At 67.8% G+C, this 55,597-nt stretch carries 49 protein-coding genes and 9 pseudogenes (2 of these 58 cut by a window edge); 31 read left to right on the top strand and 27 right to left on the bottom strand.

Annotation, left to right across the window (positions count from 1 at the left end):
• Positions 1-322: the 5' portion of an STAS domain-containing protein gene (locus OG299_RS01060; RefSeq protein WP_327360055.1), read on the bottom strand. Its footprint begins 92 nt before the window's first position; 322 of the gene's 414 nt are visible here — the first part of the coding sequence; it begins with the start codon at positions 320-322; its stop codon lies beyond the left edge, outside the window.
• 805 nt (positions 323-1,127) lie between these two features.
• Here OG299_RS01060 and OG299_RS01055 point away from each other — a divergent pair.
• Both OG299_RS01055 and OG299_RS42580 read left to right on the top strand, forming a co-directional pair.
• Positions 1,128-1,766, top strand: a complete 639-nt coding sequence (locus OG299_RS01055) for a hypothetical protein (protein WP_327360054.1) — start codon at positions 1,128-1,130, stop codon at positions 1,764-1,766.
• Positions 1,767-1,831: 65 nt separating this feature from the next.
• Positions 1,832-2,910 (top strand): IS630 family transposase gene (locus tag OG299_RS42580; protein ID WP_442817468.1). Its coding sequence is split into 2 segments (ribosomal slippage): positions 1,832-2,333 and positions 2,333-2,910, totalling 1,080 coding nucleotides; the frame shifts between segments, so codons are not numbered across the junction.
• Between the two features lie 228 nt (positions 2,911-3,138).
• Here the strand turns inward: OG299_RS42580 and OG299_RS01040 are convergent.
• Both OG299_RS01040 and OG299_RS01035 read right to left on the bottom strand, forming a co-directional pair.
• Positions 3,139-3,528 (bottom strand): hypothetical protein, encoded by a 390-nt coding sequence (locus tag OG299_RS01040; RefSeq protein WP_079403197.1) that lies wholly within the window; start codon positions 3,526-3,528, stop codon positions 3,139-3,141.
• A 420-nt stretch (positions 3,529-3,948) separates the two neighbouring features.
• A pseudogene (locus OG299_RS01035) lies at positions 3,949-4,362 on the bottom strand (transposase); the annotation flags it as partial.
• A 111-nt stretch (positions 4,363-4,473) separates the two neighbouring features.
• Between OG299_RS01035 and OG299_RS01030 the strand changes: the two are divergent.
• The 4 genes from OG299_RS01030 (at position 4,474) to OG299_RS01015 (ending at position 7,219) form a co-directional block, all read left to right on the top strand.
• Positions 4,474-4,878, top strand: a complete 405-nt coding sequence (locus OG299_RS01030; protein ID WP_327360052.1) for a PPOX class F420-dependent oxidoreductase — start codon at positions 4,474-4,476, stop codon at positions 4,876-4,878.
• 819 nt (positions 4,879-5,697) lie between these two features.
• Positions 5,698-6,195: a serine/threonine-protein kinase gene (locus OG299_RS01025; RefSeq protein ID WP_327360051.1), complete on the top strand. Its 498-nt coding sequence runs from the start codon at positions 5,698-5,700 to the stop codon at positions 6,193-6,195.
• A 398-nt stretch (positions 6,196-6,593) separates the two neighbouring features.
• On the top strand, positions 6,594-6,857 hold the full coding sequence (locus OG299_RS01020) for a hypothetical protein (protein WP_266659456.1): 264 nt from the start codon (positions 6,594-6,596) through the stop codon (positions 6,855-6,857).
• Positions 6,854-7,219 carry a hypothetical protein gene (locus tag OG299_RS01015; protein WP_266659454.1) on the top strand — a complete coding sequence of 122 codons (366 nt, stop codon included), beginning with the start codon at positions 6,854-6,856 and terminating at the stop codon, positions 7,217-7,219. The genes OG299_RS01020 and OG299_RS01015 overlap by 4 nt, the downstream gene beginning before the upstream one ends.
• Positions 7,220-7,584: 365 nt before the next feature.
• Here the strand turns inward: OG299_RS01015 and OG299_RS01010 are convergent, their stop codons facing one another.
• The 5 genes from OG299_RS01010 to OG299_RS00990 form a co-directional block, all read right to left on the bottom strand.
• Positions 7,585-9,036: a non-reducing end alpha-L-arabinofuranosidase family hydrolase gene (locus OG299_RS01010; RefSeq protein ID WP_327360050.1), complete on the bottom strand. Its 1,452-nt coding sequence runs from the start codon at positions 9,034-9,036 to the stop codon at positions 7,585-7,587.
• 652 nt (positions 9,037-9,688) lie between these two features.
• Positions 9,689-10,588 carry a hypothetical protein gene (locus tag OG299_RS01005; protein WP_327360049.1) on the bottom strand — a complete coding sequence of 300 codons (900 nt, stop codon included), beginning with the start codon at positions 10,586-10,588 and terminating at the stop codon, positions 9,689-9,691.
• Between the two features lie 570 nt (positions 10,589-11,158).
• Positions 11,159-11,998 (bottom strand): IS5 family transposase, encoded by an 840-nt coding sequence (locus OG299_RS01000; RefSeq protein WP_327360048.1) that lies wholly within the window; start codon positions 11,996-11,998, stop codon positions 11,159-11,161.
• A 221-nt stretch (positions 11,999-12,219) separates the two neighbouring features.
• Positions 12,220-13,848: an SGNH/GDSL hydrolase family protein gene (locus tag OG299_RS00995; RefSeq protein WP_327364423.1), complete on the bottom strand. Its 1,629-nt coding sequence runs from the start codon at positions 13,846-13,848 to the stop codon at positions 12,220-12,222.
• A 59-nt stretch (positions 13,849-13,907) separates the two neighbouring features.
• Positions 13,908-15,947, bottom strand: a complete 2,040-nt coding sequence (locus OG299_RS00990; protein WP_327360047.1) for an NACHT domain-containing protein — start codon at positions 15,945-15,947, stop codon at positions 13,908-13,910.
• 179 nt (positions 15,948-16,126) lie between these two features.
• Between OG299_RS00990 and OG299_RS00985 the strand changes: the two are divergent.
• From OG299_RS00985 to OG299_RS00975, 5 genes and pseudogenes are all read left to right on the top strand, one after another.
• Positions 16,127-16,243 (top strand): annotated as a pseudogene (locus tag OG299_RS00985) (transposase); the annotation flags it as partial.
• Between the two features lie 145 nt (positions 16,244-16,388).
• Entirely contained in the window at positions 16,389-18,029 is a 1,641-nt protein-coding gene (locus OG299_RS00980; RefSeq protein ID WP_327360046.1) for an IS4 family transposase, read from the top strand.
• 43 nt (positions 18,030-18,072) lie between these two features.
• Positions 18,073-18,315: a transposase gene (locus OG299_RS42575; RefSeq protein WP_442817572.1), complete on the top strand. Its 243-nt coding sequence runs from the start codon at positions 18,073-18,075 to the stop codon at positions 18,313-18,315.
• Positions 18,272-18,745: pseudogene (locus tag OG299_RS42570) on the top strand (transposase); the annotation flags it as partial. The gene OG299_RS42575 and the pseudogene OG299_RS42570, both read left to right, overlap by 44 nt.
• A gap of 33 nt (positions 18,746-18,778) precedes the next feature.
• A complete protein-coding gene (locus OG299_RS00975) occupies positions 18,779-20,311 on the top strand; it encodes an ISL3 family transposase (protein WP_327364422.1) in 1,533 nt (510 codons plus the stop codon).
• Between the two features lie 66 nt (positions 20,312-20,377).
• On the opposite strand, the gene OG299_RS00970 is transcribed toward OG299_RS00975, so the two are convergent.
• Complete coding sequence (locus OG299_RS00970; RefSeq protein WP_327360045.1) at positions 20,378-21,613, bottom strand: IS256 family transposase; 1,236 nt, start codon at positions 21,611-21,613, stop codon at positions 20,378-20,380.
• A gap of 7 nt (positions 21,614-21,620) precedes the next feature.
• Complete coding sequence (locus tag OG299_RS00965) at positions 21,621-24,752, bottom strand: tetratricopeptide repeat protein (protein ID WP_327360044.1); 3,132 nt, start codon at positions 24,750-24,752, stop codon at positions 21,621-21,623.
• A gap of 42 nt (positions 24,753-24,794) precedes the next feature.
• On the opposite strand from OG299_RS00965, the gene OG299_RS00960 reads away from it, so the two are divergent.
• Positions 24,795-25,097: a hypothetical protein gene (locus OG299_RS00960; protein WP_327360043.1), complete on the top strand. Its 303-nt coding sequence runs from the start codon at positions 24,795-24,797 to the stop codon at positions 25,095-25,097.
• 102 nt (positions 25,098-25,199) lie between these two features.
• Here the strand turns inward: OG299_RS00960 and OG299_RS00955 are convergent.
• Positions 25,200-26,560 (bottom strand): annotated as a pseudogene (locus OG299_RS00955) (Helicase associated domain protein); the annotation flags it as partial.
• A 524-nt stretch (positions 26,561-27,084) separates the two neighbouring features.
• On the opposite strand from OG299_RS00955, the gene OG299_RS00950 reads away from it, so the two are divergent.
• Positions 27,085-27,552, top strand: a complete 468-nt coding sequence (locus tag OG299_RS00950; RefSeq protein ID WP_327360042.1) for a lamin tail domain-containing protein — start codon at positions 27,085-27,087, stop codon at positions 27,550-27,552.
• Between the two features lie 214 nt (positions 27,553-27,766).
• On the opposite strand, the gene OG299_RS00945 is transcribed toward OG299_RS00950, so the two are convergent.
• A complete protein-coding gene (locus OG299_RS00945) occupies positions 27,767-28,297 on the bottom strand; it encodes a P-loop nucleotide/nucleoside kinase family protein (protein ID WP_327360041.1) in 531 nt (176 codons plus the stop codon).
• 340 nt (positions 28,298-28,637) lie between these two features.
• On the opposite strand from OG299_RS00945, the gene OG299_RS00940 reads away from it, so the two are divergent.
• Both OG299_RS00940 and OG299_RS00935 read left to right on the top strand, forming a co-directional pair.
• Positions 28,638-29,243: a hypothetical protein gene (locus OG299_RS00940; protein WP_327360040.1), complete on the top strand. Its 606-nt coding sequence runs from the start codon at positions 28,638-28,640 to the stop codon at positions 29,241-29,243.
• 440 nt (positions 29,244-29,683) lie between these two features.
• Positions 29,684-31,030, top strand: a complete 1,347-nt coding sequence (locus OG299_RS00935) for an IS630 family transposase (protein WP_327360012.1) — start codon at positions 29,684-29,686, stop codon at positions 31,028-31,030.
• Positions 31,031-31,054: 24 nt separating this feature from the next.
• Here OG299_RS00935 and OG299_RS00930 read toward each other — a convergent pair whose 3' ends face one another.
• Genes OG299_RS00930 through OG299_RS00920 form a run of 3 tightly spaced genes read right to left on the bottom strand, consistent with a single transcriptional unit; the run spans position 31,055 to position 33,148 of the window.
• Positions 31,055-32,176: an IS630 family transposase gene (locus OG299_RS00930; RefSeq protein ID WP_327360039.1), complete on the bottom strand. Its 1,122-nt coding sequence runs from the start codon at positions 32,174-32,176 to the stop codon at positions 31,055-31,057.
• Positions 32,173-32,883: an RNA polymerase sigma factor gene (locus tag OG299_RS00925; protein WP_327364421.1), complete on the bottom strand. Its 711-nt coding sequence runs from the start codon at positions 32,881-32,883 to the stop codon at positions 32,173-32,175. Before OG299_RS00925 ends, OG299_RS00930 begins: the two co-directional genes overlap by 4 nt.
• 31 nt (positions 32,884-32,914) lie before the next feature.
• Entirely contained in the window at positions 32,915-33,148 is a 234-nt protein-coding gene (locus OG299_RS00920; RefSeq protein WP_327360038.1) for a hypothetical protein, read from the bottom strand.
• A 290-nt stretch (positions 33,149-33,438) separates the two neighbouring features.
• Between OG299_RS00920 and OG299_RS00915 the strand changes: the two genes are divergently transcribed.
• From OG299_RS00915 to OG299_RS00900, 4 genes and pseudogenes are all read left to right on the top strand, one after another.
• Entirely contained in the window at positions 33,439-33,975 is a 537-nt protein-coding gene (locus tag OG299_RS00915; RefSeq protein ID WP_327364420.1) for a nucleotidyltransferase domain-containing protein, read from the top strand.
• Positions 33,976-34,011: 36 nt separating this feature from the next.
• Positions 34,012-34,587, top strand: a pseudogene (locus OG299_RS00910) (helix-turn-helix domain-containing protein); the annotation flags it as partial.
• 124 nt (positions 34,588-34,711) lie between these two features.
• Positions 34,712-35,565: pseudogene (locus tag OG299_RS00905) on the top strand (IS5 family transposase).
• The gene (locus OG299_RS00900) at positions 35,562-35,960 is read left to right on the top strand and encodes a hypothetical protein (RefSeq protein ID WP_327360037.1); all 399 of its coding nucleotides are present in this window, start codon (positions 35,562-35,564) and stop codon (positions 35,958-35,960) included. Before OG299_RS00905 ends, OG299_RS00900 begins: the two are co-directional and overlap by 4 nt.
• 15 nt (positions 35,961-35,975) lie before the next feature.
• Here OG299_RS00900 and OG299_RS00895 read toward each other — a convergent pair whose 3' ends face one another.
• The gene (locus OG299_RS00895) at positions 35,976-36,416 is read right to left on the bottom strand and encodes a hypothetical protein (protein ID WP_327360036.1); all 441 of its coding nucleotides are present in this window, start codon (positions 36,414-36,416) and stop codon (positions 35,976-35,978) included.
• Positions 36,417-36,728: 312 nt separating this feature from the next.
• A complete protein-coding gene (locus OG299_RS00890) occupies positions 36,729-36,923 on the bottom strand; it encodes a DUF6233 domain-containing protein (protein ID WP_327360035.1) in 195 nt (64 codons plus the stop codon).
• A 1,582-nt stretch (positions 36,924-38,505) separates the two neighbouring features.
• Here OG299_RS00890 and OG299_RS00885 point away from each other — a divergent pair.
• On the top strand, positions 38,506-38,880 hold the full coding sequence (locus OG299_RS00885) for a hypothetical protein (protein WP_327360034.1): 375 nt from the start codon (positions 38,506-38,508) through the stop codon (positions 38,878-38,880).
• 81 nt (positions 38,881-38,961) lie between these two features.
• Here the strand turns inward: OG299_RS00885 and OG299_RS00880 are convergent, their stop codons facing one another.
• A complete protein-coding gene (locus OG299_RS00880) occupies positions 38,962-39,123 on the bottom strand; it encodes a hypothetical protein (protein WP_327360033.1) in 162 nt (53 codons plus the stop codon).
• On the opposite strand from OG299_RS00880, the gene OG299_RS00875 reads away from it, so the two are divergent.
• Positions 39,122-39,847: a hypothetical protein gene (locus OG299_RS00875; RefSeq protein ID WP_327360032.1), complete on the top strand. Its 726-nt coding sequence runs from the start codon at positions 39,122-39,124 to the stop codon at positions 39,845-39,847. The genes OG299_RS00880 and OG299_RS00875 overlap by 2 nt on opposite strands.
• A gap of 50 nt (positions 39,848-39,897) precedes the next feature.
• Here the strand turns inward: OG299_RS00875 and OG299_RS00870 are convergent, their stop codons facing one another.
• Entirely contained in the window at positions 39,898-40,230 is a 333-nt protein-coding gene (locus OG299_RS00870; RefSeq protein WP_327360031.1) for a DUF6233 domain-containing protein, read from the bottom strand.
• A 355-nt stretch (positions 40,231-40,585) separates the two neighbouring features.
• On the opposite strand from OG299_RS00870, the gene OG299_RS00865 reads away from it, so the two are divergent.
• The 3 genes from OG299_RS00865 to OG299_RS00855 all read left to right on the top strand — a co-directional run bounded on the left by OG299_RS00865 (position 40,586) and on the right by OG299_RS00855 (position 45,927).
• Positions 40,586-41,875, top strand: a complete 1,290-nt coding sequence (locus tag OG299_RS00865) for a pentapeptide repeat-containing protein (protein WP_327360030.1) — start codon at positions 40,586-40,588, stop codon at positions 41,873-41,875.
• A 947-nt stretch (positions 41,876-42,822) separates the two neighbouring features.
• Positions 42,823-43,854, top strand: coding sequence for an ATP-dependent DNA ligase (locus OG299_RS00860; RefSeq protein ID WP_327360029.1), 1,032 nt, complete (start codon positions 42,823-42,825; stop codon positions 43,852-43,854).
• A 675-nt stretch (positions 43,855-44,529) separates the two neighbouring features.
• Positions 44,530-45,927 (top strand): hypothetical protein, encoded by a 1,398-nt coding sequence (locus OG299_RS00855; protein ID WP_327364692.1) that lies wholly within the window; start codon positions 44,530-44,532, stop codon positions 45,925-45,927.
• Between the two features lie 54 nt (positions 45,928-45,981).
• Here the strand turns inward: OG299_RS00855 and OG299_RS00850 are convergent.
• The 4 genes and pseudogenes from OG299_RS00850 to OG299_RS42555 form a co-directional block, all read right to left on the bottom strand.
• Positions 45,982-46,609, bottom strand: a pseudogene (locus OG299_RS00850) (XRE family transcriptional regulator); the annotation flags it as partial.
• Positions 46,610-46,633: 24 nt separating this feature from the next.
• Positions 46,634-46,831, bottom strand: a complete 198-nt coding sequence (locus OG299_RS42565; protein WP_442817571.1) for a hypothetical protein — start codon at positions 46,829-46,831, stop codon at positions 46,634-46,636.
• Between the two features lie 115 nt (positions 46,832-46,946).
• A pseudogene (locus OG299_RS42560) lies at positions 46,947-47,096 on the bottom strand (IS630 family transposase); the annotation flags it as partial.
• A 161-nt stretch (positions 47,097-47,257) separates the two neighbouring features.
• Positions 47,258-47,581, bottom strand: a pseudogene (locus tag OG299_RS42555) (winged helix-turn-helix domain-containing protein); the annotation flags it as partial.
• A 316-nt stretch (positions 47,582-47,897) separates the two neighbouring features.
• On the opposite strand from OG299_RS42555, the gene OG299_RS00840 reads away from it, so the two are divergent.
• The 3 genes from OG299_RS00840 to OG299_RS00830 all read left to right on the top strand — a co-directional run bounded on the left by OG299_RS00840 (position 47,898) and on the right by OG299_RS00830 (position 49,498).
• Positions 47,898-48,866 carry a M48 family metalloprotease gene (locus OG299_RS00840; protein ID WP_327360028.1) on the top strand — a complete coding sequence of 323 codons (969 nt, stop codon included), beginning with the start codon at positions 47,898-47,900 and terminating at the stop codon, positions 48,864-48,866.
• 81 nt (positions 48,867-48,947) lie between these two features.
• A complete protein-coding gene (locus OG299_RS00835; protein ID WP_327360027.1) occupies positions 48,948-49,103 on the top strand; it encodes a hypothetical protein in 156 nt (51 codons plus the stop codon).
• Positions 49,104-49,108: 5 nt separating this feature from the next.
• Complete coding sequence (locus tag OG299_RS00830; protein ID WP_327360026.1) at positions 49,109-49,498, top strand: DUF6262 family protein; 390 nt, start codon at positions 49,109-49,111, stop codon at positions 49,496-49,498.
• Positions 49,499-49,714: 216 nt separating this feature from the next.
• Here OG299_RS00830 and OG299_RS00825 read toward each other — a convergent pair whose 3' ends face one another.
• Together OG299_RS00825 and OG299_RS00820 are read right to left on the bottom strand one after the other, a co-directional pair.
• A complete protein-coding gene (locus tag OG299_RS00825; protein ID WP_327360025.1) occupies positions 49,715-49,996 on the bottom strand; it encodes a hypothetical protein in 282 nt (93 codons plus the stop codon).
• Positions 49,997-50,012: 16 nt separating this feature from the next.
• Positions 50,013-51,074: an IS630 family transposase gene (locus OG299_RS00820; RefSeq protein WP_327360024.1), complete on the bottom strand. Its 1,062-nt coding sequence runs from the start codon at positions 51,072-51,074 to the stop codon at positions 50,013-50,015.
• Between the two features lie 55 nt (positions 51,075-51,129).
• Here OG299_RS00820 and OG299_RS00815 point away from each other — a divergent pair, with 55 nt between their 5' ends.
• Together OG299_RS00815 and OG299_RS00810 are read left to right on the top strand one after the other, a co-directional pair.
• On the top strand, positions 51,130-51,558 hold the full coding sequence (locus OG299_RS00815; protein WP_327360023.1) for a hypothetical protein: 429 nt from the start codon (positions 51,130-51,132) through the stop codon (positions 51,556-51,558).
• Between the two features lie 156 nt (positions 51,559-51,714).
• Positions 51,715-52,125 (top strand): hypothetical protein, encoded by a 411-nt coding sequence (locus tag OG299_RS00810; RefSeq protein ID WP_327360022.1) that lies wholly within the window; start codon positions 51,715-51,717, stop codon positions 52,123-52,125.
• A gap of 441 nt (positions 52,126-52,566) precedes the next feature.
• On the opposite strand, the gene OG299_RS00805 is transcribed toward OG299_RS00810, so the two are convergent.
• A complete protein-coding gene (locus OG299_RS00805; RefSeq protein ID WP_327360021.1) occupies positions 52,567-53,406 on the bottom strand; it encodes a nucleotidyltransferase domain-containing protein in 840 nt (279 codons plus the stop codon).
• A 556-nt stretch (positions 53,407-53,962) separates the two neighbouring features.
• Here OG299_RS00805 and OG299_RS00800 point away from each other — a divergent pair.
• Both OG299_RS00800 and OG299_RS00795 read left to right on the top strand, forming a co-directional pair.
• Positions 53,963-54,295 (top strand): GYD domain-containing protein, encoded by a 333-nt coding sequence (locus OG299_RS00800; protein WP_327360020.1) that lies wholly within the window; start codon positions 53,963-53,965, stop codon positions 54,293-54,295.
• A gap of 548 nt (positions 54,296-54,843) precedes the next feature.
• Entirely contained in the window at positions 54,844-55,158 is a 315-nt protein-coding gene (locus tag OG299_RS00795; RefSeq protein WP_266673959.1) for a hypothetical protein, read from the top strand.
• Positions 55,159-55,587: 429 nt separating this feature from the next.
• Here OG299_RS00795 and OG299_RS00790 read toward each other — a convergent pair whose 3' ends face one another.
• Positions 55,588-55,597: the 3' portion of an aminoglycoside phosphotransferase gene (locus tag OG299_RS00790; protein ID WP_327360019.1), read on the bottom strand. Its footprint extends 797 nt past the window's final position; 10 of the gene's 807 nt are visible here — the last part of the coding sequence; the start codon falls outside the window, past its right edge; it ends in the stop codon at positions 55,588-55,590.

The raw sequence follows: 55,597 nt of genomic DNA, 5'->3' as shown, positions 1-55,597 counted from the left end.
GTGCTGGCCGGGTGCGGCGGCGGAGGAGGTGGCGGCTGGAGGTGAGGGTGAGCAGCCGTGTGGGCTGCCGCTGGAATCCGCTGATGTCCAGGAGTACTGCGCGCTGTTGGAAGTCGCGGTGGAGGTCGAGCAGCAGACGCAGCGCGATGACCTCCATGAAGGACACGCCGGCAAGGTTCAGGTGCAGGGGGGCTTGGTTGGCCGCTGCGGTGGTGATGGCTTGTCGCAGGGCCGGGCAGGTGTCCATGTCCAGCTCGCCGGTCACCGTGATGACGGTGCCCTTCGGATCGTGGCTCATGGTGACGAGAATTGCGTCGTTCATGGTTCGCCCCGTTCAGGGGTCGAGCCCATCACGGTCGCCCGCCGATGCGGGCAAGGTGGCCGTTGAGCACGCGGCATAGGGCCGCGAGCAGCCGAGCGAGACCGCCCGTGCCCGTCAACTGGCCACCGAACGGGGGCGCCAGGGCGGCACAGGGTCTCCCACCAGACCAGGCTGGTTGTCCCCCCACTGTCCCAGGCGCCCGGGCCGCAGTCCAGACGACGTGGAACCCCGGTGCGGCAGCGCTCACGCACCGGGCGGGACCATCGGCGAGCAGCCGTTCGGCCGGGTGCTGCTGGTGGGGCTGGCGGCGATGGCGCTGTGGCGCCTGTCCGAGGCCGTCTTCGGACAGGCGCCGGCAGGCGGTGATCGAGGGAGGAGAGGGTCGGAGGTCAGGGCCGGGGGCTGGCGCCGGGGCGGCGCCGGCCTGAAGAGGCCCCCTCCGTACGCGAGACGGGCCGCTGCGGAACATCACTGGATCTCGACATGAGATCGGCCTCCCCCGGAGGATGAGGGGAGGCCGATCTGTACGGGGCTGTGCGCTGCGGCTGGTTTAGATGGCGGCGCTGGCTGTGACGGCGCGATGAGCGCGCCAGGTCCAGGCGCTGGTGCTGTCAGTTCTCGCCGTGGTGGTCGCCTCGCTACTTGGCCTCTGACCTGCGGTCTGTGAGGCTGCGGAGCGTCAATGACGTTCGTGGAGAAGAGGGTCTTTACGCTCCGGCTACGCCTGTTCCGTCCTTGAGACGATCAGCCGGCAGGGCTCACACTCGGTGTCATGTCACGAGGTGGGGTGCGGGTACGGGCCGGCATGGCGCTGGCGACGATGCTGATGGTGTCGGTGACGGCATGTCAGGATGGACTGTCCTCAGCAGACCCCTCCGGGGGCTCATCGGGCGGTTCTCCGGCTCGATCCTCGGCCGGTTCCGCAGGTGGTTCCCCGTCCCAGGGCAACGGGCGTGGTACGGAGTCCACGGCGACGCCCTCGCTACCGGCGCACAAGAGCCCGGGCACGCTTCCGGTCAAGCCGCCGGGCGAGCAGGATCTGAAGGCCAAGCCCTCCCAGCCGCCCGGGAGCGGCGACCAGATCAAGCCGTTCGAGGAGGGCCTGAAGGGCAACATCTTCATCCCGGGTAGCCTGCGGCCCGGCAGGCCGACGAAGGTCGGGGACGAATTCCTCACCTGCGGGACTCTCAACCCTGGGGGCGGCATCTACGTGTCCCCTGTGAAGGAGAGGGCATCCTTCAAGGCGTACGCGGTCCTCGCCGAATTCGCCTATCCGGAACTGAGGCCCGAGTACGGAACGCGGCCGGAACGCACGAATCAGAAGGCTGCGCCGGGCGTCGTGGTGACCCCCGCCTCGGGGACCATCGAGAAGGGCGGGAAGGTGGCGATCCGGCTCAGTGGCACCTTCTGGCTGGGCGACAAGAAGTTCTATCTACTGACTTGAGCTCGTTGGGGTGAATCGTTGCGATGTTCCTGATGGGTGTGGGTGGGTGACTGTATTCGTGGTGTGTGAGATATGCGGATGGGGGAGGGCTGACTCCGACAGGACGTCAGCGGCGCGAGACGGTACGGATGCAGGCGGCTGAACTGTTCGAGCAGAAGGTCAAGCCGTCGGAAGTCGCACGGCGGCTGCGGGTGAGCGTGAAGTCGGCTTATCAGTGGCACCAGTTGTGGCGGGACGGCGGTGTTCAGGCTCTGGCTTCCCGCGGTCCGAGCGGGTCGCGGTGCCGTCTGTCCTCGCGGTGTCTGGAGAAGCTGGCCGTGTATCTGGAGGAGGGGCCGGCCGCGCACGGCTGGGTGGAGGACCAGGTGTGGACCGCGTCGAGGGTGGTCACGCTGATCGGCAGGAAGTTCCACATTTCCTACAGCGTCTCGGGTGCCACCCGGTTGATGCACCGGCTCGGGTTCTCCCCGCAGGTGCCCGCGCGGCGGGTCGCCGAACGCGACGAGCAGGCCGTGAGCACGTGGCGGGAGGCGACCTGGGCGGAGGTAAAAGGGCCCGGGCGGCCTGCGGGGGCTACGTCTGCTTCGAGGGCGAAGCCGGCTTCACCCGACGGCCGCCCCGGGGACGGACCTGGGGCCGGCGCGGCATCACGCCGGTCGTGACGGTCAGCGGGCGCCGCTCGGGACGGCTGTCGGTGGCCGGCCTGATCGCGATGCGGCCCGGCTCCCGGACTCGGCTGTGTCACCGCCTGCGGACCCACCCCGCCGGCAACGGAACACGTCGCAGTATGGGCGAGCGGGACTTCATCGCTCTGCTCGACGGAGTCCATCAGCTGGTCAGGGCGCCGATCGTGCTGGTCTGGGACCGGCTCGACACCCACGTTTCCCGCAGGATGCAGGAATTCGTGGCAGAGCGTGAGTGGCTGACGGTCTTCCTGCTGCCCGCCTACTCACCCGACCTGAACCCGGTCGAGGGCGTCTGGGCACACGTCAAACGCAGCCTCGCCAACCTCGCCGTCATGGCACTCGACCGCCTCGAAGCACTCGTCCGCAACCGGCTCAAACGCCTTCAATACCGGCCCCACACCCTCGACGGCTTCATAGCTGGCACCGGCCTCGCCCTCGACGCACCAGCCTCACCTTGAAAAGCCGAAGTCAGTAACGCTAAGGATTGATCTTGAACGGTGGCGGGCCCCCGGCGGTCAACCGCCGGGGGCCCGCCACTTTGTCCTCCAGCAGTGGCGGGGGCTCCGTCGCACGCCACCACCACGCTCACCTGCTCGCCGCCATCGTCGAGCTCGGCGGTGAGCTGGAGCTCCCAGCTACCCGTAACGGGCGCTTCAGGGGCGCGGTCATCCCAGAAGGCTGCGCGGTCAGCGCCGGCCGCCGCCGATGCGGCGGTCGTCGGCCAGTGCGGTCAGCGGGCCGAACTCGCGGGCAAGCTGGTTCCACGTCAGAACCTCGCCACAGCGGGCCGGGAACTCCTTCGGGTTGAACTCGGGCATGGTCCAGGTGCCAGTGCCCCGGTCCCGCAGCCACAGGTCCCCGTCACCGTCGACCACAGTCGGCGGGACCGGTACGGGCTCGGCCTGATCGGTGGGCTCCCAGGTGACCCGGCCCGGGTGGGAAACGCGGCGCAGCTCGGTGGTGGCCAGCCGCGCGGCCAAGTCACGGGTGGACTCTTCGGCGTCCTTGACCGACGCGAGTCGGAATGCGTCGTCAAGTACGGGCAGGGCTGGATTCTTGCTGCGCTTTGAACTCATACGCTGACTACCTCCGGTGGGGGGCGTCACATCCGTTATGGCACCCCGTAGAGGAACACGGTATCCGAGGCGGGAGCCGGGCTGGCTACGACCACTGTCCAGGTGGAGGCGCTGGCACACCGGGCGGCGAGCTCGGCGAAGAGCGGCTCCAGGTCGGGTCGAGGAACCGTTTCACCGCTACTTCGCTGCACGCCGATGACGGGCGTGAGCCGCATCGTCGTGGTCACGCCCGGTTCAACGGCGCCCGGGCCGTCCGGGTTACCCACGAGCGTGGCGGAGTTCGCGGAGGGCGGTGCGGGCCGCCCCACCCGCCCGCTGCGGCTGAGGCCGATGTCCGGGTGCCCGCCCAGCCGGACGGTGGCGGGTGATCCCCACCCTGCCCCGCTACGCGGTACTCAGAGGTCGTTTTATCCCTCTGTTTTATCCCGGGATCTTCTGTTTGGTCTGGTGTGTCGGGTCGCGCCAGGAGATGGTGTTCTCGCCGGTTAGGCGGCGGGCCATGAGGTCGGTCATGGCGATGTGGATCACGGCTTCGGAGCGGGTGGGGAGGGTCTCGTAGTCGCGGGCCAGGCGGCGGTGGAGCATGAGCCAGCCGTAGGTCCGCTCGACCGCCCAGCGCTTCGGGATGGGAGTGAACCCCCTGGTCCCGGGCTTGCGGGCGGTGATCTCCATGTCGATGCCGAGGGCCGCAGCATGCTCGACGAGGTGCTGGCGGTAACCGCCGTCGACCCACACCTTGCGGATGCCGGGGTGGCCGGCGGCGACCTGGTCGAGTAGCGCAGTGCCGGCGACGGAGTCCTGCACGCTGGCCGCGGTCACCAGCACCGCGAGGAGGGCGACGCGCGGTGGGCGAATGCCCGTGGTGAGTGGTGCGTTGGCGCAGTATCGGGTAAGCGTACGGCCCCGGCCCGTGCAGGGGTCATCCTGACTCAGGGAGAGAGCACCATGCCCGCCGAACTGTCCGACAGGCTGAAGACGCTCCTGGACTCGCCCGTCTTCATCACCGTTGCCACCATCCAGCCAGACGGCAGCCCACAGGTGTCCCCCGTGTGGGTGAAGCGGGACGGTGATGCTGTGCTGTTCTCCACGACTATCGACCGTCAGAAGTACAAGAACCTCACCCGCGACCCCCGGGTCAGCGTCGTAGTGCAGCCCGCCGACGCGCCGTATACATACGCCGAGATCCGCGGCATCGCGGAAGTGACCGCCGACCCCGGCCGCGAGCTGATCGACGAGTTGTCGCTCAAGTACACCGGCAAGAGGTACGCGGAATTCAACCCGGCGTCGGTCAACGATGCCGACCGCGTGATCGTGAGGATCAAGCCGCACAAGGTCGTGGGAGGCCTCTGACGGCCCAGTGCGGGCATCAAAGTCACGAGATAGGCGGTGCCGAGGGCGTGGGCTCTACCAAGGCTCAGAAGGTCACTGCCTTCGGATGCGGTGAGTGAGCATGCTTCCCGTCCGAGGAACTGGCCGTCCCCGATAACCGCCGCAACCCACGTGACCACGGCCCTAACGGACCGGTCTTCCTCCGCTTCGGCCGTGCCCACGCGCATGCGCTGCGCGACGCGATCGGCAATCCCCGCCGCGACGCCGCCCCCGCCCGCCGAGCGGAGCAGATGAAGGCGCAGCAGGCGGAGTACCAGGAGCAGCTGCGCCGCGCGACGGAGCAGAAGGGGGCCGTCAACGGCGCGGCAGGACGGCGAATCCCGTGTTCGTGGGGGTCGCGGCGGACGATGTGCATGTCAATGTCCACAAAGCCGTTGGGCAGCCCGCCCTCTTCCCCCAGCCCGCCACCCACCGGGGCCGACTCGACTCCCGCGCCATCCCCGCTGTTTTGCCCGAGCACTGGCACCCCCGCTCGATGAACTCAACGCGCCGAGACGGCAACTGCGGCGGGACGCGGCGATCCGCCTCGTCCAGATGGCCACCGGCCGTTCCCGCCGCTCCGCCGCCCTCTACCTCGGAATCCCCCTGGGATCGCATCGGTACGCCGTCGTACATGTTTTCGGGGCAGGCCCGCGGCGACGCGGAGATCGACTCCCGCAGCGACCTGTACTCGCTGGGCTGCCTGCGGTCCGAGCTGCTGACCGGCGCGCCGCCCTTCGCGGGCGGCGGATGGCCGGTGCTCACCCAGCACCTTCACCGGGTGCCCGCGCGGTCCGCTCCTTGCGGCCTGAGGTACCCGTCGAGCTCGAGCGGCTGGCGGCGGAGCTGCTGAGCAAGGATCCGCAGCAGCGGCCCGCGAGCGCGGCAGCCGTTGCCCGGCGACTCCAGGCCCTTGCGGCTTCCTTGCGGGTCGCCGAGGCGACCGTCGCCATCACGGCGGGCGCCGGCACGCGGCCCCGGACGGGTCTCGCTTCGAGAGTGGTCACGCCGACCGAAGGCGTACCTCGGCGCCAGGCCGACCGGGGATCGCGGCCGACGGCCTGGCGGGCCGGGGCCGGGACGGCCGCCCTGGTCGGCGGACAGCTGGCGGCCTTCACCGCCTTCCCGGACACGGCAGGCGCTCTGCTGGGTGTCCTGGCCAGCGGCTGCGTCGCGGCCAGCTCCCGGCTGGAGGCACGCCACGACGACACCCACGGCGTGGACAGCGGGCAGAGCGTGGTCGGGGTGTTCGTGGCGCTGATGATCGCCTCGGTGACCATGGTCTTGCTGTGGGGGTGAGCGCGATGCGGTGGTGGGCCGCGGTCCTCGTGGGCATGGTGACCGGGCCGTTGCTCGTGACGGCCGCGGCCGGCGTGCGGGCCCTGGTCGAGCAGGTGCTGCACCGCGGCGGGTAAGAGGCCGAGTTCGCTTCCACCGCCGGTCTACTCAGCGGGTCCCTGTGCTGTGCGCTCGTTGCCCACGAGCCCAAGGACCTGTCGGGGGCATCATCGCGGCCGGAATCGGCGCCTGGGTCGCAAGCAGCCTGGCCGTCGGGGTGCTGTTGCCCTCCTCTAGGCCCGGACTAGCAGCAGTTCCAGTTTCGAGCTGCGGGAGTCGTTCGGCTGCGCGAAAGGGCGCTGCCCCCGGTTCCTCCTTTTGCTAGCGGTTGGTATCAGCGGCTAGCTATGGTGGTGGGTATGGGAAAGCAGACGAACATCCGACTGGACGAGGGCGTCAAGGCGGCCGCGGAGGAAAGGGCCAAGCGCCGCGGTTTGAGCCTGCAGGGGTACGTGGCCGATCTGATCGAGCAGGACGTGAAGGAGTCACGCGCCGCCTTCATGGCCGGCGCCTCGGCTTTCCTGGCCAGCTACGCCGACCGGTTCGAGGCGGAATTCGGTGAGGACCGGTACCCCGGCCTGCCGGCAGGACAGGCAGAGACCGCGCCGAGGGACGCCGCGTGAACCTCCGGATCGACCTCGCCTGGATCTTGGCAGTGGCCCAGCAGATACCAGGGGATCCCGAGGTCGTCGACTACGGGGTGCCGGTCGCGGCAGAAGCACGTCATCGTGCGGAGGTCCTCGACCACGAGGTCTACCCCGAGCCTCACCACAAGGCGGCGGCTCTGCTGTGCGAGCTGGCCAGAAACCCCAGCCTGGAGGTGAGGAACCTGCTGTTCGCAGCCACGGTGACCGCGGCCTACCTGGCGGCGTGCGGTTTACCTGTGAGCCCCGGCCTGGACACCGTGCTCCCCCTGACCCGCGCGGCACGGGACGGGCTCCCGGTGCGGGAGGTCGCCGCTCAGCTCAAGGCTTGGACGAGCTGATCCACCCGCCACGACCCACGGTCTGCGGGGCGGCGTAGGTGAGGGCTCACGGGGAGGAGATCGCGGTCGAGGGCGAGGCGGGCTGCGTCGGATGGGCCCTGTGGTCCGGGTACACGGACGCGGGGCTGGTCCTGTCACTGATGGCCAGCGCCGTGGTCCTGAACAGCCTGTGGCGCTCGGGCACCCTGGACCGCGCCCCGCCGCCCAATGCGGACGGGACACAGGATGAGGAACCCCAGCCGATGCGCGGCTGGGGTCCTCGGTGCGGTGAGTATCGGTCAGCAGGTGAAGTTGCCCACGCCGTAGACAGCTCGTCTACGTGTCGGCGGACCGCACCCCATTGCGATCACCGTGGATCAGGCGGGTCAGCGCTGCAGGGTGAGCAGGCCCGGCCGGTACGGCAGTTTCAGGTAGTCGGTGCCCGCCGGTGTGTTGGTGGGGAGGCCCTGGTAGAGGAACTGCAGGTTGCAGGGATCGATGGTCTTGGTCTGGTCTGGGTTGTTGCGGACCAGGTCGCCGTGACTGACGCCCTTGGCCCAGGTGGAACCGCTGTTGGCCTGGCCCGCGAAGGGGCTGCTCTCGCTGCCGGCCTGGACGGCCCACGGACCGTCCAGGCTGGAGGCGGTGAACGAGCGGAAGTAGCGGTTCGTACCCTGCGCCTCAACGATCATGAGGTACTGGTTCTGGCCCTGGACCTTGTAGACCTCCGGCGCCTCGAACAGAAGGTCCGTTGTGTCGCTCATGACCGTCGTGTACGAGGAGCCGAAGCTGCTGGGGAAGTTCCCGATCGGCATGCTGGCCCGGTAGATCTTGCCGTTGTCGGCGGCGAAGAACAGGTACATGTTCTGGCCATCGGCGATCATGGTCGGGTCGATCGGGGCGTCCTTCTGGCCCTGGGGGTCGACGGGGAGGCTGCCGGTGAACAGCGGCTGCGAGGCGGACCAGCCGTTGGGGTTGGTGGGGTCGCTGGACGTGCGGTAATAAAGCGGCCACTGACTCCACTGGGACACCATCACCCAGACGTTCTTGGGCGCGAAGTAGAACACTTCGGGCGCCACCGCGGGATCGTTCATCCCCGTCTGGGTGGCCGTCGCCATGTCCGACCAGTTCGTGAAGGGACTGAACCCCGTCGAGCCCCACGACGTTCCGTTGGAGGTCGTCCCGTAGACCAGGTGCTTGCCGTTGTACGTGGTGGTGCTGAAGTCCTTCAACGCGACCTGCCCGTTCGCCGGCTCCGCCAGCGGGCCCGTCGATGTCCAGCGGTAGGTCGACGGAAGAGCGCACGTGCCGGTGCCGGTGCCGACGTCGGCGACGGGGACGAGCTGCCACTGCTGGTTGCCGCCGCCCCAGTCGGCGTACTGGACGATCTTGCCGCCGTCGGCGGTGGAGGCGCTCTGGACCTCGAGGGCCTTGCTGCTGTGGCGGTTCAGGAGGCGGACGTAGCCGCCGGCGGAGTCGGCGAGGCGGAACTGCTGGTTGGTCGCGTTGAGGTCGCTCCACTGGACGACGTCGGTGCCGTCGGCCGAGGACCAGTTGTAGTCGTCCAGGACCTTGCCGGAGTTACGGTTCTGCAGGCGGTAGTAGCCGCTGCCGGAGTCCAGGAAGCGCCACTGCTGGACTTCGTTGCTGGAGCGGGTCCACTGGACGACTGGCGAGCCGTCGGCGGTGGCGAAGTTGTAGTCGTCCAGCGCCTTGCCGCTGTTGCGGTTCACCAGCACGTACCACTTGCCGGTGTCGACCGAGGCAGCCGAGGCGGACGACGGGTTCACCATCGCCAGGAAGCCGGCCACGAAGACCATCGAGAGCAGGGCGGCCATCCGCGGCCGCCATCCTCGCCGTGTCGAGGTTTGCGGAGCTGTACCGAGAGCGTTCATCTGCACCCTCCTACGGGCGACTTGGGCAGGGGTCGGTCCTTCTCGGTGCGTGCGTGCGGACCGGCACGTCCGAGGCGGCGGCAAGACGTGACCCCTGCGGGGTGGGGACACCGGATCTCCGACGCATTGTTAGCGCTAACAATTTGAAAGTCGAACATCTGGTGTGTTCACGGAGAAGACCATGGGGCATGAGAGGTCGTCAAGTACCGTGCCGCAATCTGTCCGTTACTGAAGCGCCATCAGAACCTCTTACCTGTCAGAGTTGTTGACGGCATTGGTGTGAGCGCTCACACTCTTCGGCGCGGGCGGCCGTTACTCACTCCATGACAGTGAGCGGGAACGGCAGAACACCGCCCTGATCTGCGCCTCAGCCCAACACCAAGCAGTAACCCCGGCGTCGACGGCCTGGTCGTCAAAGCCCTCAACCAGCGCTACCGGCCTGGAGCCCGCGACCGCGCCTGGACCAAGATTCGCCGCAGAAACACCACCGAAGTGTCGTCGGCGTGCAAGTGAACGTGCACCAGCGCGTACGGATGAAAGTGCACCGTTCTTGATGCGGTGAAGCGGGTGTCGCGGGACTCTGCTGTCGTCCTGTTCAGGGTCGGTGGAGGGCGGCGAGGGTGGTCTTGGATCCGCATCGCTGGTTGAGGCGGGGGACCGTGGCCGCAGGGCGTCCTGGCGCTAGGTTCTGCCGCTTGCGGAGGGTGGAGGCCCGCCCGGTGCACCAGCGGGAGCAGTACATGCGAGGGCGACGGGCGGAGGCGGGCAGCGGCTGGGCGCAGACCGGGCAGTGGCCGGCTTCGATGACGGGGGCCAGGCGCTCAAGGAGCTCGCGGGCCTGGCCCTCTTCCTCCTGTCCTTGCGGGATGGCGTCGGCCTGGCAGCCGGCGAGGAGTTCGGCGACGACGGTGCGCAGGGTGGGCAGGTCGCGGCGGCAGGTGCCCAGGAGGCTGAGGTACTCCTCTACGGGCCAGCAGGCGAGGACGCCGGAGCGGGTGAGGTAGAGGCCCAGGGTGTCGATCCGGTAGCGGTCGGCGGTGTCGAGGAGCAGGTAGCCGATCAGCTGGTTCGCGGTCTGCTTGGACAGTCCCCGGGCGAAGGGGTGCTTGGTGCTCTTGAAGTCGAGCAGCAGGCCGTCGACCACGAGGTCGGCGTCGGCGGTGATGTTGACGCCCGGGAAGGTGGGCCCGCCGGTGCAGTCCTGGGGCCGGGTGCGGGCGCGCAGCGCCTCCAGGGGACCGGTGGTGGCCAGGTACAGCTGGTGGACGACGTCGTCGACCATGTCCTGGTTGGGGAGCTGCAAGAGCCGGTCGAGGGTGAAGCCGCCGGGGTCCTCGAGCGCGGTGAGGTACAGCTGGGTGTAGGTGAATCCGTACGGGTTGCGGGCCATCACCTGGTACCAGGCGCCGGCGAGCAGCATGCGGGCCAGGTCCTCCTCCTCGTCGTGGGCTCGGTCCATCGACAACGCGCGGTTGTCGAGGTCGAGGCGGTGCACGGTCTCGGCCAGGCGCGCGGCGAGCTCGTTGCCGACCGCGCATCCGGAGCCCCGCTCCCCGGCCGATGCCGCCGGTGAGGTCGATCCCGGCCTCCGTGGCCAGGTCCACGGGTGCGGCCGTCGTGAAGGCGAGGCGTAGTCGCTGGTCGATTGCGGTGCCGACGTTGCCGGCCTCGGTGCCGACGCCGGGCCCGGGCAGCAGAAGGTGGGCGGTTTGGTGCTGGGCGCGGAAGGAGTCGCGCAGCGGCCGTGGGCCGGCTGACAGTTCGCGGTCCAGGAACCGGCGCAGCGGAGTACGGGGACTGTGCAGTCCGGTGGTGAGGCTCATCCGAAGGTCACCGCCTTGAGGAGGCACCGCCCGAAGGCGGTGGAATCGTCACGGCCGGACGCTACGAACGGGCGCTGACAACGTGTCACCCGCACGAGGGAGCTGCCTGTCACCCACACGGAATCGTTCCCCTGAGTGGGTGACAGAAGGCGGCGGGCGGCGGCCGTGTCAGACAGACGGTGGAACGTCTTTGGCGAGGCACCTCAGAGGGCGTTTGATCTAGGCGGATTGCCCTTTATCTCCTAGTAGGTTCCTCGCCAGGTTGGTGTGGTCTCGTCCGTTATGCGCTTGCTGAGGTTGTCGATGGAGGCGATGTGGATCATGGCTTCGGAGCTGGTGGTGAGGGTCTCGTAGTCGCGGGCGAGACGCCGGTGCATCATGATCCAGCCGATACTCCGCTCCACTACCCAGCGTCGTTTCACGACGTGAAATCCGCGAACTCCGGGTTTTCTGTTGACTACTTCGACGTCGATTCCGAGCTGGGCGCCGTGCTCGACGACGGCGTTCTTGAAGCCGGTGTCGACCCAGCTCTTGGAGATGGTCGGGTAGGTTTCCTTGGCCTGGTCGAGAAGGCGCATTCCCATGGCGTTCTCGGAGAGGCCGGCGCCGGCGACGGTCACGGCGAGGATGAGGCCGATCGTGTCGGTGAGGATGCCTCGCTTCCGTCCGACGATCTTCTTGGCGGCATCGGTTCCCTGGCTGGTCAGGGGCACGTTGGTGGAGGTCTTGACGCTCTGGGTGTCGATCACTGAGGCGGTCGGCTCGGGTGTGCGGCCCTCCTTGACGCGAGCCAGGCCGGTGAGGTCGTAGTTGAGCTGAACGAAGATTCCCTCGTCGCGCCAGGCCGCGTAGTAGAAATAGACCGTGCCGTGGCCCGGGAAATCGTGCGGAAGGTATTTCCAGGGGATTCCTGTGCGGTTGACGTAGAGAATTGCGTTGAACACGTCACGTAAGTCGACCTTGGGTGGCTGGCCGGTGGGCCTGCGGTCGAGCCGGGCTTTGCGCCAGGCTGCCAGTGTCGGCTCGATGAGGGCCCATCGGGCGTCGGACAGGTCGCTGGGGTAGGGCTTGCGCTGGCTCACGCCGTAGCGTGAGCACGGCTGTGCCGGAAGGTTCCGTTCCGCTGTTGCCCGGCGTTTCCGCCTCATCTTCGAACCAGACGGACTTCATGCACGAGGAACGGAGCAAACGGGCGGCCGTGTCGAGAGGTCTACGGATGCGAGGGGGTGCGTACGGAGCAAACACCTCAAATCTGACCCACCCGAGTCCGACTTACTGACACAAACTCTCTTTTAATGCCCACTTAGGAGCTCCTGATACTGAGATTTTCGAAGGTGAAGGGCGATCCCCACACACGGATGGAGACACCTCCGCATTCGCCGCTCTGGCTGTAGCTGGCCGCGAGCTCTCCATCCAGCTTGATGGTCAGCGATCGATTCACTCCGGAGACACTGACGTGGCGGGTTCGCCCCGCTATCAGAGGCGCCGGTTTCGGTGACACGTCGACGGTCCAGGCGCCCCCGGGCAGAAGAGCCGGCCTAACGAAGGTTCCCAGTACTGGGAAGTCGGGGGGCGCCTCCTGCTCGTACTGGACGGATGCTCCGACCGGCTGGTCCTGCGCGAGCCCGCTTCTCGGTGCCACTGCGAAACCGAAGTTACTGTTCGGAGGGGATGTTGGGGCGACTACGTCGAATTCGACCGTCGTAGCACAGCCCTGACCCGCGAAGTACAACCCCCAGAGGGCACTGTAACGATCGGCCCCGAGGGGCGGGGTGACGGTCACGCTGTCGGTCGTACCATCCACCTGAACTGAACCCCTGCTGCGGCCAAAGACCTGGAAGTCGGCAGGGGAGGCACCACAGGCCTTGGTCCTGACGCAGGCGAGGACCCGGGCTGCAATCGCTCGCTGGCCTGCCGAATTCGGGTGGAAACTCTGCTGCACCGCATGTGTCAGCGCGCGGTTGATCCAGTTGTCGGATGCGCAGACGTCATGGCCGGCCATGACGTCACCGACGTCCACGTACTCGAATCCCGCAGCACGTGCCGCAGTCTTGATGGCACGGTTTGCCGCATCGGCAGTCTGATTGAGTCCGATCATATCTATTTCGGAGAAATTGCGGCCGGCGTCACCGCCGCAGCCGGTTCGCGGAGGCGAGGCGGGAAAGAGGCGGGGGTATCCCACAACCAGAACGCGTGCGGCGGGTGCGGCAGTCCGAAGATCCGAATAGAATTCGGCCAGGGTGCGGTGGCCCGGCCAGCTGCCGGGCTCTCCGCCAAGTGAGACTATCTTTTCATTGGCTATCGCCTGGCCGGCCAGACAGCTCCCGGATTGATTGGAGAGGAGGTTGGCGCAGTAGTCCATCGTCTCGGAGAAGTCCACGTCGTTCCCGCCGAAGGTGAGGGTGACGAGTTTGACATCGGCATTCGGCGCGGTCGGCGAGAGTGCGAGCCAATGGCTCTGGGGCTGGGGCTCCTCCCGTGGATGAGCGTGGTTGGGTCCGTAGAAGTCGTTTATGGTCGCACCACTGCACGCGTGAAAGTCAAGCCCGTAATCACTGCCCAATTCCTGCCACACCTTCACCGGCCAAGCGCCGGCCGAGCGGTGGCACACGGTCGATCCGGCCTGGCCCTCGTTCATGGTCCCGCGCAGAAACTCCGGACCACATGCGGTCTCGAAAGGGGCTCCTTCGCCCGAGGAATAGGAATCCCCCAGAGCTACATAGAGCGGTTTCGCCGGCGGGGGCGCCGGGAGACTGGTACCGGCGACGTCCAATCCGCTTGCCGGACACCCGGACACTCGTTTCGGCTGCCCGATCGGCGGCCCCTGCGTGGATTGGTCGCCCGATCCCGCCGTACAGCCGCTCAACGCGATAAAAAAGGCCGCAACCAGGGCCAGCACCGGAATCCGAATTCTTTCTATACACGGCGTCATCGACAACTCCAGCTGCTTTCGGGTCCGGGCCGGAGGCATGGAACTGCGCGGGTGACCATTCAGGGCGCCACGCTCGGAGGCGCCACTGTCGGGGTGAGTTGGATTCGGAGTTCCTCGTGGCGGAACTGGTAGGACCTGCCGGACACCCGCAGAAGCCCGGCCAGGTAGGCCCATTCCAGGAAGTGGCGCAGGCGCCAAGGAACGTGTCCGCCGGGGGCGGCGAGCAGAACCGCAGCGGCGTACCGACTCCAGGCCCTGGAGCCGAGTCCCACTCCTGCGAGCAGGCCAACCGCGAGGGCCAGCGCGATGCTGCCGGCCTGCGTGAGGCGCTGGGTCAGGTGCAGGTGCGCCGCGAGCCCTCCGGTGAGCCCTCCAGGCAGTCCGCCTGCGATGGCGAGGCTGGCTCCCAGGAGCGTGCCGAAGAAGAGGTCGTTCCGCAGAACGTCGACCGGCCAGACAGGGCGGATGTCGCCCTGTCCGAGACCGACCAGGATCACTGCGGCGAGTGCTGCGCCGGTCCCCGAAGTGATGGCGGGGCCGGTGCCGCCGGCGAGCGCGCCCGCAGCGGTCCCACCGGCGGTGGCGAGGACGACGGAAACCCGAGGGCCCGCGACCTGCGGACGCGCGAGTTGCCGGAGCTCCGGACGCGATGGACGAGGGGAGGGGTGCAAACCGGCCCAGGCGGCGAATCCGAGCGCGACGGCCCCCGCTCCGGCAGTCAGGGCGAGACCCAGTGACCCGTCCGCCCATTCCGCGGCAAACGCTGTTGCGACGGCGGCGGCCACGACACTCACGCCCGTGTGCAGGGCCTTGACACGCCGTACAGGTGCCAGACGCCAGAGCTGAAGAGGCGAAATGTCCCGCTGAGCACTTCCCCCGGTGCTGTTGCTCTCTAGATGGGCGGCCAATGTGCCCAGCCAGCGAAGGACGTCTGCGGGGTCGTAGAAGCGCTGCTGCTCGTCATCTCCGCCGAGGCTGTTGCCCGCAGCTCGCGCCACGTGCGTCGACGGCCGAAGTCCGCGCGGGTGCAGGAGAGTACTCGCCTCGACAAACGCCGAGAGGAGTTCGCCCGACAACACGTCGTAGGAACTGCTGCCCGCCAGTCGCCGTGCATCCAGGACTCCCGCCTGCAGTCCTGCGATTGCAAGACCGAGCAACCAGGGCTTCCGAAGGGCCTCGGCCAACGGGGACTGCGGGTTTCGCAGGCTCTGGGCGAATTCCGCGGACGACACCAGTGGACTGGGCCGGGCCGCGGACTCGAAGCGCTGCGTGATGTAGTTCTCGACCTGGCTTTCCGGCAGCGGATGGACGCGGATCACCAGGGTGTCGCGAAGACGCAGGCCAGCTTCGTGCATTCTCCGGTAATCCGACTCCCGGCACGTCACGACGACGGATGGAAGGTCGGCCCACTCGATCAGACCCGTTCCGTTGAGCTGCTGAACGATCTTCACCGTGCGACTACCCGGAGCCATGCGATCCGCATGCGATCCGTCCACCTCGTCCAGACCGTCGAGGACAGGCACGATGCGTCGCTCCCCGACCATCGCCCGAGCCTGAGCGGCCGGTACCCGATAGTCACTGGAAAGCCGACCGGCGAGCCACTCACCGAGGGACCCTTCCCCGTCCCATCCGGCAAGGTGGAACGGTACTGCCACCCGGGTGTCCGAGCGCGTCTGCCGCAGCTGCAACAACGACAGGGCCAGCTCAAGAGCTATCAGCGTCTTGCCGGAACCCGGCTCCCCGACGATCAGCATGCGCCGCGGCACCGTGTTCAGAAAGAGCCTTGCGATACCGGAAGAAGTTGTGCCGACCGGATCCCCTCCGGCCTCGACGCGTACATGGCCGACCTCAAGATGTGTTGCACGCCGAATGGGCAATTCCGCAGGATGCACATCGCCGATGAGACTAATCCGCCGCCTGGCCCAGCCGTCGCCGACAGTTGTTGCCAACCGATCGGTCGCCGCATTCAGGGCACCCCCGTCAGCGTTCGCGAAGAGACCCGGTACCAGCGCGGCCAATCCCGCCACAGCACTGACCAGCGCCAGAACGACGTTGACGGAGTCTGTTGCCTCGAACCTGGTGACTGCGGCCACGGCCACGGATATCACCAGGACAAGCCCGAGAATCCTGCGGCGTTGCTGCGCTCCCCCCGGAATTCGCATGGCCTCAGTATGCCCGCTCCTAAGAGTCCGTAACACGATCTTGGTGAGATGTCCTGGTCGGGCGTGACCGGTGTGACGATTCGGCCGTTCGGGATGGTGTGAGTACTCGACCGTGGATCGTGGATGACGACTTGTGGGCGCTGATCGAGCCGCTGCTGCCGCCCTGGCCGACGAGGTCGCCAGGGCCGCGGCCGGTAGCTGACCGGCTGTGCCTGCAGGGCATCTTGTACGTGCTCTGCAACGACGGGCCTTGACCCAAGGCCGGGTAGTTAGCGTTTTCGCAGGTCACGCAAGCCCGTTGAGGGATTCTCGACGTGGAGCAACGGAGCTCGTTGGTACAGGCAGTCGTCCAAGACAGCTTGTTCCAGAGGAGCTCCGTTGCCTTTTCATCATGTCCTGTCGGCCCCGGTGGTGACCATCACCCGTACGGTCACCGTGGCGGCGGGCCGGTTTGCACCGGGGCATCTGGGCGAGCTGACCGCCGTCGTGCCGTTCGAGCTGGTCGACGAGGTCCTGGAGGAGACGCGGTCGGTGCAGCGGCGACTGCGTGATCTCCCGTCGCGGGTCGGGATGTACTTCCTGCTCGCGATGTGTCTGTTCCCCGAGGTCGGCTATCGGCTGGTCTGGGACAAGCTGACGACGGGTCTGGACGGGATTGAGGTGGCCTGTCCGACACCGAAGGCCCTGCGTGATCTGCGGCGTCGACTGGGCTCCGCGCCGGTGCAGGCGCTGTTCGAGGTGCTGGCCGGGCCGCTGGCCCGCCCGGCGACACCGGGGATGCGATTCGGTCCGTTCCGGACGGTGTCGTTCGACGGGTGCAGTTCGCAGAAGGTCTCCGACTCCGAGCGGAACCGCCTCTGGCTGCGGCGGACGTCTCACCACGGCTATCCGACACTGGAGTTGATGACGCTGGTCGAGACCGGGACCAGGTCGCTGATCGGTGCGGTGTTCGGGCCGCCGGCCGGCAGCGAGACTGGTTACGCCTCCCGGCTGCTGCATCTGCTGCGGCCGGACATGCTGGTCCTGTGGGACACGGGCTTCGACGGCAACAGCTTCCTCGCCGCCGTGAACGCGACCGGCGCCCAGGTGCTGGGACGGCTCCGCGCCAACCGCCGCACCCCGGTCCTGACGCGTCTTGGCGACGGCTCCTACCTGTCGGTGATCGGCACCGAGAAAGTCCGTGTCATCGACGCGACCATCACGGTGACCTGCGCGGACGGCACCGTCTTCGCTGGCTCCTATCGGCTGGTCACCACCCTGACCGATGCCCGCCGCTACCCGGCGGCCGCGCTCACGGACCTCTATCACCAGCGATGGGAACACGAATCGGCGTATTACGCGCTCCGCCACACGATCATGAACGGGCGTGTCCTGCGCTCGGAAGACCCGGCCGGGGTCGGGCAGGAGATGTGGGCCCTTCTCGCCCTCTACCAGGCCCTGCGGGCCGTGATGGTCGAGGCCGCGGAGTCACTGCCGGGCACCGATCCGGACCGCTGCTGCTTCACCGTCGCCCTCCAGACCGCCCGTGACCAGGTCATCCAGGCCGCCGCTGTCATCACCGACTCCGCCGACGCCAATCGCCCCGGACTGATCGGGCACCGGATCCTGGCCCGTCTCTTCCCGCCCCGACGCCAGCGGGTCAGTACCCGCAAGGTCAAGTCACCGATGTCCCGCTACAGCACCCGCCACGACGACGGCAGGCCCGACACCAGCCGCACCATCACCGGTCTCGACATCAACATCCTCGAGCCTCCGGAATCCCGCCCTCAGCTCCCCACCGCCTCCCGCGACGACCGGCAAACCACCCCCACCGACCGCCGCCGGCACCGAATCCTGACCCTGCTTGAAAAGGAACCCACCCGCCTCTGGCGCCCCCGCGACATCGCCTCCCACTTCGGCGACATCACCATGGAAACGATGTATCGACAGCTCTCCAGATGGGCCGAGACCGGCCTCATCCACAAACTCGGCCCCGGCCTCTACGCCGCCACAGTATGGACCCCAACACCCCTTGCGTGACCTGCGAAAACGTTAACTACCCGGCCTTGGGTCAAGGCGCGACATCGCGTGGCAACTTCTGCCGCCTGAGCTGGGGTTCGGATCAGGGCAGACCTGCTGGCGGCGCCTGGAGCGGTGGCAGCAGGCCGGGGTCTTCGACCAGTTACACCGGATCCTGCTGGCCGAGCTGAACGCGGCCGGCCGCCTCGACTGGTCTCGGGCCTGTATGGACGGCTCCCACATCCGGGCGAAAAAAGGGGGGTGCCGACACCGGTCCGTCGCCGGTCGACCGGCGGAAGACGGGTAGCAAACATCACCTGATCTGCGACGGACGCGGCACCCCGCTCAAAGTCATCACGACTGCGGCGAACGTCAACGACGTCACCCAGACCCTCGCCCTGGTCGACGGCATCCCACCGGTGGCAGGTCGTCCCGGCCGGCCCCGCCGACGTCCCGAGGCTTTGCTCGGGGACAAGGGCTACGACTCCAACCCCAACCTCGATGAGCTGCGTAAACGCCGGATTCTACCCGTCATCTCCCGCAGGGGTGCCCCGAACATCAAGGGCATGGGCAAGCTCCGCTACGTGGTGGAGCAGACCTTCGCCCTGCTCCACCAGTTCAAACGACTCGACGACCGATGGGAACGCCGCACCGATCTCCACGACGCGTCTATCTCCCTCGCCTGCAGCCTCATCGGGTCCGTAAAGTTAACGGCTCTGTCTCACATTCGGTGGTGACGCTGGGTGGCGGAGGTCGTTGTTGTCGGTGTGATGGATGTCAACGAGCTTGTGCAGATGGTGTTTTCGGGGATATCCCCGCTGGTCATTGAGGATGTGGTCGATGAGGGCGGGCGGGTCGTGGTGAGGGCGCGGGCTCCGAAGGACCCCGCGCCCTGCCTGGTGTGCGGGGTGCCGTCGGGACAGGTGCACGGTTATCACTGGCGGAAGGTGGCCGACGTACCGGTCGATGGCCGGCGGGTGGTGCTCCAAGTACGAGTGCGACGCCTGGTGTGTCCCACGCGTGGGTGCCTCCAGACCTTCCGTGAGCAGGTGCCAGGGGTGTTGGAGCGCTATCAGCGGCGCACTGCACGTCTGACCAGGCAGGTCAAGGCGGTGGTGAAGGAGTTAGCGGGCCGGGCGGGAGTCCGTTTGCTGGCGGTACTCGCCATGGGTCTGTCCCGTCACACGGCCCTTCGTGTCCTGTTGGGCATCCCTCTGCAGGCCGGGCGGGTGCCGCGAGTGATCGGGGTGGACGATTTCGCTCTGCGCCGACGGCACCGCTATGCCACCGTGGTGATCGACGCGGAGACCCATGAACGGATCGATGTCCTGCCCGACCGCTCGGCCGGCACTCTGGAAGCGTGGCTGCGTGCCCATCCGGGGGTCGAGGTCGTGTGTCGTGGTGGATCGACGACTTACGCGGAAGCCATCCGCCGGGCCCTGCCGGGCGCCGTGCATGTCGGTGACCGCTGGCATGTGTGGCACAACCTGTGCGCAGCCGCCCTGGACGAGGTGAAGGCACACAGCAACTGCTGGGCCACCGTGCTCGACGCACCTTTGTATGACGGGCCGCGCGCACAGACCACACTGGAACGCTGGCATCAGGTCCACGACCTGCTCAACCAGGGCGTGGGCCTCCTCGAATGCGGCCGCCGCCTGCAACTGGCCCTGAATACCGTCAAACGCTATGCCCGAGCCGACCGGCCCGAGCGGATGCTCCGCGTCCCAAAATACCGGTCCAGCCTCGTCGATCCCCACCGCGAGCACCTGCGCAAACGCCGGGCTGAAGACCCCGCCGTCCCCGTCCAGCACCTCTTCGAAGAGATCAAGGCCCTCGGCTTCACAGGCTGCCTCAACCTCCTGCACAAGTACATCAACCAAGGCCGCGCGGACGCCGACCGCAGCCACATCTCCCCACGCAGGCTGGCCCGGATGCTCCTGACCAGGCCCGAGAACCTCAAGGCCGGACATCGCGATCTCCTGGCCCGCCTCACCGCTGCCTGCCCCGAGATGACCCACCTGGCCACCGCCGTCCGGACCTTCGCCCCGCTCCTGAAGCCTCAGCCAGAGAACGCCGACGCGCTCGATCTCTGGATCACCCAGGTCCTTACTGCCGACCTGCCGCATCTGCACGCCTTCACCCGCGGCCTCGAGCGAGACCGCAACGCTGTGATCGCCGCGGTCACACTTCCGTACAGCAACGGCCCGACCGAGGGGATCAACACCAAGACCAAGCGGATGGCCCGCCAGATGCACGGACGAGCAGGCTTCACCCTGCTCCGGCACCGCATCCTCCTCGGATAACACCACCCGTTACCACCGAATCTGAGACAGAGCCAAGTTAATGGTGGTTTTGGGGTTGTTGGGGGTTCAGCGGCGGGCGGCTGAGAGCCGACCGTCGAAGGTGATGTCGAAGGCGTTCAGAGCGGCCTTCCAGCGCTGGGTCCAGCGTTTGCGTCCCTGGCCGGTGGGGTCGAGGCTCATGATGGCCATGTAGACGCACTTGATGGCGGCCTGCTCGTTCGGGAAGTGCCCGCGGGCCCGGACGGCCTTGCGGATCCGTGCGTTCACAGACTCAATGGCGTTCGTCGTGCAGACGATCCGCCGTATCTCGGTGTCGACCTGCAGGAACGGCACGAACTCGGCCCACGCGTTCTCCCACAACCTTACGATCGCGGGATATTTCTGGCCCCATTCCTCCTGAAATTCCAGGAACCGTTCCATGGCGGCATCCTCGGCCGGGGCGGTGTAGACGGGTTTGAGCGCCTTCGCGATCTTGTCCCAGTCCTGCCGGGCCGCATAACGGAACGACGCCCTCAGCAGGTGAACGACACACGTCTGCGTGATCGCCTGTGGCCAGACCGCCCCGATCGCGTCGGGCAGCCCCTTCAAGCCGTCGCAGACGACCATGCAGACGTCTTCCGTGCCGCGGTTCTTGATCTCGGTGAAGACCTGGAGCCAGTACTTGGCACCCTCGCCCCCGTCGCCGGCCCACAAGCCCAAGATCTCGCGAGTGCCCTCGACGGTGACCGCCAGGACCACGTAGACCGGCCTGTTCGCGACCTTCCCGTCCCGCAGTTTCACGTGGACACAGTCAATGAACAAAAGCGGATAGACCGAGTCCAGGGGCCGGTTCTGCCATTCGTTCATGCCGTCGACCACCTTGTCCGTGATCGTGGAGATGGTCGTCTTGGAGACCTCTGCGCCGTAGACCTCCGCGAGGTGGGCGGAGATCTCCCCGTGGGTCAGGCCGCGGGCCGACGGCGAGAGCACCATCTCGTCGACGCCGGTCAGCCGGCGCTGCCGCTTCTTGACGATATGCGGCTCGAACGAGCCCTCGCGATCCCGTGGGACCTCGAGAACGACCGGGCCGACCTCGGTCACCACCGTCTTCGAGCGGGTCCCGTTGCGGGTGTTGCCCGAGCCGGCCTTCTCATGCTTCTCGCGCCCGAGGTGGTCGGTGATCTCGCCTTCCAGGGCCGACTCGAGGATCCGCTTCGTCAACTGCTGCAGCAGACCACCCTGGCCCGTCAGCTTGATCCCGTCAGCCTTGGCCCGGTCCACCAGCTGACTGATCAACTGGTCGTCCAGAACCTCCGGCGCCAACCGTCTATCAGTCGGGGACTTCGCCGCGAGGTGTAGACCGGCTGGGTTCGTCGGCCGGATCGTCGGCCAGGCTGCGGAAGTACGCGAGATTTTCCCGAATCACGGCCAGGAGCGGATGGTCGGGGTCGAGAATGCGCACGCTGTCGGCGTGTAGCTCCTCGAATGCGGTGGCGGCGCCTGCGGCGTCGCCGGCATCACCCCGCATCCGGGCGATGTTGTTGCGGGTGCCCAGCGTGTCGGGATGGTCGGGGCTGAGGATCCTTAGACAGGCGGCGAGCAGTTCCTCGTACGCCGCGGCGGCGTTGATGTGGTCGCCGGCCGCGTCACGGATCGCGGCGATGTTAGCGAGTGTGGCGAGGACGTCTGCGTGGTCGCGGCCGTGCAGGCGAAGGTAGTCGGCCAGCAGTGCCTCGTAGTCGGTGAGGGCGCCGACGGGATCGTCGGCGTTCACGCGTGACTGGGCCAGCTTGGCTCGGGTCCTGAGGGAGTTGGGGTGGTCCGGTCCGTGGAGACGGGTGAGGTCGTTCACCAGTCCCTCCAGCGCAGTGACGACACCGGCCGCGTCGCCGGCCTCGATGCGGGCTAGGACGGATTCCGCGCGGACCTGCCAGATCTCGGGGTGGTCCGGGCCAAGGACGCGCAGGCTGGCGGTGAGCAGCTCGTCCGGGCTGGTCGATGCCGAGTCGTTGCGCAGGTGGGCGAGCAGACTGCATGCCTGATGCGCGTGGGGGTGGTGTGGGCCGAAGGCCTGCAGGATGTCGTCGAGAACCGCCTCCAGGTCGGTGACCACGTTGGCTGCCGATCCGGCCCGTAGACGACAGATGATGAGGAAGAGGCGGGTTTCCAGTGTGTCGGGGTGGTCGGGGCCGAGTGCGTGCAGCCGGATGTCCAAAAGCAACTCGAACGCGGTGACCGCGGCGGCTGGATCGCCGTCGGAGAGGCTGGTGGTGATGGCCAGTTCGCTTCGCGTGCGTAGCGTGCGATGGTGGTTGGGGCCCAGCTCGCGTTCCCAGTCTGCCAGGAGCTGCGCGAACTCGGTGGCAGTGCGGGCGGGGTCGCCGGCCGGGAGCTGCCAGCGGGCAAGCTCATGGCGGGTGGCCAGGGTCTCGGGATGATTGGTGCCCAGCACCCGTTCGGTGTCGGCGAGGATCGCCTTGAACTCGGAGACCGCGCCCGCAGCGTCGCCGGCCTCGCCCCGGTTCATGGCGAGGTTGTGTCGCAGTTTGAGTGTGACGGGGTGCTTGGGGCCCAGGATCGCCGTCCGGTCGGCGAGCAGCGATTCGAGTTCGGCCACGGCTGCTTGCGGATCGCCGAAATGACCCAGTGCGAGGCCCAGGGTGTGCCGCGCGTTGTGGGTTTCGGGATGGGCTGGTCCGAGCACCCGACTGCGATCGATCACTAGCTGCCTGGCGTTGTCGAGGCCCGTCCTATCGTGTGCCTCGAGCTGCCAGATGACCTGGTCGCCGCGGGCTGCCAGGGTGGCGGGGTGGTCGGGGCCCAGCCGTTTCGCAGCGGTGGCGTGCAGCTTGTTGAAGTATGCGGCTGCGGGGGTGGCCTGGCCGACCTGGCCGAGGCTGCGGCCGGCCTCGGTCAGGACGGGGTGGTAAGCGTCAGTGCTCCACAGATGCTCGTCGGCGTACCGTTCGAGCGCCTCGGTGTTGGCTCGCAATCGCTGGTTCAGGTCCGGGTCGCGGCCGTGCTCGGGCCAGGCCGTGACGAGAGCGTTCGCGGCGGTCCAGGTCAGGTGGCGCAGCCGCCCGGGCGGTAACTCGTCGCGGACCGCACGCTGGACGAGCGTGTGCACCCGTACCTCGTGGTGGCCGACGCTGGCCAGGCTGTACAGGTACAAGCGGCGCAGGGCGGCGTAGACTGTGCTGGCGTCGAGTTCCTGAGGCGGGGCGCCGGTGTCGACGCTGCGGGCGTGGCTCAGCCAGGCGCGGGCGACGCTGGTAGTCAACACCGAGGTCGGGATTCCCTCGGAGTCGAGCACGCTCGCCAGCTCCAGGACGGGCCGGACCAGACCGGCGCAGCGGCCGGCGTCCGCGGCCTCGATCGACAGCAGCCAGGTGACCGCAACGGAACTGGGATACCCGTTGGGCAGCTCGTCCCGCTCCGGCACCAGGTCGGCGAGGCGTTGCCCGCGGTAGTCGGCGAAACGGCGCCGATACTCGCTGCACGCCACATCCTCGTTGAACAGGTACGCGGCGGCCTGCCCGAGGGCCAGCGGCAGCCGCCCCAGGTCGGAGACAACCCCGGCGACATCGTCAACCAAATCCTCGCGCAGACCGTGGCGCAGATATGCCTCCGCCTCGGCCTCGGTGAACACGTCGACCTCGACCACCCGGTGGCCTCGCCCGACGATCCCTGAATGCCGTGGACGCGCCGTGACGATGGTGCGTCCAGCGGGGTTCTGCCTGGACGGCCACAGCTCGCCGAGGTCGTTGGACCGCTCCACGTTGTCCAAGACGACCAGCCACCGCCGCGGCGTGCTCTCCAGCCAGGCGAGGAATCGTTCCGCGGCCTTTCCGGGGTCGCCCGGGTCGGCCTCGGCGAACCTCGCACCGGCTTCGGCGTAGCGCGAGACGATCGCGTCTCGCGAGGAGGCGTCAACCCACACCACCAAGTCGACGTCACGGGCGCCGACCCGGCGCTGTGCCCAGGCCGCCGCCAGCTGGGTCTTGCCCACCCCACCCAGCCCGACGATCACGACGAGCCGCTCGGCAGCCAGCGCCGCGGCCAGCTCCTCGATGACCGCACGTTCCTGAAAGCCGTCCACCTCGTCGGGAACCCGACCCACGAACGGCACGGACTGGCGCCTGTCACTAGTGGCATCTTCCCGGGCACGCCTGTGATCGTCCGTCACCTCTGCCTGCTCGACCGTCCTGCTGTCCTGCTGTTCGAAGGCCCGGTTCCTGAGGTCCAGCAGATCGTCCAGGTCAAGATTCAGCTGCGGCGCCAGCAGGCGCAGGGTCTCTGCCGACGGCATTTCGCCCGGGCCATTGATCGCGTTGTGGAGCGTCGTCGTACTGAGGTTTGTCCGAGCTTGAAGCTGGCCCCTGCTCAGGCCCGCGGTCTCCTGACCGCGTCTCAGCCTTCTCTTCAGCTCGGCCAGGGGTCCCTGCCCGGCCTGACCGTCCACACGCTCCAAGATCCACCTGCCCGACCGACATCCTGTTCAACCTTGTTCATCATCCATCACATGAACCCGGTTGAACGGCTGGACCGCGACATTCAGGGAACCGCACCACCCGGCGCGGATCCGCTCACCGAGGAGCTTGTGATGCCTGTTCGTCTGACGATGATTCTGCTGGCGGCCACGATGATGCTGATGTTCGCGATGACGGTGGCCATCGGGGCCGCCTACCTCACCCGCCGAGACGGATCCGGCTACCGGGCCGCTATCAAGTCCGGCGCGGTCGGCTTCGCGGCGACGCTGACCACCGCCACCGCAGTGGTTGCAGCGCTCGCGGCAGTTGCCCGCTGACCCTGAATGCTTGGGCAGCAGGCCGATTGTGCGTCGGGTTCCCGAGATGATCGTCTCGGGAACCCGACGCACTGACCGCTCCTTCCCCACCCGAGTGGGTGCCTACGCCCACTCCACCCCCAGCTCCGCGAGCCTGGCACGCTGCTCGGGGGTGAAACTGTCCCGCCGGCTCTTGCTGTTGGAGATCCATACGCCGAGCTTCACCGACACCGGCGTACTCTCGCCGCCTACCATGATCTGTTCTGCGTGGCCGCGGGGTACGCGATGGTGCCCCTCGCGCGCGATGTACTGCGCGAGTGCCCGCACGCCCCTTTGGAAGGCCGCTGACGCCTTCCCGGCGCCCTTGGCTACCGGGGCCGGGGCGGCTCGTTCAGCGGGTTTCACCCCCAGCTTCGACAGCCTGTTCTGCTGCGCTTCAGACAGCTCCGTCCAGGAGCTGGCCTGTCGTTGGATCCAGCGTCCGAGGTCGTCGCCTTCGAAGAGCACGCCGGGCTGGATCTCGGGCAGGACGCCGCCGGCCTCGGTGTCGGCGAGGTCGGCGAGGACCCGGTAGTGCCGTTGCCAGTCCAGGGGCCAGGGGCATTTCCAGCCGGTGTCGATTGCGGCGAGCTGTGCGGCCCGGGTCTCGGCGGTTTCCTCGGTCTTGCCGAGGCCGCCGGTGCGGCGCAGGTTCGCCATCAGCTGCCCGATCGCGATCTGTTCGCCGTCCTCGCCTCAGACGGCGTCTTGTCGGGGTGCGAGGTGCCCGTGTGCGCGCCGATAGGAGCGCAGCAGCGCGAGCTTCGTCTCCCATGCTTCCTCGCCTGGCTCCCACACCATGCCCTGCTCGTCGAGCTGCTGTTTGCGGTGGTCCTCCAGCTCGCCCGCCCGCAGGGCTTTGCGCTGCTGGTGGACCCACCGGCCGAGCGGAAAGTCCTTCGTCACGCCGACTTCGGTCTCGGTGTCGTAGGGGACGGCGTGCAGGCCGGTGATGCCGTTCTCGGCGCGCCAGCGTCGCAGGGCCTGGAAGCCCTCCAGCCGCACCAGTGACTCCGGCCGGTACACCCGCGTCCGCAGGAACGCCGCGATCGTCGCCGCGTCCTGGGGGAGGAGAAGCGCAGCAGCGCCGACTCCGCCGCGGCCTCGGTCCCCTCCTCCTGGTCCTCGTCGCCTTCGCCGCTGCCCCCGACGATCCGGCCCTCCTCGTCGCGCACGAGGTGGTGCGGCTTGGCCCGTGGCTGGCGGGAGAGCGCGCGGGAGGCGAGTTTTTCGACGAGGTGTTCGGAGTGTGCGCGGAGGCCTTGGAGTACGGCGACGAGGGGTGCGTAGGAGGCGCTGGCGATCATGTCGTCGGGGTTCTCGCCGGGCTGGAGGAAGACGGGCACGATGATGCGCGGGGTCTTCTGGGTCCCGTCGAGGTTGGGGCGCAGTGCGCGGCCGATGTTCTGGACGATTTCGACTTGGGATCCGCGGGTGTCGGCGAATGTCCGGCATTTCCGGGCCGCATCCTGCTCGCTCGACTGCTTCTGCTGTTTCGAGGCCGGGCTGGCCGTGCCGTTACCAATGAGCTGGCCGTGCCGTGCACTGGGACGCTGGGGCCGGACCGGCGTCCTGACCGGCCACAAGGCGCGAATGTTTGTGCGCATTTGGGTGTAGGTGCGAAGAATTCCGCAAAACAGTTGTTACTTGATCAACTAGTCCGGTTGGGTGAAGGGGGCTAGAAGTGCGCCGGGTGGTGCGCCGGAGCGCATCGTTCCGGATCGCGGTTGGTGGTGCGGGTGGGTGTAACGGTCAGCGAATGTCAGGGCCACGCCTGACCGGTATGCGTGTGGTGTGCAGGTGAGTGTGACGAGAATTTCCGGGTTCGGTAACCGGGACCAGCGGGGGCTGCAGCCGGTCGTGTGGCGGGTCGAGAGTGGGGCTCTCGGCTCATCCGGGCCGGGAACCCGCACCGCCCATACCAGCCTGTTTCGGCTGGTGGAGCGCTGTTCTTGAGGGAGCGTCACCCATGTCCTCTGCTTCTTCCTCGGTCCGTCGTATCGCCGCCACCGTCCTGGCTGCCGGAGCAGTCGTCGGTGCAGCCGCGCTGCCGGCTGCCGCGCAGGACCACGGCCAGCGCCAGCACCCGCGGGTGGAGATCAGCCGGGTCCAGGCCGACAGCCCCGGACGCGACGACCGCTCGAACCGCTCCCTGAACAATGAGTGGGTCGAGATCACCAACACCACCCGCGACGCCATCAACCTGCGCGGCTGGACCCTGCGCGACGCTGACGGCAACCGCTACCGCTTCGACAACGTCCGCATCGCCGGCCGCACAACGATCCGCATCCACACCGGAACCGGCCACAACACCCGTACCGACCTGTTCCAGAACCGCCGCGACTACATCTGGGACAACCAGGCCGACACCGCCACGCTGCGCGATGACCGTGGTCGCACGGTCGACACCGAGTCCTGGGGCCGGCGCCACCACTGACCAGTGTCGGGGTGGCGGTGGCCGCTTGGACGGCGGGCGGCCACCGCCACCGCACCCCAGGGTTGGAAGGCGTGCGCCGTAGTGGTGTCGGCCTTCCAGCATGGCATGGCGATGCGCAGCTTCTCGAAACCTCTCGTGGAAACCCGTCCGCTGAGCCTGTAGCAAGGCATAGCGGTCACCAACGGAAGCCGGAGTTGCCCCACACGGGGCCCGTTCAGCGCGGTGGCCGTGAGTGAGCTGCCTGGGTCAGGTAGTGCTGGGCATGGGCCACGTTCGAGGCCAGGTCGGCGGCCGAATCGAGTACCAGTCGGTGGTCTGTCCAGGGCTCGTATGCGGCCTGCCGCTGCTGGACTGCTTCCCAGGTCGGCTCCTCGAAGCCTTCGATGTCCCGGGAGCGGCATTCCAGCCGTTGGCGGTGCAGCCGCGAGTTGGAGCAGACCACTTCAATAAAGGCGATGGGCACTCGGTGTCGGCCGGCCAGCGCTCGCCACTGCCGGCGTGCCCCCTGCACTGCGTTGACCGCGTCGATGATCACGCTCTGGCCCAGCCCCAGCACATTGTCGGCGACGGCGTCGGCCACCAGGTAGGCCGCGAGCCCCGTGGGCTGAGTGCGCTCCACACCGGCGCGCCACATCGCCGCCTCGATCGGATCGACCGACACCACCGCGGCGGGCAGCGCCCGCCCCAGTTCCTGGGCGACGGAGCTCTTTCCCACCGCGGGAAGACCGGCCATGGCAATCAGCATGGCAGCACTGTCGCACACCCCTTGATCGCCTCGGCCAGGGCGACTGGGAGCGTCCGGGGGCATGGACGGATCGCATATCCACCATCGCAATGCGCGGGAAGAGGGGGTGCGAGCGCGGTGGGGACGTCGAGGGGCTCGGCCGAGGCACGGTGTGACGGGTCACGATGCCCCGTTCCTGGCTGAAGGAGCCGGCCCCCCACCAGACCGGTACGTTCCTGTGTCTATGCGATTACATAAGGTTGTTATCTCCTTAGGGGGGAATTGTTCCGCTTGTGGCGTTGGCGCGTCGAAGTCGCTGCTGTAGGCGAGGGCTTCGGTGCCGGGGGATCGAGGGGGCTGTATGAGCTGGATCGGCAGTTGGTGGAGCAGTCAGCCTGCGACCATGAAGGCCGCGATCGTCACCGTGGCGGGCTCGATCATCGTGGGGTGCCTTGGGTTGTGGTCCGGCGTGTTCAGCGGCAAGGACGACCGCCACGATCCGAAACCCGCCCCTTCGGCATCACGGTCAGGTCCCTCCTCCGGCGGCGCGCCCACTGCCGGCCCGGGACAGGCCCTGCCCGGCTGCGGCGACAAGCCGGGACTGGACGTGACCGTCGAGCCCAAGCAGCTGACGGTCGCATCGGACGGGTCCCTTACCGCTGAGGTCAACTGCACCCTCGGGGACGGATGGCACCTGACCTGGATGGTGCAGATCGACGGCGTCGGCAAGCCCGTGCCGCATACGAACTACTACCCCAAGGATGATCTGGGGCGGCCCGGCCCGTACAACTTCGACGTCCACCTGTCCCAGGCCGAGCCCGGTTCTGCCCGCACGATCTACGTCGTTCTCACGGACGACTTCTCCTACCGTCAACTGAGCGAAAACCGGAACCCCGACGGATCGCTCCTGAAACTCCCGAACGGTGCACGCAAGGTCTCCAACTCGGTTCTGGTCAAGCGCTACTGACCTGCCCCGGCACAGCAGCGAGGTTCGGGCACTAATCGGCTCGACGGCATATCCGTAGGCCGACGGAATCCCCGCACGCCTCATCGAGTCCGCAGCAGCCAGGGCTGGAGTCGGCTACCGCAGTGTCTGGGGGCGGCGGGGGAGTGGGCGGTGTCAGCGTCGGGCGTCAACCCTCGCCGCCGCCTGTCACACGGGGTGCCGAACGCTGTGCTTGTGATGCCGGGTGGTAGCCGGCCGTGGCTAGGGTCGGCTCAGTCCGCGTCGATAGGGCGTACGCGGGCGAGGCCCGGTGACCAGAGCGCTCTGGCGGCAGTAACACCGGGCCGCCCCACCACCTTCTGGACCGAGGCCGCGAACGGCTGATCTGGTCGGGCCATCCCGCTCTGCCGAACTAGTGTTCTGCGCCTGAAATCTCAGGGCTAAGTCTGTAGCCTGTTGTCATGTCGCCAGGTCCTCGTGCCGTCGAAGTCCGCCTGTCCAATGAGGAGCACGCCGAGTTGTCCCGCTGGGCGAGTGGGGCGGTGGCGCCGCGGTTCGCAGAGCGGGCGCGCATTGTGCTGGCGTGCGCAGGCGGGGTGCCGAACGCGCAGGTGGCGGTCAAGGTCGGTGTGACCGCAGCGACGGTGAGGAAGTGGCGCGGGAAGTTCGCCGCCGAGGGGATGGCCGGACTCGAGGATGCCGCCCGAATCGGCAGGCCGAAGGCCGATCTGGTTCTGAGTGAGGCTGAACGGAACCAGTTGGTCCGGTGGGCCCGGCGTGCGAAGACCGCCCAGTTTCTGGCTCTGCGGGCGAGGATCGTCCTGCGTTGTGCGGAGGGCGGGACGAACAGGCAGGCCGCGGTCGAGCTCTGTGTCGATGCCTCGACCGTCGACCGCTGGCGCAGTCGTTTCATCGCCCATCGCCTTGAAGGCCTGGTCGATGAGCCCCGTCCGGGCCGGCCGCCCTCGATTCTCCTTGACCAGGTCGAAGACGTGATCGTGGCGACGCTGGAGTCCACGCCGGGGAAGGATACTCACTGGTCGCGGGCCTCGATGGCAGCTCGGACGGGGCTGTCGAAGTCGACGGTCGGCCGGATCTGGAAGCGGTTCGATCTCAAGCCGCATCTGCAGGATTCCTTCAAGCTGTCCACCGACCCGCAGTTCGTCGACAAGGTCGTCGACGTCGTCGGCTTGTATCACAACCCGCCGGAACGGGCAGTGGTGTTATGCGTGGATGAGAAGAGCCAGATCCAGGCTCTGGACCGTTCACAGCCGGTGCTGCCGATGATGCCGGGCATGCCCGAACGACGCACCCACGACTACCTGCGGCACGGCATCACCAGCCTCTTCGCCGCCTTCAACATCGCCGACGGCACCGTCATCAGCGAACTCCACCGCCGCCATCGCGCGATCGAGTTCAAGAAGTTCCTGGTCACCATAGACAAAGCCGTGCCCCACGAGCTCGACGTGCACCTGGTCTGCGACAACTACGCCACCCACAACACTTCTGAGATCAAGACGTGGCTGGCCAGGCACCCCCGCTTCCATGTCCACTTCACGCCCACAGGCTCCTCCTGGATCAACCAGGTCGAGCGGTGGTTCGGTCTGCTGACCGACAAGCTCATCCGCCGCGGCGTCCACACCTCGGTGAAAGCACTGGAAGACGACATCCGGGCCTGGATCGAGACCTGGAACGAGGACCCGAAACCCTTTACCTGGACGAAGACCGCCGACGAGATTCTCAAGTCCCTCGCCGACTACCTCACCAAGATCACCCCATCCGACCCGAGCAACCAGGCGCAGACTTAGCCCTGAGATTTCGGGCGCAGAACACTAGTGTCCTGCGCCGGAGATCCGTTGGCAGAAGCGGGCGAGTGAGTCGAGGATCTCTTCGGCTGTCTTGGTCCAGGTGAACGGGGTCGGGTTTTCGTTCCACTGCTTGACCCAGGCTCGGATGTCGGCTTCCAGGGAGCGCACACTCTTGTGGGCGCCACGGCGGATCTTCTGGTCCGCGAGGAAGCCGAACCATCGCTCAACCTGGTTGATCCAGGAGGAGCCGGTGGGTGTGAAGTGCAGGTGGAACCGTGGGTGTTTGGCCAGCCACGTCTTGATGGCCGGGGTTTTGTGGGTGCCGTAGTTGTCGCAGATCAGGTGGACCTGAAGGTGTTCGGGGACCTCTTTGTCAATCTTGATGAGGAACTTCTTGAACTCCGCGGCCCGGTGGCGACGGTGCAGTGAGGTGATGACTTCACCGGTCGCGACGTCGAAGGCCGCGAACAAGGTGGTCAGCCCGTTGCGAACATAGTCGTGAGTGCGGCGCTCGGGCATGCCGGGCATCATCGGCAGCACTGGCTGAGAGCGGTCAAGAGCCTGGATCTGGGACTTCTCGTCCACCGACAGCACCACCGTTCCTTCGGGCGGGTTGAAATACAGCCCCACCACGTCGTAGAGCTTCTCCACGAACAGCGGGTCCGTCGACAGCTTGAACGTGTCGCTCAAATGGGGCTTGAGCTGGAACTTCCGCCAGATCCGGCCCACTGTCGACTTCGACAGGCCACTGCGGGCGGCCATCGATGAACGCGACCAGTGAGTGGCGTTCTTCGGGATCTCCTCCAGCGTGCCGACCACTACCGCCTCCACCTGATCAACGCTGATGGTGGGTGGTCGGCCAGGCCGGGGCTCGTCGACCAGCCCGTCCAGCCGGGCCGCCAGGAACCGGCGACGCCACTTGCGGACCGTGTCGGCCGCGATATGCAACTCCCGTGCCACCACGACAATCGGCGGCACATCAGCACCGGCACACGCCAACACGATGCGGGCCCGCAAGGCCACCGCCTGCGCAGATGACGCCCTGCGGACCCAACGCTCCAACACCACACGCTCATCGGAAGACAACAACAACGGTTCCAACTTCGGACCACGACGAGGCACCGGCACATCCGCAGAAGCAGTCATACATAAACTAACGACGGATCTCCGGCGCAGGACACTAGCGCATCGCCTCGGTACTTTCCCAGACGGGACTTGATCAACAGCATTCCGATGGCCGCCAAGGCGGCGAGGGCTCCGGAGAAGATCTCGGTGAGATAGTCCTCGGGTGGCGGCCCTGCAGGGCCGGGCGCAGGAAAGGTAAAGGTGGGTACGTACGTGGCCACGAAGAAGAAGCCCGCTACGAGCATGGTCCCGAGGGCGGTGGTGAGTGCCCGGGTGGCCCGGGCGATGTGACGTCCAATGGTTCCTCGGTGGAGTCCGGTGGCCTGGGCGAGTTCCTCATGGGAGTAGCCGACACCCTTGGACAGCAAGATGAGCCGGCGCTGCTGCGGGGACATCTTGCCCAGTGCCTTCTCGGCATCGAGCCGGCTGGCGACGTCGTCGTCAACCTGTGACACCCACAGCACTCTGGCGTCGGCTGTGCCGGGTTCGGTCGAGTCGATCGGATCGGCGACACCCCGGCGCCTGGCCTCGTCTCGCACCTGGTTGGCGATGACCTTGTAGACGTAGGCGCCCAAGTCCTCGATGGGCTTCTTGTCGTGGTTGACGAGCGCGATCATGATCGCGTTTTGGACGATGTCCTCGGCGCCGACCCTGGAGGCCGGGATACCGGCCTCCTTTAGGCACCGTCTGGCGTGCCGGACCAGTACCCGCCCTTTCCTCTCGTACATGGCCACGACGTCGTCCTCGAACGAACCCCGGTCAGGCTCCGGCATTCCTACCCCCGCCCCGTACGGCCTTGGCCTCGGCCAGTACCCCACCCATACGGGCGCGGATAATCTCGGCCTTCCCCTTCGCCTCCTGCCGGGCGGCCTCTCCGCGGGCCTTGATCAGGAGGGCTTCCCCCTGCGCCCGGTTACGGTCGGCCGCGCTCTTGATCAGCTTCTTCATACCCGAAAGCAGCACCATCGCCAGCGCCACCAAGACGAACTCCATTTCAGACCCCTTCATGTTGGCCCCGGCGGCCAGCTTCCGGGGATCGTTCACTGAAGCAGGGGAGATGCACGGCCTGCTGCATGACACCGCACGCACTCTTGCTTTTTGCCGCGGCCACGGAAGGTACGTCCACGCGATGCCCGCAGCCGAAGTCCGGCCCACGGGGCCATACTCCGCAACCGCCCGGTCCCAACCATTGCGCTAGTGCCGCATCAGGCAACGTTCGCCCTGTGGGAGACAAATGATGTGCTGGGCTGAACGGTTGCCGGGTAGCCTGCCTGGCTGTGGACATGGGACGTGCTGATCAACAACTCCGCCTGATCGCTGAGACCGTGCAGTTTGCCGGAGCTCTTGAGGTCGAGGTGTGGCTTCGCGGCGGATGGGCCATGGACTTCTTCCTCGGCGAGATCACGCGAGACCATGGGGATATCGACTGGTTCGCCTGGACAGACGATGCCGAGGCCCTGGCGAAAGGCTTGCTGTTGCACGGCTATCAACCGGTCCCAGGACCGCCACCCGATCTGCAGCTTGATTTCGCCAAGGACGGGCTGGACAACAGCTTTACGCTCCTGGACCGGGATGCGGCCGACCGTGTGGTGGTCGCCGGGGGTCCATGGGCCGGTGCGCCCTGGCCCGAGGGAATGCTCGATGCCGGGCCGGGCCGTATTGGTGGCCTGCAATGTGCGATCGTGAGTCCGCAGGCACAGATCGAGATCAAGCGGATGATGCCGATCTGGGATCCCTCCCGGCCTCGACGGACCAAGGACGCCGAGGACATCGCCCGGCTGGAGGCGGCCCTGCGGGCACGGGGCAACCGGCCTGAGTGAGCTTCTTGGGCGTCGGCCGTCCCCTACTCTCGGGCAGTGGCAGAACGAGTACGCGTCCGTGGGATCGATGACGATGAGGGCCGGCGGCTGCTGCGGATCATCCGCAGGGGTACTGGGTCGGTGGTGACCTGGCGGCGGGCCCAGATGGTGCTGCTGTCCGCACAGGGCATGCCGGTGGCAAGGATCGCCGAGGTGTCGTTCACCAGCGCGGACCGGGTCCGCGATGTGATCCACAACTTCAACGCCGACGGCTTCGAGTCGCTGTATCCGAAGTACAAGGGGGGACGGCCCAAGACGTTCACGCTGCCCGAGCGCCGCGAGATCAAGAAGATCGCCAAGTCCAAGCCCACCGAGCACGATCTGCCGTTCTCGACCTGGAGTCTGACCAAGCTGGCGGACTTCCTGGTCGCCGAGGGGGTGGTCGACGACATCAGCCACGAGGGCCTGCGCATCCTGCTCCGCGAGGAAGGCGTCTCCTTTCAACGCCTGAAGACCTGGAAGACCTCCCGCGATCCGGACTACGCGGCCAAGAAGGCCCGCGTCGACCACCTCTACGCGATCGCCGACGGCGAGGTCGTACCCGAGGACGGCGAACCCGAAGCCATCTTCTGCCGCGCGACACTGACAACATTCAGTGGGCGTTAAGTCCGGCTTCTCTTCTTTCGTGATCGCTCGATCGGGGTACTGATCGTCGTCCGGGCTGCTTGATGGGCATGTCCATGCTGAGATGCGGGGCGTGAAGAGAGAGCCGTACCTCAGCGACTTGTCGGACGAGCAGTGGGCGTTGATAGAGCCGATGATCACGGGCTGGAAGCAGGACCGGGTGGCGCGGTCGGCGACCGGGGATCCCGGGTCCTGCGACCTGAGGGAGGTCGTGAACGCGATCTTCTATCAGAACCGGACGGGCTGTCAGTGGCGACTGCTGCCGCATGACTTCCCTGCCTGGTCGGCGGTGTTCTACTACTTCGGCCTGTGGCGCCAGGACGGGCTTGACCAGCGGATCCAGGACTCCTGCGCTGCCAGGTTCGGGAGAAGGCCCGCCGATTAGAGGACCCGTCCCTCGTGATCATCGACACCCAGTCCGTCCGCGCCGCGGCGGGTGTCCCCAGGACCACGACGGGGCTGGACGCGAACAAGAAGGTCTCGGGGCGCAAGCGCGGACTGGCCGTCGACGTTCTGGGACTGATCATCGGCGTCGTTGTCATGGCTGCCTCCGCGCACGACAATGCCGCCGGCACCGCCCTGCTCGACCAGGCGGCAGAGCGGTGCGGGATGCGCCTGGAGAAGGTCCTGGTGGACCAGGGTTTCAAGGACGAAGTCATTGTCCACGGCGCCCTGCTGGACATCGACGTCGAGGTTGTCCGCCGCAACCCTGCCGACCAGGGCAAAGGGTTCGTCCCGCCGCCGAAAGGGTGGGTGGTCGAGCAGACGAACGGCACGTTGATGCTGCACCGGCGGCTGGCCCGCGAGTACGACCACCGGCCCGACACCTCCGCCTCGCGCGTCTACTGGGCCTCCACCGCGAACATGGCCCGCCGCCTCACCACCCCCACCCCCACCTGGCGCGACACCGTCGGGCTGGCCGCGTGAACATCACCGAACTCCTGGTGGACCTTCACATTCGGGTGAATGAGGCCACGGCCCGGGCGGACGAACTTCGCAATCAGATAGCGCACTTCAATGCCGCTCTCACCGAGACACAAGCTCGTCTCGCCGACCTGGCCACCACCCGCAAGATCATCACCGAACTCGCACCAACCGGGACCGAACCCGATCCGCCCGAGTCGAGCACCAGCTACCAGGCCGTCGTGAACGCCTTCAACCAGCACCCCGCCCGGGTATTCCGGGCCCGCGAGCTGCACGAACTCCTCGGCATGCCCACCGACGAAGCATCCGTCAACATCACCCGCAGCCGCCTCGGACGCCTTACCCGCCAAGGCTTCCTCACCCAACCCGGACGAGGCCGCTACCAGAAACGGACTTAACGACCTCTGAGTGCTTCACCGCGGGGAGAGACGCCGACGCGTGACCGCGAGGGTTCCTGTGGCGAAGGCCAGTAGCAGGAGCGCGAGACCTGTGAAGATCATGGGATTCACCCAGCCCGGGGCCAGTTCGGTTCCCACACCGTCGGACGTGACGCACTGAGCACTGACCGGCAACGTCCATCGCGTCACCACATGATCGCCCGAAACGCCCATCGACGCGCACATCTGATCCGGGTCCAGGATGTAGAACCCCGACATCACACCCCACGAGTACGCGCCGTACGCCGCCGCGCCAGCCAAGACCGCTACCAGAGCGCAGGTGGTTACGCTGGGCAGGTGTCCGACCAGGAACGGCTGCTTACACACCCGTCGGACGAGCGCGACGGCGGCGCCCAGGCCAATGCAGGGCGCCAGGAACGGCCCGAAGACCAGGGCGAAAAACAGAAGATCATCCATGCCTGCCCAGACATCGCCCGGACAGGTCCGGTTCCACCGATTCGCCTGAACCGACTGCCTGAGCGCTCTGCGTGGCGACCGCCGCCAACTGGAATGGTCAAGCCACACGAGGCTGACTATCCGGGCCGGCGACCAGCAGAGCGTCGGAGCCGGTGACGCCCACCGTGCTTCGCGCGCTGCTGGTGACAGGTAGCGCGCCGATCTGGTGACAACCACTGTGCTTCGCTCGGCCGAAGTCGCAGGTCAGCGGGCGCCGATGGTGACAACTATCGCGCTTCGGCACACCCGTCCGCCATGCCCGGTGATTCACCGCTAGGCCGGCTCCTCCTCGGATTCGCCCTGGCCGTGGCGGAGGATCGGGAGCAGGGTCTCGGCGGTGTCGCATTCAGCGCACGCCGTCGTGCCGGGCCGCGCGAGGGCCTCGAGTGCCGCCGTGGTGGTCAGCGCGCGGTCGCTGGCGAGCTGGCACCCCTGGGCGTGGACGGTTGCGGTCCGCCCCGGAGCCACGCCCGATCCTCCCGGAGGACGTGAGACGCGAGTCAGACCTCGCCGTCCTCGGCCTTGCGCGGCCGGCGACGACCCCATGCCCGCAGAGCGGCAGTGCCAGCAGCTACAACTGCTGTGGTGACGCGCTGTGCAGGCAGCTCGGTGAGAAGGCCGTGCGCCATCAGACCGATGGAGTGGTTGAGCCAATCGAACATCAGGGGGACTCCGGTACGGAGAGGTGCCTACACCGCACAGTCCCGCGGACGCGCTGACCGGTTAGAAGAGCGCTAGCCCCTGTGTAGCTGGCGCGGGCTCGGCGTCCTCGAACATCGGCAGCAGCAGGTCCGAACCAGCCGGGATCAGGCGGCCCGATGCGATGCAGGAGATCGGGGGGAGGCCGTGACGGCGGTTCTGGGGCCCCGGCGGGTCGTGCCGAGCCAGGTGGCGCGTGTCCGGGCTGACGGCGACGGGGCGACGGCAGGCAGGGCAGGTGATACGGGGCCAAGAGGGCATTGCGAAGTCTCCTTCGTTGAAGGCGTGTTGAGGAGCTACGTCCCCGAGAACCGGGGCGTGTCTGGAGAGTAGGAGGGCCGGCTGAGCCTGGCGAGCGGCGGCTGGAATCGCACCGGAGTCCTGCATCGCAGCAGGTCACACTCAAGGAAACTCAAAGAAACACAACGGAACAGACGAATCGGCTCGATTCGGTTCTAAAGAACTCCAGGAAGCTCTAGGCCACCGAGCCTGAACTTGGCCGGATCGCGGCAGGTGCCCTCGCAGCACCCGAAGGGAACGCATTTTCGGACATGAGGAGCATCCCTTCCGTGGGGGTGAGAGGGAGGGCCACCCGGACTTCGAGGTGTGAGAGGAGCGTATGGCCGGGCGGGGTAGGTGGCGAGCACCGACTACGGCAACCGGCTACGTGGGCATCGTCGCAGGTGAAAGGCTACGCAAGGTCGCGCAAGGGGACATGAGTGCCAACCAGTGGCCAACCATGGCTAACTTCCGATAGGTCATTAGGGATCAAGTTGGCCGGATCGCATCGTTGGTCCTGCTCGGCCGCCGAGGTTGGGATTTGAGGCATGGCGGAAATCCCTCCTATGGAGGCGTATCGGGTGTGTGGAGTCGGCTCGATCGGAGCCTGTGAAGCGAGGGTAGGGCGAGAGCCTGGCGGTGGCGAGATATGCCCGCCTGAACTCGCCATGACCTGCACGTGCTCAGGGTGCGCCAGAGCGTAGGCAGAGTGCGCGAGAGGGTATTCAGAGTGTTTGCAGAGTGGTGCCAGAGCGCTGCGGAGGGGGCGGGCAGGTTGGCCTGTTCCGATCGTCTTAGGCGAGTCTGGCACGCTACCCGGCCGCAGCGAAGCGGCCCGGATCCGTCTCGGCCAGGCCGCTTTGAGTGAGTTTCGGTGAGTTTCGGTGAGCGTTGATGAGGGTTGGACGGTGTTCCGCCGGGTTCTGCCGGGTTCCGCGACCGGAGGTCGGCTGGATGTCGCCGCGGCCTCCTGGTCGACGTCCGAGCCTGAGTCCGTCTCCCGCTGGACCACCCCACGAGGCGTTGCCTGAGCGCTCCGGTGACCTTCCCGTTCTGTACCGGTTGAAAGGTCATGAGAAAGACGATCTATGCACTGACGGCGGCGGCCCTCGTGTTCGCCGCCGCTCCCGCGCACGCTGATGCGAAGGCCAAGGACGGCAAGGTGGGCTTGTCCGTCTACGGCAAGGGTCTGCGGGTCAACGAGGTGGGCGCCCACATGGAAGGCCACGGCACTGGCGTGCGCGCCCGCTTGATCACCTACACCCCGAAGGGCTACCGGTCGGAGCTCACCGGGTGGAAGGACGCCACCCCGGTCGGCGCGGCCATGACCAAGCTCTCCACGGTGGGCTGGAAGTTCAAGGGCGGAAGGAAGTTCGCGCAGGGCACGAAGCTGTGCGTGGAGTTCAACGTCGTACAGGGGGGGCCGTGCGCGGTGATCCACCGGTAGCCGGCCCCGGCGGCTGATGCCGCTGACCGACGACGGCAGTGCGGGCCGCCACCCTCTCCGGGTGGCGGCCCCCTGCTGTTCTCACTCCTCGCCGGTGTCCGGGCTCCAGACGGCTGGTCCGCCGCCGCGCCATTCGATCAGCAGCGCGTCGTCCAGGTGGACGTCTCCTCCGCCCTGCCGCCGCCCGATCACTCCGGCATGTCGTGGGGTGCGCTGGTGGGGGTGCCCGTAGCGTGCGGTCATGCCTGATGTTCTGTCCGCCCGGAAGCGGTCGACGCTGTTCGACCGGTTGCGGAACGGGCAGGACGTTCCGACCGCCGCGCGGGCCGCGGGCCTCGAGGTGCGGGAGGTATTCACGGCCGCCCGCACCGACACGGCTCTCGCACTGCTCCTGGCCGGCACCGACCCCGACGAAGTCGGTGCCACCGGCATCACCGAACGTGCCGAGTACCTGCGGCTCCTCGCTCTGGGCTGCACCCCGAGTCTGGCTGCGCAGATCCTGTTCGACGGCGCTGGCAAGGCGAGTCATTGGCGCCGCGATGATCCGGCGTTCGCGAGGGCCTGCGACGCAGTCAAGGAACTTGGCGCCGGGCAGCCCGCGCCCGCCCGGGCGCCCCGCTTCACCCCCGACCGTCGACGTGCCTTCCTCGACCACCTGGAAACCGGGCTGTCCGTCACCGCTGCCGCGGCCCAGGTCGGGATCACCACCGCCGTGATCTATCAGCGACGCAAACGCGATCCTGCGTTCGCCGCCGCTATGGACGCTGCCCACCGCGCGCACCCGCGCACCCCGGACACCACGCCCGGCACCGATGACTGGGAAGCATTCTTCGGCAACCTCCGCCCCGGCGTCGCACTGAGACAGGCTGCGCTTGCTGCAGGCATCCGGCCCGAGGCCGTCTACCACCGCCGCCGCGCCGACCGAGCCTTCGCCCACCGCACCGACCAGCAGCGAACCGCCCCGTAACCCCCTGGGGGCAGGCCGCGAGGTGTGCCGGTCGCCGTGTCCTGCGGGAGTCATTCCATGCCGAGTGCGGCGTCGGGCCGGCAGTGCGGACAGGCTCGTACGCCCTCGACCAGCGCCCGCCGCGCCTCGTCCATGCTCATAGCCGTGCAGCGCTTACCGGCATCCCAACAGTCACCTGCGTGGACGCGCACGGGGTGCCGGCCCGCTCCGATGCCGCGCTCGATCAGCCACGCGGGCGGCTCGGGCGCAGGCCTGCGCCGCTGCGCGGCGAGAGCCTCGCGCTCCTCTGCGATGTTCAGCGCGCGTTCGGCGCGGCCGAGCTCGCCGCGGAGATAGGTGACCAGCGTCCGCAGCCGCGGCAGGTCGGGCGGCAGGACGGACATGGTTCAGCCCCCGTACTGCGCCCGCCGCGCGGCCCTGCACGCCTCGCACAAGGGGTTGGCAGGGGCCCCGTACCTTGCACAGGGCGAACCGCACCGCGCGCATGGGCCGGTCTGCGAGGGGGACCAGGCGGCGATCTGCGGTCTCGGTGCGGGAGCCGGGGCGGGGGAGGTCATGGCGCTGCTCCTCGGTGCGGGGGTCCCTCTATTCCATCATGTGTTCGATTTCCTGTGCGAGTCCTCACAGGTCAGCGGTATGTCTTGTGACTGAGCGCCATAGTTGGCCACTGTGCGCGATACTTGGCCACCCTGAGTGTCGTAGTTGGCCAGGGAACCGGTCTGCTTCCGATCCCGCTCAATGAGGCAGCTAGAGGTGTCGCCCTGCGACTCGCTGTCACTGACTGGCAGCTCCTATCAGCCGGGCACGCCAGCCGCATCGTGGCTTCAAGGGGGAGATGCGGTGTGGCGAGCGAGCCCTTCTGTCGTGGCGTGTCCCAATGATCAGATGACCGGGACCTCCGCCTTTGCCCGACTCCGCCAGAACGCGCGTCGGCGTGCCGCGCGGCGCCGCCTGAGGAACCGTCGCCGTCGAACCGCAGGCCCGGAAGCCGGCGGCGTCCCGTCCTCCCGCCTCACCCTGCTGCTCCTGAGCCTGCCGGGGCTGGCTGCCGTGGCCGCGTTGCTCTTCACCTGGCTCCAGGTGAGCCAGACCGGCAAGGAGCTGAGGATCGCCGAGGAGGGGCAGATCACCAACCGCTTCAACGCGGCCATCGGCAATTTGGGCTCGGGCTCCGTGGATGTGCGACTTGGCGGCATCTATGCGCTGGAACGCATCATGAACGACTCCCCGCGCGACCAGGCAACCGTCGTCTCGGTGCTCTCCGCGTACGTCCGCCGACACGCCCCGCTGCCTACGGCCACTACACCGGCCGCCGACATCAGTGCAGCTATGAACGTGCTGGTTCGGCGCCGCCCCGAACACGACGAGGGACTGGAACTGGACTTGAGCCGCACCGACCTGCGGAGGTGGAAGCCCGCGCATCCCTACGAAGGGCGGGCCATCCACCTGCAGGGAGCGGTCCTCACGGGTTCCGACCTGAGCGATGCGGAACTCAGCAACGCAGATCTCGCCGAAGCCAGCCTGGACGGTGCGAACCTCAACCGGGCAAATCTCGAGGGTGCGGCCCTCACCGGGGTTGTTTTCCAGGCCACACGACTGCGGGACACGGGATTCGGTTCGGCCGACCTCACTGGAGCCCTCTTCTGCACTACGGGCGGCGAATGCCCGGACCTCACGGGGGCGAGATTCTCGGGCGCGGACCTGAGCCGCGCCTTCCTCATCGGCGCGGATCTCAGGAAGACGACGTTCTGCACGGAACTCTTCCTAGCCCCCGTCGAAAGCACCGAGGAGCCGACGAGCACGGTCACGTGTGCCACTCTTCGGGACTCGAACCTCACCGGCGCCAACCTCTCGGGAGTGGACCTTGCCGGCGACGCGGACCTGGCCGGGGCGGTCCTCACCGATGCCGACCTCACCAAGGCAGACCTCACCGGTGCGAACCTCACGGGCGCCGAACTCACGGGTGCCAAGCTCGCCGGCGCCACGCTCAAGGGTGTGCGGGGCCTCCCGGCGTCACTCCGCCAGTGACCTGAGTCAGAGATCCACCGCTTGTTCTGGGGCGCGGCCTTCGCCCGAGGCGTCGACAGGTTCAGAGTGTCTGCGGGGGAGGCTAGGGCTTATGGGAAGAGGCGCAGACCGGGCCCTGTAGACGTCACCGTGAAGCGGCGAGCCGGGGGCGGCGCGCAGCCATTCACCGGGACGGAACCCTGCCAGACAGTGCCTGAGCGCTGTAGTTGACCGGACGGGCCAACTACAGCGCTCAGGCACATGTCTGGTGGCACAGCGAGGCAATGGCAGGGCTGGTGATGCCGTGGGCTGCACGGCACAGCTCCCTCATGTCTCCGACCCCCGCCCCGCCCCCGCCCCCGCCCCGCCCCGCCCCGGGCGCGGGCCGGGCCGGGCCGGGCGGTGCGGCGCCGGGGTCTTCGGCCGTGCCTTCGCTTTGGGGCTTTGCTGCGGGCTGTGTGGCCCGCTTCGGGGTGGCGGCCTGGCGGGGACGTTTCGTTCCTGTGGCCGTCCGGCGGGGGGCGGGCACGGTGTGCTGGTCCTCCTCGAACGTCGCGGGGGCGGGTTGGTCGGCGCCGACTGCACGGTCTGCCTCGGGAGCGGTGTCGGGCTCGGGCAGGGGGGAGAGGGGCAGTACCAGGGGCAGTGCCGGCCCGGTGTCCGGCCGTGCGGGGCGCGGTCCGGCGGGTTGCTTGTGGTCTGCCCGGACCTCGGCGGACCAGGCTCCGGCAGGCCGGGTAGGGGCGGGGTGGACAGTGACGCATCCTTCAGGCCGCGGTCAGTGCGGCGAGGAGCAGGGGCAGGGACCAGTGGCGCATGCCGCCACCGTGCCGCAGCCGGCCCTGACACCGGCCGTGACGGCCCCGCCGGGCCCCTCGGATGGATGGCCCGGCGGCCGCCGGGCCGGACCGTTTCGCGCCGGACTGGCCGACTCTGGAATGGGGGCGATGGCGAGGGAGGCCCCGGGGATGGTGCTCAGACCGCCGGTGGAGCCGATGCTGGCGCAGGCCGCCGAGGTGATCCCGCCCGTGCGTCCGCTCACTTCCGGGGTGGCGTATGAGCAGAAGTTCGACGGGTACCGGGCGCTGGTGTTCACCCCGGCCGCCCCGGGTGGGCGGGTGCTGCTCCAGACCCGCCGCGGCGCCCTGGTCCAGGGCGCGTTCCCCGACCTGGTCGCGTCCGCCGAGGCGCAGCTCCCCGCCGGCCTGGTCCTGGACGGCGAGCTGCTGGTGTGGGACGCCGGGGCCGGCGTCCTGTCGTTTGAGGGGTTGCAGCGTCGGGCCGCCGCCCGCGCCCGCAGCGCTGCCGCGCTGGCCGGGAAGCTGCCGGCCTTTTTCGTGGCGTTCGACGTCTTGCAGCTCGACGGCCGGGGGCTGCTCGACCTGCCATATGTGGAGCGCCGCGCCCGCCTGGAGGCCCTGTTCGCCGACCACGCCCTGACGGCCCCGTGGACGCTGTGTCCGATGACCACGGACCCGGCCAAGGCCCGGGAGTGGCTCGACTCGTGGACGGATGTGTCCGGCGTCGAAGGCATCGTGGTCAAGCCCTTGACCAGCCGCTACATGCCGGGCCACAGGGGGGCGTGGACCAAGGTCCGCCGCCGGGACACCACCGAGGCGATCATCGGCGCCGTCACCGGTACCCTCACCCGCCCGCAACTCCTCGTCCTCGGCCGCCACGACCACACGGGCCGGCTCCGCGCGGTCGGCCGCACCGTCCCGCTGCGCACGGAGGCGGCCCGCCTGGTCGCGGAGCACCTGGCGGCCGCCGACCCCGGACACCCCTGGGAGGGCGTCACGTTCGCCGCGACATGGGGGAGCCGCGACGTCCTGGACGTGCGCCTGGTCCGCCCCGAGCTGGTAGCCGAGATCAGCGCCGACCGCGCCGTCGACCGGGGCGGCGTATGGCGCCACCCGCTCCGCTTCAAACGGCTGCGCCTGGACGTGGGCGTGGGGGACGTTCCCCGGTTCGGGGAAGGCTCGGCCGCCGCAGCCGGCTGACCGGATTCTCGGCGCGGTCCGCGAGGGGTTGCGGGGCTAATGGGGCGATGGTGTACCGCGTGCGCGAGCACGGTCCATGTGTGCTCTGACCTGCTGGTTTGTCGGGGCTTGCGGGGTTAACCCCTGTCTCCCGCACTGTGCGGATCACACCTCCGCCGGGGGTGTGATCCGCGTATCCGTGTGTGGAGTCATCTGTCATGTCCATGCCTGAAATGTGGGGTGTTGGCCGGTGGGGAGTCGGGCCGGGGGCCTGCCGGACACCCCGACCCGACCCCGGCCGTGCCTGTGGAGCCGACCCGGGCGCGACGCCGGTTCGCCTCGGGGCCTGGGGCGGCGGCCGTCCTCGGCCCCGTGCTGGCGGAGGCGTTGGTGGTCCACTGGGCGCCCGAGTGGGCTGAGGTGGCAGGCCTTCTGCTGCGCGCCGTCAAGGCGCTCGTGACGTTCCGTCGGGGCCGGGGCGACCGGCCGCGCGGCTGACCGGTCGGCGGGGCCCGCGGGCCCCGCCGACGTCCCCCGCCGGAGTGAATCCGGCCCTCGCGTACGCGTACACGACTTGTGCGGTGCGCCCCCAACTGCCAGTAAAACTCGGGTACTTAACAATTTTCCCGGCATACCGCCATCTTTCGGGCACGGCTCGGTGGTCGGGCCGGTTGATGTGCGATTGGGGTGCGTTTCATGGCGCGTTCGGTGCGTGAGGTCTACGACGAGTACGCGGCTGCGGGCCGGTTGCGGGTTCCGGTGGCCGCGTGGCGGTGGGCTACCGGGAGTGGCCTGGTTCCGCCGGCGGATGCCGGGCCGGGGCTGTGGTCGCGGGCGGTGGTGGAGGCCGCCGACGCGGAGGCGGTGCGTGCGGCGCTGCGGGGCCCGGTCGGGGCGGGGTGGGCGGCGGACCGGCTGACCCAGGCCCTGGGGGTCCCGCTGCCGATTCTGCGGCCGAGGGTGACGGCTTCGGCGGTCGGCCGCCTCGTGAAGGCCGGTCTGCTGGTCTACCTCGGCGGCGATGTCGAGTTCCCCGACGTCCATCCGGACCAGGTGGCCGCCCTCGGTCGCCGTCGGGATCTGCCTGCCCTGCTCGACCGGCACGTGCCGCTGGGGCCGGACCAGGCTGCGGTGCGCCTCGGGGTGCGCCGAGCGGACTTTGATCAGGTGGTGCGCCTGGGTTGGCTGTCCCCGGTCGGTGCGGTGGACGTCGACTACAAGCGGCAGGGCGGGGTGACCACCATCCCCCTCTACGACGCTCGCGATATCGCGCTCTTGGAGGTGGTCCGGCCCTCGGTGGACTGGCGGGCGGTGCGCACGGTCGCGGCGGGTCGCCGCTCCCCGCTCGCTGCTCTCGACCCGGTCCCTGAGGGCGGGGACCGGGTGTTCCTGGCGGGGGTGGCGCGGATCGCCAGGGTGGGCCGGGCGGCGGTGGTGAACTGGCGCCGCCGGCACCCCGACTTCCCGGAGCCGGTGGCCGGCACGGATGTGCATCCGCAGTTCGACTGCCACGCGGTGGTCGCCTGGCTTCTGGCCCACGACAAGACCGGAATCCCCACGGGGCCCACGGTCGCCTCGCTGGTGCTGGCCGGCCCCAACGGCGCCACGCACCGGGTCCGCCTCGATGACCCGTGGCTGACCCTGGCCGACGACCCGGCGGGGGAGGACGTGTTGTCCGGCTGGTCCACCGACGACGACGCCGACACGGTGGCCGAGCTGGCGGCCGGGGAGTTCGGGGGGTCGCTGCGTTGGCTGACCGCACCCGGTACCAACCCGTTGGCGGTCATGGGGGAGGTGCGGGTGATCGACCGGTTCCGTTCCGGCTCGGGCGGCCTGCGCCTCACGCTCGCCTGGCCGGCCGGCCTGCGGGGCGCCGCCTCGGCGGGCTCGATCGGCCTGGAACGCCACGCGGTGGCATACGCGGGCCCGGGGGAGGAGTGCGCGTGCAAGCGCCACGACTGCGGCGGCGTGGTCCCCGTGGGCTGGTGCCGGGAGCACGGGACGGAGGCCTCGCCGGTGATGGAGTGGCATCCCGGCGGCGGCATCCGCTGCATCCTCCTGGCCGGGGGGACGGCGGCACCGACGGGCCGTTGACGCGCCGCCGACGTGCGGGTGTGGGGGACGGTCATGGTGGCCGTCCCCCGTGGTTCATGCCTGGATCTCCGCGAGGAGCATGCGCAGGGTGAGGCTGTGCTCTTCCGGGGGGAGGGCGTTCATTGCGGTGGTGGCGTGGGCGATGCCGCCGGCCTTGTCGCCGGAGCGGGCGAGCATGAGGCCCCGGTGGAGCTCCAGGTGGGTGGCGAAGCGGGGCAGGCTCGGCGGGGAGTTCGGCGAGGGCCTGGTCCTGTGCCTCGGTCGCGGCGCGTTCGTCGCCGAGGCGGGCCAGGAGCAGGGAGCGGAAGACGTTCAGGCGCCACCAGGGGACGGCGTAGTCGGAGGTCTGCTCGTAGGAACCGGCGGTGTCGAAGATCCGCCGGCCTCGGGCGTCGAGGGCGCGGGCGGTGGCGTGGTCGCCGCGTAGGGCGGCGGCGTGTGCTTTGCCGTAGACGGCGTTGAGCAGGCCGAGTGAGGGCCGGTCGGAGAGGGCGAGGGCCTGGTCCGCGAGGACGTCCGCCACCCCCAGCGACGCCCCTTCGTAGCCGAGCGCTATCGCCGCCCGCCCCCGAACCCACACGCGGACGTCGGGGTCGGTAGATTGGTCGGCGGCGGTGGCGGCCATCCGGTACCAGCGCACCGCCGCAGCCCCGTCGGAGCCGGGGAACGTCTTGGCGTACAGGTCATCAGCCGGGAGTCTTATTGATCAGAAACTCATGGGGTTCTCGTCCAAGACGTAGCGGACATGTGGGCCGCCGAAGTAGCCGCGGACGATGTGCGGCTGACGCTGGCGTCTGCGGAAGAAGCGGCGAGTCTCGGCGGCGAGTTCGGCCTGATCGCGGGCCCGGCGCTGCCGGGGCAGGCTTTGCTTGAGGTCCGCGTTGACCAGCTCGTCGGGGTTCAGCTCGGGCGAGTACGGCGGCAGGAAGTGCAGTTCGACGTCGTCGGGGTGGGCGGCAAAGCCAGTCGCGGACCTTCTTGGAACGGTGGGCGGAGTGCCCGTCGAGCACGAGATGGACCTTGTGGTCGAAGTGTCCGGCGAGCCGGTCCAGGAAGCGGCACATCACCTCGGCGGTGAAGCTGTCGGTGAAGACCATGAAGTGCATCCGGCCCTTGGTGCTGATCGCCGACATCGCGTTCACTGAGAACCGGTTCCCACTCCGACGCACCACGGGCGTCTTCCCCTTCTCGCCCCAGGTGCGACCGGTGACCTAGTCGGAGCGGATGCCGGCCTGGTCGGCGAAGAGGATCTCGCCGCCGTCCTTCTTAGCCTTCGCGCGGATCTTCGGCCATGTCTCCTGATGCCAGCGCGCCACGGCCTCGGGTCCTGCTCGACGGCCCGCTTGTCGGGGCGCTGGAAGGAGAGTCCCCATCGCTTGAGGTACTTGCCCACCCCCGGTTCGGTAAGCCGCACCCGGTACAGCTTCGCGATGAGGTCGCCCACCAGCCGCCGCGTCCACAACTGGCCTGAAAGCCCCAGGTCACAGGGCCGGTGATCGAGGACCGCCTGCCGCACCGCGGCTTGCTCGGCCTCCCCGAGCACCTGGTGCACCCCGACCGGCTTGCCACGCGGACGCATGGCCAGCGCGTCCCGCCCGCCGGCCAGCCACTTCGCCCACCAGCCGTCGACCGCCTTCAGCGACACCCCGAACACAGCCGCCACGTCCCCACGGTCCCGCCCCGTCACCAACGCGGCCACCGCCCGCAGCCGCAGGGCCTCCTGCGCCGACGGCGAAAGATGCCGCGCGTCCCCCACCAGATCGCTCACACCCCTCCAACGACCCAGAACCCAAACCGTTTCTGATCAAAAGTGGGCTATGTCGATTTAAGAGCCCTTCTTCGGATCAGGCCGGATTGGCTCATGTCGTCTGGGCAGTGGGCATTGCAGACCGAAGGTCCCGACGCGCCACCCTGCGACGAGCGGGAGGGGCTTGTGAGGAGGAGGATGGAGGGGTGAGAGGGGAGGCGACATGACGTTCCCCGATATGCCGGATCGCGACCCCCAACTCCGGTCCCGAGCCGTGATACACCCCTATGAACGCTCAAGGCTGACGCTCGCCATATGCTGCCTGGCTATCACTTCCATTGTTCTCCTGGCCGTCGTCATCGCGGCGTTGGCGCACTTCGCAGATTTCCTGTGGTTCCTCTTCTTTATTCTCCTTATTGTCGGTTTCATATGGTTTAGCCACCGCCTGAGGAGGGCCCGTCTTCTCGGACGGGCGATCAAGGTGACGCCGGAAAGTTTCCCGGTAATCCATGCCGAATTCATCGGACTTCAGCGAAAACTGGACTATGGTCGCTCTGTCGACGTCTATGTGGCCGACGATGTCGAGGGCAAGATGACGATGACCAGCCTGCTGGGGACCCGCGTACTCCTCATCGAGGGGGGATTCGCCGCCGACCTTCAGCAGGAGGGGCCTGAACCTCTGCGCTTCCTCCTGGGGGGCTACATCGGCGCGCTCAAGGCCCGGCACAGTCAGCTGGCACTTCCTCTGGCAGTTCTGGGCGCCATGAAGTGGACGGCTTTCATCAACCCATGGATCCTGCCCTATTATCGCGCTGCGATGTACACGCGCGACCAGGTTGGATACCTGTGTTCTGGAAGTCTGGATGCCTCGCTCGGTGTGATAGCCCGGCTCACCGTCGGCAAGGAAATGGCTCCTGAAATGTCACCTTCAGGAGTTCTCGATCAGGCCAATCGAGTAGGTCAGAATCTCCTTCCTCGTCTCTCCGAACTGTCAGAGGACCGACCGCATCTGGTGAAACGCTACGTCAACCTCGTTGCCTTTTCCGCGCGGGTTCGGCGAGCTGACTTCGAGCGGTTCCAGGCCTGCCTGAACGAGAACGACCAACGCCTCCTCAGGAGCTTGCTCGTTCAATCACCGCATTCCCGTCAGGTTGGGACAACTCCCCGTCTGCATTCGGCTCGTTGGAGCTGACCAGGCAGTACACGCGAACCAAGGCATCTGGCACGGATCTGGTGGTGGCGTAGCCAAGGCTGAACAACACAGAGGTCCCGCGTGCTCGCCGGGCGCCGCCAGGAACAGGACGCCCTCGGCCGCATCATCCTCAAGCTCGAACAGACCCGGCTGGCCGACGGGCCGCCCCAGGCTGTCCGCGGGGCCGGCGTCGACGCCCGCACCGACGCGATCACCCGCAGTCAGGACGGGAGCTGACCGGCATGCGCGGCAACCCCGACAACCTCCGCCAGGCCCGCACCGAGAAGGGCCTGCGCGAAATGATCCGCCGCGGCCAGCCCATCACCTTCCGGGGACTGGCTCACAGTGCCGACGTCTCCCTCGACTTCCTCTACTGGTGCACCGAGATCCGCCAACGCGTCGAGCAGCTTCGGGCCCAGCAGCAAAACCACCCGCCACGGCCGGTCCCGCCGCCCCCTGACGACTCGCCCAGCGGCATCGTCCGCACCCTCACGGCCCAGCTCGCCGAGCTCAAGCGACGGCACCGTGACGAAGTCCAGGCCCTGCGGAAGGCCCTGGAAGCCGCCCAGAGCGAGAACCTCGAACTACGGCGCCGCCTCGGCCCCCGCCACACTGCCCGCCCGGGGCTCTGACTTCCTGACCGTGTGCCCATCGCGTGGCTGCTTACCGCTTGACACGCCCGCGGATGGCCAGGACCGCGAGAGCCAAAAGGAGCGCTCCGAGAAGCCGACTGGCCATCTCGATATAGATGCCCCAGGTCGTGAGATTCTGGCCACTGGAGCGGAAGACGGCCGAGTTCACAACCACCCGCACCGCTTTCTCCGCGCGTTTCCAGCTGAACCGGTCGGCTATGGCACTGTGCAGGACCGGGTCCGGGGTATCGATGATGAGGGCCACTTCGTGGCCGGCCGTGGCTGGGTTCCGGTGACCTGAGGCTTGGGGTCGCTGTTCGGCAGCCCCCAGAGCATCAGCGCGAGCACGGTGGCGGTGGCCATGACGGTCAGCCAGCAGAACGCCCGCGAGGCACGCAGGCCGTATCCCGACAGCGCCCAGTACATGTGCAGGAGGCAGCGTTCCGTACGGGTGGCGCCACGGCCGTCACGACGGCGGTCGCGGCGGCGCATTTCCATCTCACCGTAGTATTGATCAGAAACTCAAAGGGTTCTCGTCCAGGACGTAGCGGACGTGTGGGCCGCCGAAGTAGCCGCGGACGATGTGTGGTTGACGCTGGCGTCTGTGGAAGAACCTGCGGGTTTCGGCGGCGAGTTCGGCCTGGTTCCTGGCCCGGTGGGTGTGGAGCAGGCTGCGTTTGAGGTCGGCGTTGACCAGCTCGTCCGGGTTCAGTTCGGGTGAGTACGAGGGCAGGAAGTGCAGCTCGATCTGGTCCTGGTGGCCGGCGAGCCAGGCCTGGACGGTCTTCGAGCGGTGGGCCGAGTGCCGGTCGACGATCAGGTGGACCTTCCGGTCGAAGTGCCCGACGATCCGGGCGAGGAAGCGGCACATGACCTTCGCGTCGAACGACTCGGTGAAGACCATGAAGTGCATCCGGCCACGGGTGCTGATCGCGGACATCGCGTTCACGGAGAACCGGTTCCCGGTGCGGCGGACGATGGGAGTCATGCCCTTGGCCCCCCAGGTGCGGCCGGTGACCTGGTCCGAGCGGACCCCGACCTGGTCGCCGAAGAGAACTTCGCCGTTCTCCGCCTTCGCCCTGGCCCGGATCGCCGGCCAGGTCTCCTCGCGCCAGAGGCGGACCGCTTCCGGGTCCTGCTCGACCGCCCGCTTGTCCGGACGTTGGAAGGTCAGCCCCCAACGCTTGAGGTACTTGCCCACCCCGGGCTCGGTGAAGCGGACCCGGTACAGCTTGAAGATCAGCTCGCCTATCTGCCCCCGTGTCCACAGCTGACCAGAAAGCCCCAGGTCGGAGGGGATGTGATCGAGGACAGCCTGCCGGACGGCTGCCTGCTCGGCCTCCGACAGGACTTGATGCTCACCCACGCGACGGCCTCGCGGGCGGGAGAGCAGTGCGTCCCGGCCGCCGGCCCGCCACTTCGCCCACCAGTTGTCCACGGCCCTGGCCGACACCTTGAACAGGGAGGCAACCTCTACCCGGTCCCGGCCCTCCACCAGCGCGGACACCGCCAGCAACCGCACGGCCTCCTGCGCGTCCGGCGGCCAGGCCCGCGCATCCCCCACCAGATCACTCACACACCATCAACGAGCATGAACCCAAAGCGTTTCGGATCAATACGAGGGAAACTGAATGCGGACCAGCGAGGACAACCTCATCGAGCTCATCCGGAGCAGTGGCCTTGAGGTGGACGGGGTCCAGGGCAACGAACCCGGCCCATCGGTCGACATGGCCTGGCGCGCCATGGCGGGTTTCGGCGTGGAGCCCAGCGCATCCTTCCCCTTGAAGGGAGACCTCGGGGGAGTCCACCAGCTGTGGCTTGAACATGCCCGTCAAGCCGATATCGTCATCGATGATGGGACGTTCCTCCTCACGGCGGTCGTGACCGGAAGCTCTGAGGTCGGCTGGGTCCGTGTGCGCCTCACCGAGACCGCCGACGTATCCCGCCTCGTCGATGACCAAGGGCGAATCGAATTCATCGCCCGGTCCCCATCCGGCCACCACATCTGCGGTATCACCGCAGAGGAATACGACTACTGGATTGTCAGCCTGAACCTCTGACGGCGGCCACATCGGGGTCACGCATCCGACCCGGGTACCACTGGCCATGGCCGAAGCTGGGACACCTTCTCCCGGTGGCGGGGGTCAGATGGAGATCATGGAATTCGAAGACCGAGCCGGACTGATCCCAGTCGGCCCACCCACGGAGATCCCCAAGTGACAGAAGCAGATCCCGGCGTCGTGGTCACCTGGGCCCCGGGCGACACCACGGTCCGGTGGAGTGGGCCGGCAGGGCGCGCCGAGAAGTCGTACGAGCGTCCGCCGCAGGATGTCATGGCGTGGCGGGAGGACGACGAGACGCTGGTCGTGGTGGTGGAAGCCATCAACACTGCACCGTTCACCCCGGCGGACAACGCGGTGGTCTTCCGGGCCGACGGCTCGGAGCGGTTCCGGCTGCACCCGCCGCGTGGCCTGGTGTACACGCCGAGCGAAGTGCACGGCTTCTACCTCGCCGTGCCGCAGGACGGCCGACCGCTCATGATCATGGTCACGCGCAACGCGGGTGATTTCCAGGGCCGCATCGACCTGGAGGCCAGCGAGATCGTGGACACCAACACCTGGCGATGAGCTGAGGAAGAGCCAAGTGGCAGAAGAAGATCCTGACCCCGTGATCACATGGGTCCGGGGCGACAGTATGGTCCGGTGGAGCGGCCCCGCCGGGACCGTCGAGAAGTCGTACGAGCTTCCGCCCGAGTCCGTCATGGCCTGGCGGGAGTAGGACAAGACGATGGTGCTGGTGGTGGAAGCAAGACCGCCCCGAGCCGCCGGCCCGAAAGACCACCGCGTTGTCCGACGGCGTGAAGGGCGCGCCGTTGAGCGCTGGCCCGGAGCGGTGGTGAAGGAGGCCAACCCCGAGTGGTCCTGACCCCTCCCTTCGAGCCGATGCTCGCCCAGGCCGCCGAGTCCGTCCCCGGTCCCGGCGTTCTGGCGGGCGGCCTGGCCCTGGAGAAGAAGTTATGGACGGGGTTGCCAGCTGTCCGTTGTCGGCCGCGGTGCTGGCACTCTGTGTCAGCGCGCCGCGGCAACCGAGTCGATGGTGCCGTGCCAGGTCCTGCGGTATCCCTCGCGGAGAGGGCCGCCGACGAGGTCGAGCACCTTCAACGCTGCGCTGATCAGTGCTGCGGGGTCGCCTGACCCGCACAAGCGGTGGTGTCCTTCGAGAAGGGCGGCTCCGCGCTGTGGGTCGGCTTCCAACAGGCGGCGGGGAAACCACTTCCCGCCGCCGATCCACGCGTGATGGTGGTCGCAGAGCAGATCGGCGGCGGCATTGACCACGTACCCGGCCACGGCCAGACGCTCGATGGGGTCACTCGCGTCAGCGAGGTCGTCAAGTGCGTCCGTCAGACCGTAGCGTTTCGTATCGACGGCCTGCGTTTCCAGTGCAGGCGGACCTCCGCGGAGGTCCGCTTCGGCCAGGGCGCGAGCGCGCCCGGCTTCGCCATCGGAATCGACCAGAACCAGACCGGAGGCATACATGTTCTGGAGGACCGCCCGCCGTGCGGCGACGTCTGCGGCGAAGAGCTCGAGGAGACCGGTACGGGTGTGGACGAAGAGTTCTACGACACGTTCCTCGAACCGGATGGTCTCCCGGCAGGTTACGCCGCCGTCCTCGATGAGCACCGCGATGTCCAGGTCACTGTTGGCAGTGGCTCGTCCCGTAGCCGTGGAGCCGGCGAGGATCACCGAGAGCGCATCTGGAAATCGGCTGCGGACGAGACGTCGCGCCTGGTCGATGGGGTCTGCATGCATGAGCGGCAGAGTGTCAGGTTCGGAGGGCTTGGCGGTCAGATCGACTCGGTGCGCCTCCACCATCGACGCGGGCAAGGTCAGAGGAATAGTGTGAACCATGATCGGAATTATCCGATGCTCCACTGACACAAGCCGTAGCCGCGGTCGCGCGGTATCGCCGGGGCGGTGAGCAACTGGTCTGGCAGCACCAGCGCCCGGTCCGCCACGGATCGCAAGAACGGTCCACAACCCTCATCGGGCGGAGACCAGCAGGCCCGACTTTCCCGTTGCGCCGAAGAACGTGGCCGCCGGGGTCGCCAGCTGATCCTGACCTGTCTTGACACCCCCCCAGGGGTAGTCGGGGCCGGGCTCGGTCAGAGGCTCCCCGACCTGCCGGGCCTCCGGGCACACGCGCACCGTTAGGCCGACCGCGCGCAGCCGGCCCGACTGGTCGTGGCGGCCGAGGAGGAGAAGTCTTCCAGGGTCCGCCGTCCCCGCAGAGGCCGTCAGCGGGCTCAACGGTGATCAGGGTAGGCACCACCGCCCGGCGGCCCCACTCACCGTCGACTGTGGGCCGTGCTGGTCATCGTTCCCGGCTGTTTGGGGGATCCGCGGGCTGCATCCGGCGCGTCCCCCACCCAGCGTGGCATCCCTTGGCAAAACGAAGGAGAACAGGATGCCGCTCTATCTATCGAGGTTCAGCTACACGCCGGAGACATGGGCGAGGCTGATCGGCCACCCCGAGGACCGTGCAGAGGCCGCACGGTCGTACATCGAGTCCGTCGGCGGGAAGCTCCACGGCTTCTGGTATGCCTTCGGCACGCACGACGGCTACAACCTGTGGGAAGCTCCGGACAACGTGTCCATGGCTGCCGTTGCGCTCGCGATCAGTGGAGGCGGCGCGCTCAGCTCGTTCGAGACGACCGTTCTCCTGACCGTCGATGAAACGCTGGGTGCCCTACACAGAGCCGGCCAAGTCCGGTATCGGTCTCCCGGCGCGGAACGATGAGCAACCCTGGAAATCTGTGATCGGCCACTCACTATCGGCCTCCGCCCTTGGCAGAGCTAGTACGGCAACGGTCTTTTCCGTGATGGTTTGTCGGTTTCTGGTGGTGTGTGGCCGCGCGGGTCTGTCAAACGAACGATTTACAGTCCCCTCCCTGGAAGCCGACATCCGAGCCTGTGCCAAGCAGTGGAACGAAAACCCGACCCCGTTCACCTGGACCAAGACAGCCGAAGAGATCCTCGACTCACTCGCCCGCTTCTGCCAACGGATCTCCGGCGCAGGACACTAGCTAGGGCCTGTGTGATGTCGTGATCACTTCCTGGGTTCTGTCCTCTTCCTGGGGTGGAAGCCGGTAGGACTGTGGTCGTGACTCGTAGGCAACTCACCAATGCCCAGTGGAAGTTCATCGAGCCGTACCTGCCGATCGGTAGGTACGGCCCGTACCCGGAGCGGTTGCGGGAACAGTTCGATGGTGGTCCAGGCCCCAGGCCAGCACCCACGCCGGTACCCGACACTTCGCCAGTACGCTGATCTTGTTAGCGTCCTTTGCCATGACGACTGACGATTTCCGCTGTGATCTCACTGCCATCTGCAAGGCGGCGGACAGCGGTTACCTGCTGCAAGTGGTTCGCGAGGGAAGTCGCGAGCCCCTCGCCGAGAAGGACCTCTCGCACTGGCCTGACTGGCCGACATTCCCGGCCGACGCAGCCCATGCGGCGGGGTGTGAGCTCGTCATGCTCGGCTACATGATCTGGCCTGACACGGTCACCTCCGACTCGCTGATCGGATGGCGTCCTCTACAGGGCCAGCAGGCATGGTCGGCGAAGGTCGGCACCTTCGCCCAACTGCAGGCTGCCGGTATCTGACGGCAGCCGGCTGCGAGGTCGTCTGGCCGCAGGCGGAGTGTGGTACCCGACTGAGCACGCATCTGGCCAGGCGGGCCAACTACGTCGGTCAGGGAAACTGAGCAGTCGTCATGTGGGAGTTCTCGCTTCGCTGTCGAGGACGATTCTCTTTTCGGTGTCAGGGGTCTGGGTCTGGGCGGTATAACGGGGTCTCCAGGTTCCGCGGGCTGTTGAGTTGGGGATGGGGTCCTGTTCGGGGTGGACAGGTAGTGAGGACCAGTTGGTCATCGGGTGTGCTCGCCTGCGCGGACAGTCATGGTGGCCTCTTGCGCTCGAGGGTCTCCGGTGTGTCCCGCCGAAGGCCTGCGGCTGCGCATCTGGCTGCATCGGGCGGGGCGTACAGATGCTTGGGTGCGGCTTCACCAGCTACCTGGGACCGGTGGCCCGCGGTCAGCTCCAG

Source organism: Streptomyces sp. NBC_01296, assembly GCF_035984415.1.
Taxonomy (GTDB): Bacteria; Actinomycetota; Actinomycetes; order Streptomycetales; family Streptomycetaceae; genus Streptomyces.
The sequence above is the reverse complement of the archived record's forward strand: the minus strand, read 5'-3'. Positions and strand labels throughout refer to the sequence as shown.

What these genes read in the sequence shown, in the direction of transcription:
- OG299_RS01055 (WP_327360054.1), top strand. Translation starts at nt 1,128, where the DNA reads ATGGCGCTGGCGACGATGCTGATGGTGTCGGTGACGGCATGTCAGGAT.
- OG299_RS01040 (WP_079403197.1), bottom strand. Translation starts at nt 3,528, where the DNA reads ATGAGTTCAAAGCGCAGCAAGAATCCAGCCCTGCCCGTACTTGACGAC.
- OG299_RS01030 (WP_327360052.1), top strand. Translation starts at nt 4,474, where the DNA reads ATGCCCGCCGAACTGTCCGACAGGCTGAAGACGCTCCTGGACTCGCCC.
- OG299_RS01020 (WP_266659456.1), top strand. Translation starts at nt 6,594, where the DNA reads ATGGGAAAGCAGACGAACATCCGACTGGACGAGGGCGTCAAGGCGGCC.
- OG299_RS01010 (WP_327360050.1), bottom strand. Translation starts at nt 9,036, where the DNA reads ATGGCCGCCCTGCTCTCGATGGTCTTCGTGGCCGGCTTCCTGGCGATG.
- OG299_RS00995 (WP_327364423.1), bottom strand. Translation starts at nt 13,848, where the DNA reads ATGACGCCGTGTATAGAAAGAATTCGGATTCCGGTGCTGGCCCTGGTT.
- OG299_RS00975 (WP_327364422.1), top strand. Translation starts at nt 18,779, where the DNA reads ATGGATGTCAACGAGCTTGTGCAGATGGTGTTTTCGGGGATATCCCCG.
- OG299_RS00950 (WP_327360042.1), top strand. Translation starts at nt 27,085, where the DNA reads ATGTCCTCTGCTTCTTCCTCGGTCCGTCGTATCGCCGCCACCGTCCTG.
- OG299_RS00945 (WP_327360041.1), bottom strand. Translation starts at nt 28,297, where the DNA reads ATGCTGATTGCCATGGCCGGTCTTCCCGCGGTGGGAAAGAGCTCCGTC.
- OG299_RS00940 (WP_327360040.1), top strand. Translation starts at nt 28,638, where the DNA reads ATGAGCTGGATCGGCAGTTGGTGGAGCAGTCAGCCTGCGACCATGAAG.
- OG299_RS00935 (WP_327360012.1), top strand. Translation starts at nt 29,684, where the DNA reads ATGTCGCCAGGTCCTCGTGCCGTCGAAGTCCGCCTGTCCAATGAGGAG.
- OG299_RS00930 (WP_327360039.1), bottom strand. Translation starts at nt 32,176, where the DNA reads ATGACTGCTTCTGCGGATGTGCCGGTGCCTCGTCGTGGTCCGAAGTTG.
- OG299_RS00925 (WP_327364421.1), bottom strand. Translation starts at nt 32,883, where the DNA reads ATGTACGAGAGGAAAGGGCGGGTACTGGTCCGGCACGCCAGACGGTGC.
- OG299_RS00920 (WP_327360038.1), bottom strand. Translation starts at nt 33,148, where the DNA reads ATGGAGTTCGTCTTGGTGGCGCTGGCGATGGTGCTGCTTTCGGGTATG.
- OG299_RS00915 (WP_327364420.1), top strand. Translation starts at nt 33,439, where the DNA reads ATGGGACGTGCTGATCAACAACTCCGCCTGATCGCTGAGACCGTGCAG.
- OG299_RS00895 (WP_327360036.1), bottom strand. Translation starts at nt 36,416, where the DNA reads ATGGATGATCTTCTGTTTTTCGCCCTGGTCTTCGGGCCGTTCCTGGCG.
- OG299_RS00885 (WP_327360034.1), top strand. Translation starts at nt 38,506, where the DNA reads ATGAGAAAGACGATCTATGCACTGACGGCGGCGGCCCTCGTGTTCGCC.
- OG299_RS00875 (WP_327360032.1), top strand. Translation starts at nt 39,122, where the DNA reads ATGCCTGATGTTCTGTCCGCCCGGAAGCGGTCGACGCTGTTCGACCGG.
- OG299_RS00880 (WP_327360033.1), bottom strand. Translation starts at nt 39,123, where the DNA reads ATGACCGCACGCTACGGGCACCCCCACCAGCGCACCCCACGACATGCC.
- OG299_RS00870 (WP_327360031.1), bottom strand. Translation starts at nt 40,230, where the DNA reads ATGTCCGTCCTGCCGCCCGACCTGCCGCGGCTGCGGACGCTGGTCACC.
- OG299_RS00865 (WP_327360030.1), top strand. Translation starts at nt 40,586, where the DNA reads ATGAGGCAGCTAGAGGTGTCGCCCTGCGACTCGCTGTCACTGACTGGC.
- OG299_RS00860 (WP_327360029.1), top strand. Translation starts at nt 42,823, where the DNA reads ATGGTGCTCAGACCGCCGGTGGAGCCGATGCTGGCGCAGGCCGCCGAG.
- OG299_RS00855 (WP_327364692.1), top strand. Translation starts at nt 44,530, where the DNA reads ATGGCGCGTTCGGTGCGTGAGGTCTACGACGAGTACGCGGCTGCGGGC.
- OG299_RS00840 (WP_327360028.1), top strand. Translation starts at nt 47,898, where the DNA reads ATGACGTTCCCCGATATGCCGGATCGCGACCCCCAACTCCGGTCCCGA.
- OG299_RS00830 (WP_327360026.1), top strand. Translation starts at nt 49,109, where the DNA reads ATGCGCGGCAACCCCGACAACCTCCGCCAGGCCCGCACCGAGAAGGGC.
- OG299_RS00825 (WP_327360025.1), bottom strand. Translation starts at nt 49,996, where the DNA reads ATGGAAATGCGCCGCCGCGACCGCCGTCGTGACGGCCGTGGCGCCACC.
- OG299_RS00815 (WP_327360023.1), top strand. Translation starts at nt 51,130, where the DNA reads ATGCGGACCAGCGAGGACAACCTCATCGAGCTCATCCGGAGCAGTGGC.
- OG299_RS00805 (WP_327360021.1), bottom strand. Translation starts at nt 53,406, where the DNA reads ATGGTTCACACTATTCCTCTGACCTTGCCCGCGTCGATGGTGGAGGCG.
- OG299_RS00800 (WP_327360020.1), top strand. Translation starts at nt 53,963, where the DNA reads ATGCCGCTCTATCTATCGAGGTTCAGCTACACGCCGGAGACATGGGCG.
- OG299_RS00795 (WP_266673959.1), top strand. Translation starts at nt 54,844, where the DNA reads ATGACGACTGACGATTTCCGCTGTGATCTCACTGCCATCTGCAAGGCG.